This window comes from Niallia circulans NBRC 13626 (assembly GCF_001591585.1).
GTDB classification, from domain to species: Bacteria; Bacillota; Bacilli; order Bacillales; family Cytobacillaceae; genus Niallia; species Niallia circulans.
The window spans coordinates 1-57671 of the sequence record NZ_BCVE01000015.1; the positions used below are offsets into that span (position 1 = coordinate 1).

A 57671-nucleotide genomic window follows, 5' to 3' on the forward strand; every position below is an offset into this window, starting at 1 on the left:
GGATGGGTGGTTAATTCTTTATAAGTATTCGCAATAGCAGGAATCGATAGCTTTAACATGACATTTTCATTTTCGTTTAGGTCATCAAGATGCTTTAACAATTCTTCTTTCAAAATAGCCTCAGACTGTTCTCTATCCTGGCTATAAATATCTACTTCCGGTTCGATAATTGGTACTAAGCCTGCTGCTATTATTTGTTTTCCTATTTCAAACTGTTGTTCCACAACTTCTTTAATTCCATCTCGATTAGCTTCCTTAATAACAGAACGCATTTTTGTGCCAAAAATATTACGTTCATTGGCACGTCGCAAAATTTCATCCAAGTCTGGGATTGGCTTCATTAGCTGAACTCCATTTGCTTGATCTGCTAATCCTTTATCAATTTTTAAAAAGGGAAGGATGTCTTTTTTCTGTGCTAAATAATCCGCCGTATACATACCTTCAATCTTGCTATCCATCGTTTGTTCAAATAAGATTGCTCCAAGGATATATTCAGAATTAAATGCTGGGGAAGTAATAATCCTTGTCCGCATTTTGTGTACTAGATTGAACATTTCCTCATCATTCGTATAAGCACTTTCTGGCACTCCGTAATGAAGCAGCGCTTTTGGCGTACTGCCACCACTTTGGTCTAATGCAGCAATGAACCCTTTTTTCGTTTTCATTCTCTCTAATTGGCTGTTCATATTTTTATCCTCCTTTTCATTTGCACGTTCTACTTAAATTATTCACATTCGCAAGGGAGTTAAAACATTTCATTAGAAAAGAAAACGGAAACACACCTCTTTTATTATGACTTTTTTTGTTTATATTTTTCATAAAAGCGTTCCACTCTACCACTACGATCGGAGAATTTTTGACGTCCAGTATAAAAGGGATGTGTATCAGAACTGATTTCTACTTTTAGAAGCGGGTAGGTTTTTCCATCTTTCCAAACAATTTCTTCTTTTGATTGTTTAGTGGATCCAGATAAAAATTGGAATCCGCTATTAACATCCATAAAAACAACTTCTTGATAATTTGGATGTATTCCTTTTTTCATACTAATCATTCCTCCAATTTTTCTTATTACCAGCTAGATTTTTTCACACCAGGTATTTGTCCTTTATGCGCATACTCTCTAAATGCAATCCTAGACATTTTGAATTTTCTTAAATAACCTCTCGGCCTTCCTGTAGCTTCACATCTATTTTTTAACCTAGTAGGTGAGGAATCTCTCGGCAGTTTTCTTAATGCTTCATAATCGCCCCTCTCCTTCAACTCTCTGCGAATTTCAGCGTATTTCTCCACTATTTCTCTTCTTTTTCTTTCTTTTACTACCTTTGATTTTTTTGCCAAGCTTTTTTTTCTCCTTTTCTACAAATCGTTATCATTACGATTTACCCAATCAAAAATTATTTACTTTATACTCTTCTTATATATTAAAACGAAATGATTACGATTTGCAAGTTTTCTGCTTCTGCGAAATCATCTTGCTTATAGCTGCCAATAAAATGGATCTCTCAACTGCTGCCACTCTCCAAGAAACTCTTCTTCTGTTAATAAACATTCATCCAGTTCCTTTTTTATAAGCTCTACATTTAAATCCATTCCGATTAATACAAGTTTTGTATGTCTCCAAATTGAGGGTCCCAATTTCCGCGCAAACTAGGATTGACCTGCAAAATTTCCTCTTGCCTAACTTCTGGAAGTGCTGCAACCCAGTAAGAAATTGGCTCAATACTTACGGAAGGACCTGCCTGCGATAATAATAATGCTAAGTTATTCCTCGTCGCACACCATGCTATCCCTTTCGCTCGCACAATAGAGATTGGCATTGAATTGCACCAATCATTAAAACGTTCTGAATGAAATGGCTTTTTGCTAGAATAAACAAACGAGCTAATTCCATATTCCTCTGTTTCTGGAGTATGCATGCTCGGACCCAAATTTAACTCTCTGAGCCAGCCTGCCGATTCACTAGCCCTGTCAAAGTCAAATAGATTCGTATCTAGGATTTCGTGCGGATCTATCTCGCTGTTCACTGTGCGAATAATTCTAGCAACTGGCTGCAACGTTCTAATTACCTTCTCTAATTTGTCCAAATCCTCCGCTTTTACTAAATCACATTTATTCAAGATGAGAACATCGCAAAATTCAATTTGGTCGATTAATAAATCAGCGACATTTCTGTCATCCTCTTCTCCCACTGCCTCTTTTCGATCAAGCAGTGAGTCTCCTGACTCATAATCATGCCAAAAGCGATTTGCATCTACGACCGTTACCATTGTATCCAGCTTGCAAAACTTTGTTAGGTCAATCCCCATCTCTTCGTCAATATAAGAAAAAGTCTGGGCAACCGGGATAGGCTCACTAATACCCGAGGATTCAATTAAAATATAATCAATATCCCCTTCTATCGCCAGCCTTTCCACTTCAACAAGCAAATCTTCACGCAATGTACAGCAAATGCAGCCATTAGACATTTCTACAAGCTTCTCCTCTGTTCGGGAAAATCCACCTACTGTTTGCACTAATTCACTATCAATATTCACTTCACTCATGTCATTTACAATTACTGCAACCTTCAACCCATCTCGATTATGTAAAATATGATTCAGCAAAGTCGTCTTCCCTGCCCCTAAATAACCACTTAGCACCGTAACTGGTATTTTTTTCATTTTACCACTCCTCCATTTTATATAAATCGTAATAATTACGATTTATATAATAAACTCATTAATAAAAAAAAGCAAGGGTATCAAGGAAACGTTCTTCTGAGTCCCTTGCATTAAAAAAGCCCTCATTAGAATCGTCTCCTCTGATTCTCTTATTTTATCGCTAATCGAGTGACTGGTTCAAAGCCTTTAGTCTTTTTGAAATTCATTTTGTGTTCGAAAGTTTCTAAAGCGTCGGAGCAGTCGATATTAGCAAAATTTAATCTATTTAGTTTGCCTCTTTCTAATTTGACAGATAGAATGGTGATTTTCTCTATATATCCGGTTGCGGTATTTAAACGATTATCGACTGCATGGATATAGACTGTATGTAAGGGTAATAAAGCAAACATATCACGGGCAATTCGGATTACACAGCTGCATACGTAATCTTGTTGAATATCAAAGTATCTTCCCTTCGGCATTTGTTTTTTAGAAAGTTTCCCTGTTTTCGTTAAAGATAATTGTTCTTTCGGAACAACATCCTCTGTATTTACTTCAAATTCAATTTCCATTACTTTCGGGTCCTCGCAGCCAAATTCAAACCCGCTTCCAAATTCCGTTAAGTCGTCTAATGGAGCAAATTCTTCGATAACTTGAAAATATGTATCTATATCCCCTTCTAACACCTTTGTAGCAACCTGTACGTCTCGCTCCCAGGCAAGATATTCTTGTTTATCCTGTTCGCTTGCTGCTATCACTTCTTCTCGCAGCTTCTGTTCCGCAGCTTCTCGATTGAAAAGTTTAGAAAAAAGACTTGGTTTATAATTTTGCAGCTTCTGTAATGCCGCTTTTTCCTTTTCCCCCATTTCTCCACTGGGAAGTTGATAAGGTGCTTCTGAACCTCTTACTTTAATCCAATTAACAGGATCATCTGCTTCTATATGAATGCTATGGATACGCTCGATCGTATTTTCATATGCCTCCACCGCAAGCCTTGCCTGCTCTAATTCATTTAGCTTTGCTATCTCTCGTTGTCTTCTATTTATATCAGTTTGTCTTTGATAGGCAGGCGATTTTCTACTTCTGCTTCCCGATCCTGACGTACTATAAGATAATCCTGTTCCTGGAATACTTGCTGTCACTCTACTGCCTGTCCGTGAGTTCACACTGTATCTTAACCCTTTTACACCAGCGCTTATGCCCACACTTTTTTTGCCCACATTTACACGAACACCAGGAGCTATTTTAAAACTCTTGCGAAAACCGTATCCCATACTTAGCGCCCCCTCTTTTTCCATATTATAACATAATCGCATGTAAACTTCGATTATAACTGATTAGACAATGTTAATGATTTATGCTTCCAATAGAATGAATCCTCCTCACGCCTGAATGGGGGATTCTTCCTATCTAACTTCTAGTTATGTATAAAGATAGATAACTATCAACTAATTAAAATTCCTTTGATGATAAAGGTAAAAACAGTTTAACACCGCGCTTATTAACTGGCAGTATTTTTAAATCAGCTAGTAGATGACTTATGTATCCGCCTATACAAGTGTAAAACAATCCATTAATATCGAGTGATGTCTCTAAATCAGCTGCAATAATTCCAAAAAAGATCACCCCTAAGATGGAGTGTGTATAACTTCGGTGGGAAGTAAAAGATGCAATCATGATATAAATTCCCAGCAGAATAATCCAGCGCTCTTCTAGAGATATTCCTCCCATCAGAACAGCGATACCAGTGATAGTAAGCATATGTTTTTGTTTAATCAAAGATGCAATAAATAAAATCAGTATACCGATTCCGACACCCATCCACCTCTCTAAAGCCGTTCTATCAAAGAAGCTATATAGAATCATCATTATTCCGATGACTTGGGCAGATAGTTGAATCATTTGATGGGGCAAAGTAATTTTCCCTCTAAGTTTCCCATCAATATCAAGATCGGGAATTAATCCAGACACTGCTCCTAAAGAAACAAACAAGAGTGTCTCTGATGGTGTGGATTGCACCGTATTAGCAACAATAAATCCAGTCGCTGATCCAATTACAGCATGTGATGTTCCATTCAAGTTGATTACCCCTCTAACATTTAATAGTTTTGCAATATTACTATTCTACACCAAAACATTTGTTCTGTTTAGTATTAATTTCATTTACAGAAAATAGATAATGTCTATTAAACTAAAAACTAGTTAATGGTAAAATAATGGTAACGCAGAAAATTAAAGTAGGTGTATGAGAATAATGTTTTTCAGAAAAATGTCTAACAGTGAAGCGGCTAATTGGCGAAAAGGAGCAATAGCCGGGTTCTACATCTATTTATTATTGTTATTTATCAACTGTACCAGCTCCCTGTTTTTCAAGAAGGAGCCTTTTAGCACAACCGTCATTTTTTGGTCAGGATTGCTAGTTGCTTTCGGTTTAGATTTCATCTTAAATTTACTGACTAAGAAAAACAAATAGTGCATAAGTCAGCATTAATAGATTCTTTCATTCACTTATGTTACACTCACTTCAAAAGGTGGTTTTGTGCATATGCAGCAATTACAATTTGAAGCTTCCTGGGATAAACAATTAGCACCTCAGGATCGAATAAATATAGAAAAAATCTTCCGAGAAACTAAGGATTTAACAAGTTTAAACATCCTTTTCTCCCCTATCCGAGAAGCATTTAATCACAAAGAAGCATTGCTTGTTTCTGTATTGGTTCATAATTTCGCAGATAGTCCACTGGTATTCCATGATACTAAATTGGCTTATTCTATTAACCGAGATATCATTGCTGAAAGGACTTTCACCCTTCCAAATTTTGTTATTCCAGCCCATACAAGTATGCCTTGGACGTTTATTTTCCCCAAAGGTTCTTATCAAATGAGCTCTTCCTTTAAGAATGGAACAATAAAGTTCAGCTAGGTGCTAAACTATAATCATTCATACGAAATGGAGGTTAACACTAAATCGTTAGCCTCCATTTTTGCTACTTTATCCCCTATAAGCAGATTAATCGTTTCAATGCTTTAAAGACGCTAATCCCAATCTATGTCATAGTGCGCTGTAATTCCATCTATCTTGTTGCGATACTTTAAAGTGGCTAGGCAAGTATCAGTCTGCCAGCCTCGAAACATGGGCAAACGATTGTCTGTGATTAAACTAACAGCACTTTTTCTAATGAAAAATAGCCAAAAGCTTCTATTCCAGCTTTTTTTGGCTACTTAAAATTATTTAGACTTTTTTCGTTTACCCATGGTTACTTGTTTCAGCATTGATCGCAATCGGTATAACTGCTGTCGACTGATCAACGAAAATAAACCCATCATAACGTTCAGAAACATTCGTCGGGACATAATTTCCATACTGTTCATATGCTGCATCATAAATAACTCCGATTGCGCGATGACCGATTATTTGGTTAAAAAAACGGCGGTTATCTTCCGTAAAGATGAATGTTTGATTAAAAGCGCCAACCCGATGAAGCTGCTCTTCCCAGCTGTTCTTTTGGGCTTCGGGTATATTCATTATTTTATAAGGATCTCCCCATTTCTCCGCTGCAATGACAGTCCCTTTATATGTACCAAAACCAATAGCATATACATTTTGCGACCCAAACTTTTCCCTTGTTATTTGTCCAACATTTACTATGCCTTCTTGCTCCATACTAGTTGCTCTCGCATCACCAATATGCGTATTATGTTCCCAAACAATTCCCTTCGCTTCCTCCCCATAAAAATGACGGATGATTTCTAAAGCTTCCACCATATGATGATCGCGAATATTCCAAGATTCTGTATCATCTGTAAGCATTGTTTTATAATAGGATTCTGCATTTTTCGATACGAGTCCGTTCATTTGCAAATTAAGGTAGTTTTCCCTATTCTCCTCCAAATACTGCTTTCTTTTTGACATAATGGAATGTAAAAGCTCTAGTACTTCCTCCCGACAGCTTTCTCCTAAAAATGCTGCAGACATGCCATATTGCTCTGGCCGCTTATTATATGGTTGAAAACAAGTAATGGCCTGCATTGCCTTTTCAAGATCTGGAGAATTTATTTTTTGCAAATAGGCAATAATCGCTTCCATCGATTCCCATAAGCTATAAACATCAATCCCATAAAAACCAACCTTTTCTTCTTCTTGCTTCGATTGGTTATGTTCTTTCAGCCACTCAATAAGCGGAATAATTTCTTCATTTGCCCACATCCACGTCGGCCATCGCTGGAATTGTGAGAGCACCTCCCTGGCATCGGTATAATTAGATCTTCCCTTGATGTATCGGTTCACCTCATAGCAGGAAGGCCAATCTCCTTCCACAGCAATAAAGGAAAAACCATACTCACTAATCAACTTCTTGCTTATCTCTGCTCGAATCGTATAAAATTCTGCCGTACCATGGGTGGCTTCTCCTAATAATGCATATTTTGCCTTACTTGCTTTTTTGATTAAGTGCCGCAAATCTTCTATATTCTTAAATGGTTGACTATATTGTTGAATAGGCTGAAGTATTTCATTTATTTTTGTAACCACTTTTTTGCACATCCTTTAAAATACGATTTTCCCACCTTTTATTTTGTTCCGAAAATAATACGTTATACGCTTTTAAACTTATGCCGAAAAAATATAAATAAGCTATCTCTTTTTTCAAACGAGATAGCTTTTTGTGATGTAATTCACATAAATAAATAAATTTAAGCCTCTTTTTTAAAAGATTTAACCACTGCTTTTGTCTTCTCTGATATATGATACCAATAAGCAGCTCCTACAAAAACAGCTCCACCGATAATATTCCCAATTGTAACTGGCAGTAAATTAGCAATTAGTCCGCCGATCGATACGGTTTCAGGATGAGGAATGATGAGTGCAATAGACAACAAGGTCATATTGGCGACACTATGTTCAAAGCCTGATGTAATAAAGGCAAACAGACACCAAAAGATCATAATTAATTTCGCTGTTTCATCCTTTAATTTTACGGAACACCAAACTGCTAAACAAACGAGAATATTACAGAGAATCCCTCGAATCAATAATTCCATAAAAGGAGCATTCATTTTTGCTGCCGCTCCGTTTGTTATAAATTCTGCTACCCCTCCAATTGCCAAACCAGAATAACTAAATAATAATGCAACGATAATAGAGCCGATAAAGTTGCCGATATAGCTGTATCCCCACACTTTTCCGGTATCCTTCCATGTGACTTTATTCTCCAGCATGCCTATTGTCATTACCATATTATTACCGGTAAATAAGTCAGCCCCTGCCATAATAACTAAACTCAATGCAATCCCAAAGGAGACTCCCATGACAATTTTGGTACCTGCAAATCCGGTCGCACCAAGTAAGCCGCCAATTGTAAAAATAAGAATAATTCCTAATCCAACAAAAAAACCAGCAAGCATTGAACCAACTAAATACTTCTTTTTACTTGTATTTAAAGCATTGCTTTTCATTAATGCCGTATTACTAAATGCAGTAATAACCTCTTTCATAACGACACTCCTCTACCTTTTTGTTTTATATTGTAAGGCTCATGAATTGCTCTTCCATTCTTTCCAGCAAAACTTCCTTCATCAAATGGTCGTATTTTAAAGGCTGACAAACAATCACTTCTTTGTCGCTGTTTTCTATCTTGCTTTCGATTCTTTTTAATAACCTTCCTGTAAAAAGTAAATAAGGGACAATATAAATCTTGTTATATGCTAATTGAAGCATTTGTAGTTCCTCATCAAAGTCTGGCTTTCCTGCTGTTAAAAATGCAGGATATACAGAGCAAGCTAATTGTTTTTGTATATGCTCACTTATTCTCTTCAGCTTCCCAATTGGTTCGGGATCACTGCTGCCCCTCCCGACTAAAAGAATTACTCCATCATGATCCCATCCTTTTTCATAGATTCTTTTCCTAACTAAGTTCATCATTTTGGGATGGACATCAAATGGTTTAGAAACAGAAAAGCGTACTTCTGGAAACCTTTCTTTCACTGCCAGTAATTCTCCTGGTATATCTCTTTTAAAATGAGCTGCTGAAAATAATAGAACAGGTACGACGAGAATATCCCTTGCTCCAGCCCGGATCACTTTTTCCATCGTTTCATCAATAGATGGTGACGCTAATTCTAAGAAAGCAATTTCTTGAACAGGAATATTTATTTCTTTTTTTGCTTCTTCGATAAATGCGATGAATTGTTTATTACCTTCAATTATACGGCTGCCATGGCCAATATACACAACTGCATCCATCAGCTTCCACACTTCCATTTCTGATTATCTAATACTTGCTGTACCTGTTCATCTATATGATTAAATCCCTGCTTAACAGCATACTCCTGCACCGATTGGCCGATTGCCGCGAATGACAATTCCATCGGATTCTGCGTGCTAAATTTACGCCATTCTTGTAAAAATAAATCAATAGACCGTTTATTTGGAAAAATAACCGTTTCCCATTGGTTTTCTGTCAACAAGCGTTCATTTACTTCTTGAAAACGTTCATCTATTTCAATAGTATGGCTAGGTAGTGCTAGTAAATTATCGGAGAAGGCTTGTTTCTCGATTGCTTGTTCATTTCCTATTAAAATAGCACTTCTTTTGTCATACGATGCCTTTAGACTGTGTATGCCTCTTTTTTCTAATTCCTTGCGTGTTTTATCAGACAGATGTTCTATTTGTCGAGGAAGATCCCTCACATCATAATTTGCTTTAAACAGCTGGGTAAACACAAGTTCTACTCCTTCTACGGAAGCAAAAATCAGTCTTTCCGCATTTACTATCAATTGCAGCTCCTCCGCTGTATAGGAATGAGGGTTAGATTTTATGGTAGGGAAGGCATAAGCTTCTGCACCATTTTTAGAAAAATATCTTTCTAGCACACTTTCTTCTGATGAGCTTTTTGCAATCAATAGCTTCTTTTGATAAAAGGATTTTTTCTCGAACCATGCAATAGACGATCTTAACTGGACAACATCACCAATTATTGTTAATGCTGGGTTTCCAAGCTTTGCTTCCTTTACCTTTTCTACTATTGTTTCTAAGGTTCCTTCGACTATTCGTTGTTTTCCCAGAGTGGCCCACTCAATAACAGCTGCTTTTGTGTCACTAGCCTTGCCTTGAGCTATTAAGCTTTCACAAATTCCCGGTAAGCCTTTCACCCCCATATAATAAGCAAGTGTATCTCCTATCGCTTCTTGCTTAGGATTATGATGAATGGCAGCTTCATTTTTCTTACAAGCATGGCCTGTTCGTATCGTAAAGCTAGTACTATAATCTCGGTGTGTTACCGGAATACCGGCATAAGCACTTGCTGCAATGCTTGACGTCACACCAGGTACTATGTCAAAAGGAATATCATATGCTGCTATTGCTTCTGCTTCTTCCCCGACTCTTCCAAAAACAGAAGGATCTCCTCCTTTTAACCGCACAACATACTTTCCTTTTAAAGCTTCTGCTACTAATGTTTCGTTAATCTTTTCTTGTCTCATAATGTGATTATTTGGCAATTTTCCACAATAGATAAACACACAATCTTTGCTTGTAAAACGTAATAAGCGTGGATTGGCAAGTCGATCATACAAGACAATATCTGCTTTTTTTAAACATTCTATCCCCTTAGTTGTAATTAAACCAATATCCCCAGGCCCTGCTCCAACAAATGCTACATACCCCTTGTTCGTATTCATCTCTTACACCATTATATAAATATAATTATCTTTTATTTGTGTTTCATAAACCTCTACACAGCCATCATCTGGTTTTTGAACTTCTCCTGTGACTAAAGAAATTTTCCAATCATGCAATGGACAGAAAACAAATTCACCTGATACAATTCCTTCTGCCAATGGACCATTTTGATGGGGACAGTTATTCGCAATAGCTCTAACCTCTCCATTAGATAGATGAAATAAAGCAATTGATTTTCCTTTTAAATGAACCTCTTTACCAATTTGTTTAGGTAAATCAGCAAGTTTCATAATCTTATTCCATTCTAAAGTTGCCGTCATCTTGTATTCCCTCCATTTTTGTTCTATAGCTATTAGCCTTTTATCACTTCATACATTTCTCTCTTTGTTTGGTCGTTTAAGACAGAAGACCAAGCTTCTTCGTATGTTGATTTTGCACGATCAAATCTGCTTACAAACTGTTTCATATTTCTAGGATTTAATAGTGTTTCTTTCACTGTTTTAATCCCCATACGTTCCACCCATGGAGCCGTTCTTTCTCCATAATTCGCATTTTCACGATAATATTGAACAAATGCCTTGGCCATTGTAATTACTTCTTCTTCTGTTTGAACTGTTGTTAAGCTATCGCATTCACGTACTTCTGTTCCGCCATTTCCGCCAATATATAATTGATAGCCATTTTCTACACAAATAACACCAAAGTCTTTTGTCAATACTTCTGCACAGTTTCTTGGACAGCCTGTTACTCCCATTTTCATTTTATGCGGAGTGTCGACCATTTCTAGTTCTTGTTCTAACTTAATGCCAAGTCCCAATGAATCTTGGGTGCCGAAGCGGCAAAATCTTGACCCAACACATGATTTTACGTTACGAAGCGATTTAGAATAAGCATAACCAGAACGCATTCCTAGCTCTTCCCAAACATGTGGGACATCTTCTTTCTTCACGCCATATAATCCAATCCGGCTTGCCCCGGTAATTTTCACTAATGGCACATTGTATTTTTTCGCTACCTCTCCGATTTTCACTAAATCCTCTGCAGTAGTTGTTCCGCCATACATACGAGGAATAATCGAGAAAGTACCATCTTTTTGAATATTCCCTTCCATTTTCTCATTAACAAATCTTGATGCCTTATCGTCCTCATACTCTTCTGGGAACAGCATACGCATATAATAGTTTAACGCTGGGCGGCATTTTGAACAGCCTTCTTCACTTGCAAAACCAAGCACCATTCTAACTTCTTTTGGAGATTTAAGCTGCATTTCTTTTATTTGTGCTACTACTTCATCACGAGTAAGTGTTGTACAGCCGCACATCCCTGTTTTTTGAATGGATGCATCAAAATTGTCACCAAGTGTATGCGCTAAAATCCCTTCAACTAGTGGTTTACATTTACCACAAGATGCTCCTGCCTTTGTACATCCTTTCACTTCTTCAAAAGTAGTTAATCCTTGCTCTAGGATAGAATGAACGATAGTACCTTTTGTTACCCCATTACAGCCGCATACAGTGTCATCTGCACTCATGCTTGCTGCTAAATCTTCTTCTGCGTCCTCCCCGCTCTTGCTCAATACTGAGGAACTTGTATACTCACTAATATCTGCTTGTTTCTTCAACATATTAAATAGCCGAGTTCCATCGGAAGCATCTCCGTATAAGACAATTCCAACAATTTTGTTATCTGTTACTAAAATCTTTTTGTAGACTTTTGCAAATTGGTCATGAACAATAATCGCTTCCGTATTTTCATCCTCATGGATTTTCCCTCCTGAGAATAAATCACATCCTGCTACTTTCAATTGAGTAGAAAGAATTGATCCTTGATATCCTTTTCCTTCTTTGCCTGTTATATAATCGGCAAGAGCCATTCCTTGTTCATATAGAGGAGCAACTAATCCATAGGCAATTCCATTATGCTCTGCACATTCCCCTACTGCAAAGACAGATGGGTCAGATGTAACCATATGATCATTAACAATGATCGCGCGATTCACTTCTAACCCTGCCTCACGGGCAATTGCTACATTTGGTCTAATACCAACAGCCATTACGACAAGATCACAATCAACTGTTGTTCCATCTGTAAATTTCAATCCTTGAACTCGTTTATCTCCATATATCTCTGCCGTCTGTTTTTCCATTAAGAATTTCATACCTTGTGCTTCTAAATCTTTTCTAAGAAGATTTGCTGCCGCTGCATCTAACTGCTGCTCCATTAAAGTTGGTAATAAGTGAACAACATGAACTTCCATTCCACGATCTATTAATCCTCTTGCGGCTTCTAATCCTAGTAATCCTCCGCCGATAACAACCGCTTTTTTATAAGTCTTTGCAGTTTCCATCATTTTTTCTGTATCGTCAATGGTTCTGAATCCAATTACACCTTCTAAATCACTTCCAGGGATCGGTAAAATAAAGGCACTAGATCCTGTTGCAAGGATAAGTTCATCATATTCTATCGTTTTTCCTTTATCCGTAAGAACCGCTTTATGTTCGCGAACAATCTTTATTGCTTTTTCGCCTGTTAAAAGATGAATATGATTCTCTTGATACCACTTCCAGTCATTAATATGAATATCATTTACAGTCGTTTTCCCTTGCAAAACATTTGAAAGCATAATCCGATTATAGTTTGGATAAGGCTCATCTCCAATAATCGTTATGTCAAAAAGGTCAGCATTTCTCTTCAATATTTCTTCAATCGTCCGAACTCCTGCCATTCCATTTCCAATCATCACTAATCTCTTTTTCATTTTCGTCCCTCCAAGACTTATCTAGTAAGGTAATTATTTTGTGAAATAAATCACATGGAAATCCATAATAAACAATCCGTTCATAAATTTCATAAGTCCTCTTATCACTATGCTAATGAGAATAGTCATATCCCCAAATTATCCTTCTTGACGATACACTCTATTGGAGTAAGGATTTTTTCATCATAGTGTTCAAAAGAAATAATTGAAATACATCTTTTGCAGTTTCATTATATATTCTTTTTAAGGTAAAAATGGAGTGGATTTTTGACGATTCCATGAACATCTTTTGTCATTTTTATGTCTAGCAGAAAATATAAAAAGATAATTAGACTAAAAGAAAAGCAGGCTGTTTTCGCATAGATTATTCTCACATGAAAATATGGAGATATGTATATAAAGATTTCAGTGTATATATCCATATTTCTACTGTTTTCACTGGAAAATATTATGATAAAATTAATCTAAAAATATAAGAATGTATAAGTTTCCCTTGTCTTCTTCATATTTCATATATTAACTACTTTCGTATTTATAAACGTAAAGATTTTTTAATTTAACGAAGAGCTTTAAAACAGTCTATTTAGCTATAACAGAAATAAGCTAAGGTCGTCTTAGTTTTATAGAGAGAAGGTATAAAAGTGGAAAAAGTTATAGTTGTTGGAGCTGCTGGAGTATTAGGCAAATTAATCTGTACTGAATTACTGAGAATATTTAATAATTCAATAAAGTTAGTAGTGACAGATTATAAAATTAAAAGAGGGGAAAATTTAGCAAACTCGTTAAACAGTGGAGCAGAATTCCAATATTTAGATGTTGATAATGAAGAAAATATAAAAAAAGTAATTCGTAATGTGGATATTGTAATTGTTGGATTAAAACAGAAAACACCATCTATTCAAAAAACTTGTATAGAAAATAAAATATTGTGTATTGATGTCACCCCATTTTATGACTTTGTAGAGACAGTGCAGGAACTAAATCAACGTGCTGAAAAGAATAATACAGCTTCTGTTGTCATGTCCGGTTTTTTCCCTGGTTTATCTGGCTTGATCACACAAAAAGCTATTGCAGAGTTTCAGGAAATAACAGAAATAAATGTAGCATTATTACAAAATGCCAATGCCCAAGCAGGAGTTACTGGAATTTTTGATATGTTAAGTATTATTGCACAGCCAGTTAAATTTCAAAATAATGTCCTTTCGGGATTTACCAAAAAAAGAAAGATGCATTTTCAAAATCATGCAAAAGAAAAGGTGGTAAGACTTATAGAACATTCAGAGAAAAAGATTATAAAAGAGAAATTGACAGTTGCACCAATATATTATTGGACTTCTTGGAATGTCATTCCTTTTAATAAATTAGTCTCTTTACTTAGAAAGATTGGTCTTTTAAATATACTTCAAAATCTTAATAAGAAATTGGTTTCTAAAGTAGTAAAACACAAACCTAATAAGAATGAAAATGCTTTTCTTACCGTTGAAGTAAAAGGGAATATCGATAATAAAAAAATGATAAGAACAATTTCCTTATCTACTTTTTCAGATTATCATACAACAGCAATAGTTACAGCTTCATTGGCCAAGATCGCTCTAAAAACAGATATAAAAGGTGTGGTTTATCCTTTTGAAATTACAAATTTGGATGAACTATTATCTATGGCCAATTGCTCTAGTATTATAGTAGAAGATGTCAAAAAACAACAATGATATTAAATTTACGTTATCATCCTCAGAAACGTTGTTATTTGATCTCTTTTACTATCTCAAACCTAGGAAAATGAAAGTAGACAACCTAATATTTTTTTAAACGCTTCCGAACAGCAGCAATCTATACGAAAAGAAAAGAAGGGCAAACCTGCAAATATATGCAGGTCTGCACCTTCCTAGCGATTCTCACCATTTGATTCAATTACTTCTTTATACCAATAAAAGCTCTTCTTCTTGATTCGACGAAGATCATGTGTTCCCTCTTCATGCTGATTGATATAGACAAAACCATATCGTTTTTGGAAGCCATTCAGCCAGCTTAACAGATCTGTAAAAGACCACACACAATATCCTAGCAGATCTACACCATCCGTAATAGCTTCTTGCATCGCATTTATATGTGCTCGAATAAAATCAATACGGTAATCATCATTGATGATATCGCCTTCTTCTAGTTTATCAAAAGCACCTAAGCCATTTTCACTAATAAGAATAGGAAGCTGATATCTATTTGTAATCCTGCGAAGAGCGATCCGCAATCCTTGTGGATCAATATTCCAATCCCAATCCGTTCTTTCCAAGTTTGGATTTTCGACTGTTTTAAACACTCCAGGAATTCCTGAATCCTGCGAAGTTCCCTTTTTACCAGTAGTGTTCATTTCAGCACTGCCTACTCCGCCTTCTAAAGGATTTTTCTCAAAGGTCGTTGTTTGATAATAGTTAAGTCCCATGAAATCTGGAGTGCCTTCTCGTAATAATTCAAAATCTCCCTCTTCAACCTCTGGAGCCAATCCATTTGCTTCTAAATAATTCCATGCAGCTTCTGGATATCTGCCCCAAGCATACATATCCATCCACCAATGACTATTTAATTCTTCTGCATTTTCTGCTGCAATAATATCTTCTGGCTTTGAAGTTAAAGCATATGCAGGAGAATAAGCAAAGCTAGGTCCAATTTTCCCACTTGGGACATATTGGCGGAAAGCCTTGATAACACTAGCGTTCGCTAAATTCGCATGATGGTTCACTTGATAGAATCGTTTTTCATCTGTTACTCCAGGTGGATGCACAGCCATTCGATAGCCTAAACCAGTGAAAATATTTTGTTCATTTAAACTTACCCAATATTTCACTCGATCTCCAAATTGCTTAAATAATTCAATACTATAATTCGTAAAATCCTCAATAATTTGACGCGATTCCCAACCACCATATTCATCTTGCAATGCTTGTGGAAGATCCCAATGATAAAGAGTTAGCACTGGCTCAATTTTGTATTTAATTAATTCATCAATTAAATCATTATAAAAGTCAATTCCCGCTTGATTTACCTCTCCTTTTCCATTCGGAAAAATCCGCGTCCAAGCAACAGAAAATCGATATGCCTTCATTCCCATTTCAGCCATTAACTGTACATCTTCTTTATAACGATGATAATGATCTACCGCTATATCTCCATTTGTACCTTTAAATGTTTTTCCTGGTATTCTAACAAACGTATCCCAAATGGATACTCCCTTGCCATCCTCATTCCATGCACCCTCTACTTGATAAGCTGCCGATGCAGCACCCCAAAGGAAGTTACTAGGGAACGCTTTCAAAGATTGGTGAATCATTTGGCTACACTCCTTATTCGATAGACTTAACATTAATTATTTAACTATACATATTCCACTATCAAAGGTATAGTTGATTATAAAATAAGTATATACATATAATCATATTTTGGCAACTTTTGTATATTAAATAATTATGACAGTTCATGGGTAATAGACTTTCAAATGAATGACAGCAAAAAGCCTTACTTGAAAATATATATTCTGAGATTTCTATTGAACTCAAATACCCCAAATAATTTCCCCTATAAAAATTTCTTTGTCCAAAAAAGAAATCTATGACATACTATAATAAATCTGACTATTAAGAAAATTAAGGAGGAGAAATAGATGATAGAAAGACTTTACTGGTTACCTACAGGAAAGCTAACGCTTGATCATTCGTCATTAAACCAAACATTAAAATCTGGGAAGCTTGTAACCTTACAAATATGGTCCTATCTACTAGAAACAAAGGATGGCCCAATTATTATTGACACAGGAATGCCAGAATCATTTATTGAAAATCCAAGTTATTTTGATGATACGCCTTATGAAGGTTTATTTTTACCAGATATGAGAAAGGAAGATCATATTCTTGCTGTTTTAGATAATATTGGTTATAAACCGAATGACATTCAAGCAATTATTTCTTCTCATCTACATATGGATCATGCAGGTGGAAATCCTCTGTTTCCTAAAACACCCATATTTGTTCAACAAGCAGAACTGGATGTTGCTATTGGAAACGAAAATTATGCTCCACCAGAGTGTACTCAAAATAACTTAAATTATAAGGCTATTCAAGGTGATTATGAACTCATGCCAGGTATTCAACTTCTCTTTACTCCTGGCCATACACCAGGACACCAATCAATTCTGGTTACAACGAAACAATCTGGCCCTATTTTATTAACGATTGATTTAGCGTATACGAGAGAAAACTACGAAGATCATATTCCATTTGCTACATTCGATCAACAACTAGCTAGTGAATCGATTAGAAAAATAAAAAGACTTATGTCTGAAGTACGCCCTACCCACATTTTTTATGGTCATGATTTGAGTCAAGCAACTACACAGAAGACTTACCCTGATTTTTCTTAAAGATAAACAAAGTTTTTTATCAAAAAAAATAAAAAGAAGGGATGCCGAGATCAAAATGGCATCCTTTCTTTTACCTCCAAAAAAATTTCTTCTCCTATCCTAAAAAAACGCAACAGTAAAACAGCAATTATCTATTTTATATAATAAATAATTAGTTTCGCAAATTTTTTCATCGATCCCTTCATTCTACCCCTTTTCATTTACTTTAATATTCCCACTATTCTCAAATTCAATGGATATATTGTTTATTAAACAACCCTATTTTTTCCAATTTATTAAAGTTTGCTAGACTAGGGTAGATTGGAATGAATGGTATAACTTTTTTCCATAAAAAAGAGCCAACTTCTAGCAGAAGTTCACTCTTAGTCATAAACTCTTGATTATTTATTTTCCTATGGCAGCTCCATCACTTCTTGGGTCGACACCACCATATAAAAATCCTTGTTCATCGATCAAAATAGCATTTGCATGCCCCATAATTCCGTCAAATGCTTCTACTCGGTTTACGGTATGACCAGCCTTTTGCAGCTTTTCCAAAACATTTGCCGAAATACGGTTTTCTATTTTTAGCTCTTCGTTTTTTTCTCCCCATGTACGCCCCCATACAAACCGTGGCTCACTTATTGCTCTTTGGGGATCAAGTCCATAGTCAAGCATTCTCGTAATCATCAAAGTTTGTGTCTGCGGCTGGCCTTCCCCGCCTTGTGTACCATACAACACATATGGTTTATTCTCTTTAAAAGCCATGGCAGGCATCAAAGTATGGAATGTCCGCTTATTTGGCTCCAATGTATTGACATGATCAGGATCAAGTGAGAAAAATGACCCTCTATTTTGCATAGTAATCCCCGTATCTCCTGCAACCACACCAGAACCAAATTCAAAATATAGACTTTGAATAAAAGAAACAGCATTCCCATCTTTATCCACAACAGCGGCATGGGCTGTATCGCTTCCAACAGGGCGCGAAGTATAATCTGCTGTATATTCTAATGAGATGGAATCCGCCATCTCCTTTGCATACTTTTTGCTTAATAGCTGCTCTAATGGAATGTCATGAAATGTCGGATCTGTCAGATGCTCATTCCGGTCTTGAAAGCTTCGTTTCACTGCTTCTATTATTAGCTGATAATATTCATAGGATTCATACGGAATGGATGAAAAATCGAAATTTTCTAATATATTTAAAATCATGAGTCCCACAAAGCCTTGTGAATTGGGAGGAGCCTGATACATAGTATAAGAGCGATAGGTACTAGCAAGCGGTTCACTCCATTCCCCTTTATGTGCGGCAAAATCTGCTATTGTTAAATAGCTGCCTTTTTTCTGCAAACCAGAAATAATTCTGTTGGCCAGTTCTCCTTTATAAAAATCATCTCTTCCATTCGCTCCTAATTGTTTTAACGTGTTCGCTAAATTCTTTTGCACAAACCGAGAAAATTTTTCTGGAACCTTTCCATCTGGCAGAAAAACAGCCGCAGTTTCTTCTATATTTCTTAAAAGTCCCTCATTTTTCACCGTATTTTCATATTGATCATTAGAAAGAGGAAATCCCTTTTCTGCATATGCAATAGCAGGCTGTAAGACTTCTGCAAGAGTCATGCTTCCATATTCTTTTAAGATAGCATCCCAGCTATCCACCATGCCAGGAACAGTTAGAACACTTTCTATTCCTCGAAAAGGAATGCTCTCTTTTCCCTTAAACATTTCTCTTGTAACAGCCGCTCCTGACTTCCCACTTCCATTATAAGTACGCACTTTCCCTGTCTTTTCCTTATAAGTCAGCCAAAAAGAATCGCCCCCAAGACCAGTCATATGCGGATATACTACAGCTAAGCAAGCACTCACAGCAACAGCAGCATCAAATGCATTGCCTCCCTTTTGGAGAATTTGTTCACCTGCTTGTGAAGCTAAATAATGTGGACTTACAATCATTGATTCTGTGCCTACTATTACTTTATTCAACTTACTATTTCCTCCTTAAGTCCAACATTAATCGCTGCTTTATTGTCTTCTTTCCCTTTATCGCTTGTAAATATAAACAATATGGCACCAATGATTAATAACCCGCCGGCTAGATAAAATCCGAATTCTAGACTGCCAGTTTTATCAGCGAAATACCCCGTAATATATGGCGCAAATATAGAAGAAAGCATCCCGCTAAAGTTAAAGAATCCATAAACTCTTGAATACATAGACTTTGGAGTAATATCTGCCATATATGAAATTAATACTGGATCCAGCGCTAATTTTCCAAGCAAACCATATAAACATAATCCGACAATCAGCAAGGAATAATTGTCTGTATAAGGAATTGCAAATTGACAAATTGCTCCAGCTAATGCCAGCGCGATAATGAGCGGCTTTTTACTTTTAATGCGATCAGACAAGAAGCCAAATAGAATGGCACCTGGAATGGAAGCCCAAGGCACTAAAGAAGAAATAATCCCAGTTTGGGAGGCCTCAATGTCTCTTGCTGTTTGTAAGTAATAAGGAAGCCATGTCAGCATACCGAAAAAACCATATAAGGAACAAAAGATTAAGATATATACAAAAATATGATTTTTAGTGAAAATTTTCTTCATCTCGACTTTTTCATATTCAGATTCTACTTTCTTCTCCTTATGTGAATTGTCACGAACAAATATGCCTATTAAAATAGCAACCAAAACGGTAGGAATTGCAAAAACATAAAACGGAAACTGCCAGCCTTTATTTAATGTGTAGGTAAAATAACTGGACGACATAAATCCTAACGAAATACCAAAAGCCATTCCACTGTTAATAATGGCTGATACTAAGCCGCGATATTTCTTTGGGGTTATCGTAGAAGAGATACCATACTGTGAACCATAATAAGTACCTTCTCCTAAACCAGTAATTGCTCTCATAATTAAAAACATCGCAAACGTCGTGGAAGCACCACTTAAATAGGTACCAACGCCAAAAACGATAAAGCCAATTACTAACACCTTTACTCGCCCAAATTTATCTGCCAAAAAGCCAGTAGGGATTTGCATAAAAGCATAGGCAGCAAAAAATACTGTAGCCATTAACCCTAGTTCGGTTTGGTTTAAGTTCCATTCTTCTCCAATGCTTCCCATGACTGGTGATAGAATATTACGATCTGCATACATAAATACCCAGCCTAAAAAGAATAAAAAGATAACAAGGATAGGATGTGATTTTTTCATATTGCAATCTCCTTTTCTGAATGTTGGGACAATTGTAACATGAGTAAAATAATAAAATCTGTTTCTTGTCAGAAAGTCTCACACGATTTTTTCAATAAGAAAAAATTTTCAATTAAAACCTTTCGTATTGTTGTAATAATAATAGCAATCAATTCCATAAAGTTCTCCATAGAGACTTATAGGTTTCCAAACGAAAATGAAAACAATAAGTTTATGTAGATTTTCCTCTCTCCTAAAGAACCAACATATAAATCCTTATCCAAGTAGGATTTTTCAATAAAAAAAGAGAAGCAGCAACATACTGATTCTCTCCTCTAAACTCTATAAAATAACATTCTATGTGAAATTTCTTATATAATCCCTTGTTCTATCATAGCATCCGCTACTTTAATGAAACCTGCTATATTAGCACCTGCAACTAGGTTTCCTTTCGCTGCATACTCCTCAGATGCTTGGATACTTTTACTATAAATATTTTTCATAATTGCTTGTAACTTCTTGTCTACCTCTTCTTGCGTCCAAGCTATTCGTGCACTATTTTGGGCCATTTCTAAAGCGGAGACTGCCACCCCGCCTGCATTTGCTGCTTTGGCAGGTGCAAATAATACTTTATGCTCGATAAAGGTATCGACTGCTTCAAGAGTAGAAGGCATATTTGCCCCCTCGCCTATTGCTTTTACTCCATTGGCAATTAATTTTTCAGCTGATTCTTTATTCAGTTCATTTTGTGTTGCACATGGCAGGGCAATATCACATGGAATCGTCCAAATACCTGTGTATCCTTCTTCGTAGATAGCATCAGGATGTCTATTCACATATTCATAGATTCTTTTGTTTTCCACTTCTTTTAATTGTTTCACTGTATCAAGGTTTATTCCATTTGGATCATACACATAACCGCCGGAATCGCTGCAAGCAATCACTTTAGCCCCTAACTGTATCGCTTTCTCCATCGCATAAATCGATACATTTCCCGAACCAGAAACTACTACCGTATTGTCTTCAAAACCTAGTCCCTGACTTTTCAGCATTTCTTCCACAAAGTACACTAAGCCATATCCAGTTGCTTCTTTTCTCCCTAAGCTTCCACCATATCCGATTCCTTTTCCAGTTAAGACACCTGCTTCATAAGCACCTTTTAATCGTTTATATTGTCCAAACATATAGCCAATTTCTCTTGCTCCTACTCCGATATCTCCAGCAGGCACATCGATATCCGGACCGATATGCTTACTAAGTTCAGTCATAAAGCTTTGACAAAAACGCATTATTTCGAAATCGGATTTCCCCTTCGGATCAAAGTCAGAACCGCCCTTTCCGCCGCCTATGGGCTGACCGGTTAATGAGTTTTTAAAGATTTGCTCAAATCCAAGAAATTTAATAATACTGGCATTAACAGAAGAATGAAATCTTAGTCCTCCTTTATATGGTCCAATTGCATTATTAAATTGGACACGATAGCCGCGGTTTACTTTTATATTTCCATTATCGTCTACCCAAGGGACTTTAAAGCTAATTAGTCGATCTGGCTCAAGCATTCTTTCTAATACAGCATGTTTAATATATGTTGGATTTTTTTCAAGTACAGGAACTAAAGAATCGAGGACTTCTTTAACTGCCTGCTGGAACTCCTTTTCGTGAGGATTACGTTCTTTCACTTGATTTATTAATTGATTAATGTAATCTTTCACCGTTTGTGTTTGAAATTCTTCTTTTTTATCCAGCACTTTCATCCTTTTTCAGCCCCTATAATAAATTAATGTTAGAATATTCTCTTTTCTAAAAGTTGTTTTTATTTTATAATTTTATAATTAATAGGTACAATACTAATTTCGGATTGAATTCATGCGTTAAACGCATGAATGGAAAAGAGTGCAGACATGGAAATAAGACAAATACAGTATTTTTTGGAAGCTGCCAAAAGGGAACATATTACAGAAGCTGCCGATGCTTTGCATGTGGCCCAATCCTCTGTAAGTCGACAAATTTTCAATTTAGAAGCAGAATTAGGGGTCGAGCTTTTTATCCGTGAAGGAAGAAGCGTGAAGTTAACACCCCTTGGAAGAGTTTTTTTTGAGCGAATGAAACAAATATGGAGTATGATGGAAGACGCCAAAAGAGAAGTGGAGGAATCCCTTGATCCGGAAAAAGGGACAGTTAGAATTGCCTTTCCTATCAGTATGGCTGCTCATACGCTTCCCTCTATCATCTATTCTTTTCGTACCCGATATCCAGAAGCAAAATTCCATATGAGCAACGCCCTGTATTATGACCTTATCGATGGAGTTATTAATGGAGAATTTAATTTGGCAATGATTGCGCCAATGCCAAACCGAGAAAAGGAGGATAAAATTAACGGTGCTACATTATTTACAGAAAATATTGTTGCCCTACTTCCTCTTCATCATCCATTGAGCAATCAAAAAGAGTTACAGCTAAAAGATTTAAAGAATGATCCCTTCTGTGTCTTACCAGAAGGATTCGTATTCAGGGACCAAGTGGTTAAAGCATGTCATGATGCAGGATTTTCTCCACAGATTGCATTTGAAGGAAAAGACATAGATGCACTGAAAGGATTAGTATCTGCCGGGTTAGGAGTAGCCTTGATGCCAGAAATGACATTGGTGGATAACACACCACGTTCTACTTGCGTCATTCCCCTTTCAGATGTTAATCTGACGAGAACCGTTGGGGTTATTTATCCAAGTCATCGCAAACTACTTCCAACAGAATCACTATTTTACCAATTTCTCTTAGAGACATACGAAAGATTGAATGAGTTTAAAAAGTAAACAGCCAAAAAGGGTGTCAAAGCATATCAGCTGTGACACTCTTTTTACATTAAATCAGCAATTAACATCCCAAAATGCAAACGGAAGATGCTCCTTAGTTATCCAATCTCATAAATGAACATTTAATTTTCCTTATTTTGACTTGAATGTAACGAAATAATAGATAGTATGACAATATTTAATGATAATTACCTAAATTTCGTAATGAAGATATAGTCCCTAGTGCCATCGATTCAATTTTGTTCTTTTTGTTATCGTTTCCACTATCATTAGTAAGCGATGCCATTCAGCGGTTTAATGGATAAAACGCCAAAAATATCTCCTAGCTTTCTTTCCATCTATGTATATTGACTTATTTGTAAAAAAAGATTTAGATTTAAAGAAATGGTTTATTGAGTACTACTAAATTTTTTTAAGGCTAGATAATGATATTAATGGAAAGAAAGGAACTTCTTAATATGAAAAGCATTCAAAGCCGTTTATTTTTTATGCTTCTTGCTTTCATTATCCTGCCCTATTTTTTAACGGTTTTAATTATTTATGGATATACAAAGGATAGTGTCGAACAGCATGAACTGCAAAACAGCAAAGAACAATTAGATAAATTATCCAAAGAACTAGAACAATATTTTAACGATATGATTAACCTTCCCTATATTTTATATAGAAATCCAGACTTTTTTCGGATTTTCACTAATGGCTATGAAGATTCCATTTATTTTAATCCAATTGCTATGGAAGAAAATATTGAAACTTTTTTCCTGATGCGTTCCGAAATCCGCCAAATTCGTTTTTATTTGGATAAGAATAAAGAATCATTCACTATTTATAATGGGATGATCAGCGCAAGAAAACCGCAAAATGATTTTATGAAGCTAGACTCCATGCAAGAGCTGATTCATTCAAATTCACGTTTTTTAATAGAGCCTCCCCATACGATTGGAAACTATAATAATGCCGCGATTATACCTGAATCAGACAAAACAGAGGTTATGACTATCCATCATAAAATATTGGATCCTCTATCCAAAGAATTTCTTGGGGTTATTACAATTGATATGGATCTAGACAAGTATGCACAGATTTGCAGGAATCTATTACAGGAGAAAGGTGATTCCATTTATCTTCTTAATGAACATGATATTGTAATGTATACAAATGTTCATTCCCTAATAGGAAAAACAGCAGATGAGAAATTCCTTCATGCCAGCCAGGATAAAAGCAATGATATTATCTTATCTAAAACATTATCAAAACCACTTCATCAGTGGAAAATCGTAAAGGTGACACCTAGTGATAGATTATTTTATGATGCTAGACAAACCGCTTACACCAACATACTGGTTGGGATAGGGGTGGGGGTACTAGGACTATTAATGATCAGCATCCTTGCCTATTATATATCACGTCCTATTAAAGTGCTCAGCCAAAAGGTGCTTTCTATTAAAGGAGGAAATTTAAATATTCCTTTTACCGACAACCGCGAAGACGAAATTGGTCATCTAGAAAAGCATATGAAAGAAATGTTGGAGCGTATAAATCTCCATATTGATCGGGAATACAAATTGGAGATTGAGAATAGAAAAAATCAATTACGAGCACTTAAATCTCAAGTGAATCCTCACTTTCTATTTAATGCTCTTCAATCCATTGGAGCAGTTGCGCTGCAAAATAACTCTCCTAAAATCTATCAGCTTGTAACATCCTTATCAAAAATGATGAGATACTCTATCCGAGCAGATCAGTGGGTTCTAATTCGTGAAGAACTGGATTATATAAAAGCATACTTAACACTGCAACGGGAACGTTTTGGCAGTAAGCTAAACTACTCTATTCAGATAAGTGAAGCAATCCAAGGGATAAAAATCCCTAGTATGATACTCCAACCACTAGTAGAGAACTATTTTAAACATTGCTATGAACAAGGCTATTTTGATTCTTCTTTAAACATAACAGGCGAAATTAAAGAGGATTTTTTATATCTAATTGTTGAAAATGACTACTCAAGTTTATCAGCAGAAGAGCTGGAGACTATAAGGAGTAATATCTATCGTGCTCCTTATGCTGGCGAATTTTCTCACGAGCATATTGGTTTAAAAAATATACATGACCGTCTTCTTCTAAACTACGAATCAAAAGCAGGTTTAGAGATAGCTACAAACGAGAGACAAGGATTTATCGTAAAGCTATATATCCCGATGCAAAATTAAATAGATGGTTCATCATTGCGAACCATTCTTTTCGAGGAGGCTCATTCAATTTGAAAGTTCTTATTATAGACGACGAAATTAATGTACGATATGTTATTCGCTATATTGGTGAATGGAAAAAACACGGAATTACGACCATCTTAGAAGCTAGCAATGGAGAAGAAGCAATAAAAATCATCAAAAAACAAAAACCAGAAATTATCTTTACAGATGTGAAGATGCCGAAAATGGATGGAATAGAAATAATTGAGTGGCTAGATTCCATTTCCTATCCTGGTAAGGTTATTCTGATTACAGGATTTGACGATTATACCTATATGCGAAAAGCAATCCAGTGCAGCAGCTTTGATTATTTATTAAAACCGATTGAAGCTGAATCTTTAAACAATACTCTATCAAAAGCAGTACAATCATGGATAACCGAGAATAAAGATGCAGGTGTTTTAGAAGACGCCAAAAGACTGCGCTTGAATCAATTGGCTACACAAGCCTGTATGGGAGAAGAATTTGACTTAATAGAGCTTGCTTCTAGTCTTCCCGATACAGTTGAGTATGAACTAACGCTTATTTCTTTTTATCAGATGCACCATTCTGAGCCATATATCCAATTACTTGCCGATCAACTTATCGAAAAAGGAATAGGAAATGCTTTTACCCTTCAACATGATCATAGCCTTTGCTTAGTAATTACCACTAGCCAACAATGGCTGTCTGTTGAAGAATGGATTATTCAGCAATTCGATATCCCTATCCGAATCGTAAATGGAATGTCCCTTCTATCGTTAGGAAAAATCCATGAGTCTTATCAATCGATGCAAAAGGCAGTGGAAGAACAAAATTACCGGACGATTCACCGTTTAAATGATATAGACGATGCCAAGCGAATGCAGGATATTGTTTCATATGTGGATACTTATTATATGGAAGAATTAAGTTTAGAAAAACTTTCTAATCGATTTTTCTTAAGTCGCGAGCATATCTCTAGAAAATTCAAACAGCAAACAGGCATGCCTTTATCCAAATATATTATGAAACTGAGAATCGAGAGAGCTAAATACTTGCTTCGGGAAAAAGATGAAAACATTTATGCAATTGCTTTATTACTCGGTTATCAAGATGAAAAGTACTTTTCAAAATTATTTAAAAAAATGGTTGGCTTAACGCCATTTGAGTACAGAAACTGTCAAAAAACGTTGGACGCAAAGTAGATACCACCATCAATAATAAATGAGAGTGAAATAGCAGGAGTGAAATTATGACAAAGTGGACATTCACATGGCTTATTGCAGGATTGTTGATTGTTGCACTTTCAGCTTGTCAGCCAAAATCAGAAGAAGACTCAAGCGAAAGAAAAACAGCCGATGAACGCATCACACTAACTATCCGAAATCCAAAAGTAGAAATTTCTACCCAATTTGAAGAAATGGTGATGGCATATGAACGCGAACATCCAAATATAGATATTCAGGTTCACACTGTAGGTGGTGCTGCTGATGATCTTGCTGATTTGAAAGCCCAAATTGCAGCGGATAATGGTCCTGATATTTTTACAAATACTGGGTATGACAATGTGAAAATATGGAGTGACTATTTAGAAGATCTTTCCGATCAACCATGGATTCCTCATGCGTACAAAGACACCTTGAAACCAGTAACAATGGATGGCAAAGTGTATGGAATGCCCCTTAATATCGAAGGATATGGATTCATATATAACAAAGATTTATTTCATAAGGCAGGAATTCATACGCTTCCTAGAACATTATCTGAGTTACAGGCTACAGCACAAACATTAGAAGAATCCGGTATTACGCCCTTTGCAACTGGATATTATGAAGAATGGAAGCTTGGCGATCATCTCTTAAATATTGCATTTGCACAACAAGATGATCCTGAAGCATTTATTGACCAACTAAACAAAGGAACCACAAAAATTACGAACAATCAAAAATTCTTAGATATTATTTCTTTACTTGATACTACCATCAAATATGGAAACCACAATCCCCTAACAACAGACTATAATACAGAAGTTGATCTCTTCGCTTCGGGAAAAGCTGCGATGATTCAACAAGGCAATTGGATTCAGCCAATGATTGATCAGCAATCTCCGAACATGAACATTGGATTTCTGCCGATTCCTATTAACGAGGAACCAGCTGATGCAATCGCTGTTAACGTTTCTAATTATTGGGTAGTAAACAAGCAATCATCTGCTGAAAAGAAGAAAGCAGCCAAAAATTTTCTAAACTGGATGGTATTTTCAGAGCAAGGAAAGTCCTTTATGACGGAACAATTTAAATTCATTCCAGCTTTTGACCATATAGAGGCACACCATCTAGGACCGCTTGCAAAGGAAATTATGAACTACTATCAGACAGGAAAAACCCTTAGAGCCAACTGGTTTGCCTTTCCTAATAGTGCACGAGAAGAATTTGGATTAGCTATGCAATTATACGTGGGCAAACAGCTAAATCGAGATCAATTGCTGCAGGAATTTCAAAAATCTTGGGAAAAGGCTGCCGCTTCATCTTCCCACTAATTCCCGCCTTCTAATCGCTCCCTTTTGCAGGGAGCGATTTTTTGGTTTTACAAGAAATCATTCTCTCTATTTGAAATAAGGAAGAAGGTCCCGTTCTTCTATTATATCCTCTAGTATATTCGATTTATCTTATATCAATATAAGACTAGATTTCTATCAATCTATGCCATATGCGCAGAAACCAGATTAACCTATAATTTTATTAGAAACACGGTGTATTTGCTGCTTTGTTTTTATAAATCAGCAGTTCTACCCTGTCCTTATCTTTTGTTTCATCTAACACATTCTAGGAGGTAAACCATGAAATTGAACAAGCTTGCTAAACAAGCAACAGTCGTATCATTGGGTGCAGCTATTTTATTTGGAGGTAGTGGGTCTCTAGCTTTTGCAAAGCAAAAAGAAAAGTTAGACCACAAAGAATCTTATGATATTTCACATATCACTCGATTCGATATGGAAAAAATGACGGAACAACAAAACGATTCTAAATTTAAAGTGCCAGCTTTTGATGAATCAACGATTAAAAACATCCCTTCAGCAAAGGGCTATGATGAAAAAGGTAATTTAATTGATTTAGATGTCTGGGATACATGGCCGTTACAAAATGCAGATGGAACAGTTGCAGAATATAATGGCTATCAAATTGTATTTGGATTAGCTGGAGATCCTGATAGAGGATGGGATACATTTATTTACATGTTCTATAAAAAAATTGGTGATAATTCCATTGATGCATGGAAAAATGCAGGAAGAGTATTTAAAGACAGCGATAAATATGCTACCAATGATATTATTTTAAACAATCAAGCAGAAGAATGGTCTGGTTCAGCAACTTTCACTTCTGATGGCAAAATCCGCTTATTCTATACGAATCGTCAAGGCTGGGATCCTGATCATGGATTTTTTGGAAAACAAACATTAACTACTGCCCAAGTTAATGTATCTAAACTAGATGCAAATACATTAAAAATTGATGGTGTGGAAGATCATAAATCCATCTATGATGGTGGAGATGGATCTGTATATCAAACAGTTGATCAAGCTTTTTCAGGTGGAAATTATGCAGATAACCATACATTAAGAGATCCTCACTACGTTGAAGACAATGGACATAAATATCTTGTATTTGAAGCTAATACAGGAACAGATTATGGCTATCAAGGAGAAGAATCATTATTTAATAAAATCTATTATGGGGGCAGCACTAAATTTTTCAGAAAAGAAAAAGAGCAGTTATTACAAAGCCCGAAAAAGAATTTAGCAACACTAGCAAATGGTGCATTAGGAATCATTGAGATTAATGATGATTACACACTAAAAAAAGAAATGAAGCCGTTAATTGCTTCCAACACTGTTACAGATGAAATTGAACGTGCGAATATTTTTGAAAAAGACGGTAAGTGGTATCTATTTACAAGTTCCAGAGGTTCAAAAATGACTATTGATGGCATTAACGACAAAGATATTTACCTATTAGGATATGTAGCTAATTCTATTACTGGACCATATAAACCTTTAAACAAAACAGGTATTGTCTTACATCAAAATCTAGATCCAAATGATATTACATGGAACTACGCTCATTTTGCGATTCCACAAAAGAACAGTGACAATGTAGTTGTCACAAGCTATATGACAAACAGAGGATTATTTGAAGATCATCAATCCACTTTTGCTCCAAGCTTTTTATTAAATATTAAAGGCAATAAAACTTCTGTAGTAAAAAATAGCATTTTAGAACAAGGTCAAATCACTATAAATAAATAAAAAAACGAGGTTGGGATAAAAGTATTTCAATTTAATATAACCCGAACAATTATACATTCATACTAAAAAGGATTCGTATAATTGTTTGGGATTTTTATTTATTGAAGAAAAAAGGTATGTGGTAATCACCCGCAGACTGAATACACTTCGCTTTCCATGGGGCGCGCGCCAAGCCTCCTCGTTCCTGCGGGGTCTTGGACTTTCTCGCAGCTCCCATAGGAGTCTCCGTGTATTCAGTCTGCTCCATTTAGTTCTTTTGAAAAAAAAGTTGGAACGAAATACTCTTTAAACACGGAGTGAAATGGAGTGGAAGACACTCAACTCCTGCGGGAAATAGAGCAAAGCCTAAGACCCCACAGGCTTGCCGAGGAGGCTTAGATTGCTCCCCGCGGAAAGGGAGTGTCTGTAACGCAATGGAACGAATTGGATTCACCACTAAATTAGAGATTGTTCGTCTTTATCCATTATTTATTTTGCTTTGTCCCACCCTCTTTTACCAATAGCAAGAAATACAGGATAAGCGCGGTGATATTACTTGAAGAAACCAGCAAAGAACACACAGAAAGTCCTATTACTCTCATGCCTTATTATACTTGTCGGCATCCTCTTATTTTGGCATCAAATCACTAAGGTTTTTACTAAAACAGTAGACCTGCAAGAACAAAACGTTGTTTCTGATGGTCAATCCTATCGTGCCAAATACCATTTCACTACTCCTGACAAGTGGAAAAATGATCCGCAAAAACCAATCTATTTAGATGGCTTCTATCATTACTATTATCTTTACAATGGTGATTATCCTGACGGTAATGGCACAGAATGGAGACATGCTGTTTCAAAAGATTTAGTGCACTGGAAGGATAAAGGAATTGCCATTCCAAAATACACAAATCAAAATGGAGATCCTTGGTCAGGTTCTGTCGTTGTTGATAAAGAGAATACAGCTGGATTTGGATATGGCGCACTTATCGCAATCGTCACTCAGCCGTCAGCCAATCAGCAAAAACAAGAACAGTTCTTGTGGTACAGCCTCGATAATGGCAGTACATTCACTTCATACAGTGATACGCCTGTTATGACAAATCCTGGAACCAATGATTTTCGTGATCCCAAAATCATTTGGTCAAAAGAGTATCATAAATGGATAATGCTAATGGCAGAAGGAACAAAGATTGGTTTTTATGAATCCTCTAATCTGAAAGATTGGACATACCTCAGTGATTTCTTCACAAATGATATAGGAATTGTGGAATGTCCGGACCTTTACTATATGCAGACAAATGATGGGAGCTTCAAATGGGTGCTTGGTGCGAGTGCAAATGGAAAAACAAAGAATCAGCCCACTACTTATGCTTATTGGATTGGTCATTTTGATGGAAACCATTTTACAGCTGATCATCCAGAACCCCAATGGCTTGATTATGGTTTGGATTGGTATGCTGGGGTAACATTTGAGGATGGAAGCAATAGTGATGATTACAAGAAAAGATATGCTTTTGCTTGGATGAATAATTGGAATTATGCCGACAATACCCCAACATTACAAGAAGGCTTTAACGGAATGGATTCTGTTGTTCGACAAATTCAATTAAAAAATAATGGGGAAAATTCCTATTATTTAGCTTCCCAACCAATCGAAGCATACAACAAGCTGGCCAAGACAAAAGATCATCTAAAGGAAATAGAAGTAAACGGCCAAAAGCAACTAGAGATGACAGGAGAAATTTATCAGCTAGAGACGGACATCTCATGGACAGAGTTAGATAATGTCGGTTTAAGACTTAGAGAATCTTCTGATCAAAAGCGATATGTGAATGTAGGAATCTTTATAAAAGAAAAATACTCATATGTAAATCGTTCTTTGACCAAACATCCAGATCAGCAGAATACACATTCAGAAAGTACAGCACCCTTTCCCGCTGAACAAACACAAGTACATTTAAAGATCCTTGTTGATAAAAGTAGTATCGAGGTTTTTGTAGATGATGGGAAGGTTGTGCAATCGAATTTAATATTCCCTCATGCAGATGATCAAGCCATCACATTGTATTCAGATGGCGGGACAGCAATCTTTAAGAATATGACGATTACACACTTTGATTAATGGATTTGGGCATTCTTTCTTCAGACAGAGAACCGAACATCCTTTTTCACTAATCGCCAGCTTTCTTTTTCCATATCTACTGTATGGTCTCCCCCAGGAGTGATGACATTTTTTCTTGCGTGTAAGAATCTTATTTGTAAACAAAATGCTCCATACACTCTATTTAGAATCCATATAAAAGCACTTTTCCTTTTTTGCGAAAAGTGCTCTTACATACTTTATAATACTTTCATTCCCTTTTATTTTACTACCCTTATTCTAATTTCCTTTGCAATTTTCGTTTCTGGATGCTTAACCTGTATGCTTGTTACTCCTGGCTTTAATGCTTTAATGGAAATACCCTTCTCCTCGTCATCAGACTTCGTGATTTCGATTATGTCTTGTTCAGCGCTGTCCCAACTAAAAGGAGAACTGCTCTTAATCCAATCTGGCTTTAAAATCGCTTTAATAGTTTTGATTTCCCCTTCTTTAAGAGTTAAATATTCCGAACTTACTACTATACGTTCGACTTCATTTTCCTTTGGGCGTTCTCTCCAGGTTGAATATAAAGGATAAAAGTCTAGTGAAACAACCTTCATACTACCACCTTTTGTATATAACTCTATTCCGTTGCTCGTAGGCTGGGAATAGATTAATTTCGTAAAGACATATTCCCCGTCGTTTATAAACACCTCAACAGATGATTCATCAACAAATCCTCTTATCTTTATTCGTTTCTCCTCAACAGGGTAAGTAGTTGTATGGTTATTGCCAAATTGAAATGGATTCCCATTTCGATCCAATAACGTTTCTAATCCAGCACGAGATCTATCTAAGAATAGTTTTTTACCTAACGTATTTACACCTATAACCGTATTTTCGTCCTCTGATTGTCGAACGCGAATACCGAATTCCTCTACGTTTTCCCATTCCAGCACAGCTTCAAATTCATAAGTGGTACCAGAAAAATCAGCAATTGACTGCTCCCCATTGACCTCCATAGGATCAATAGCAATATGATTAACACGTAAACTTTCTAACTCCCTAACCGGTTCTTGAAATAACTTAATACTTCCATCCTTAACTGTTTTCAAATGCAGTTCACGTGGAATTGACATAGATCCCTTCCATGCTTCCGTCGGCGATTGATAAGGATATCTCCAATTCGCCATCCAGCCTAACCATATTCGGCGGCCATCTTTTTCCGGGATATCAGAAAAGGACTGAGCTGCATAAAAGTCTTGCCCAAAATCTGTTGTCAAAATAGTTTCTGGCGCATTATCATTAATAAATTGTGTTCCGTCAAACTCTCCAATAAAATATTGAGCAGTTGATCCATTTGTTTCTTCATTATCTCCAACACTAACTTGCAATACCCATTTCTTATTATTCTCATCACCATCTACAGGCAATTCGAATAAATCAGGACATTCCCATACAGCTGCATGAGATCCCTCCTTATCCCCAAATTGACTCTGAAACTCCCAGTCAATCAAATTATCAGAACGATAAAACGTTACACTTTGATTTGTCGAAACAACCATTATCCATTTTTTAGTACTCTCATGCCAAAATACTTTTGGATCGCGAAAATCCTTTATTCCTGGGTTGGGGATAACCGGGTTTCCTTTATATCTTTCCCATGTTCTCCCATTATCTTTACTATAAGCAATACTTTGGGATTCTCCTCCCTCTGTATTTGTATAGATGGCAACTAATCCGGCTTTCCCATCAAAAAATCCTGTGGAATCATTCCAATCCACCACAGTGCTTCCAGATAATGCTTGCCCTAGGTTATCATGTTCTAACGCAATCGGCAAATGCTCCCAATGTAATAAATCCCTGCTCACTGCGTGTGCCCAATTACCATTTTTTTGATGAAACAGATGATACTCTCCCTCAAAATAGATGAGTCCATTAGGGTCAGCTAAATTTCCTGAAGGGGTTGAAAAGTGATATTGAGGTCGATACAATTCTGTATAATAATCAGAAGTGGCAGCTTCCATATTATCCGGTCTCAAGGCATCCAAATTTTTCTCTTCCTTTCCCATTTGATGGATACTACAGCCAGTTAATAACCATGCAACAGACAAAACAGCTGTCAAGATTCTTTGTCTCAATTTGCTTCTCCTCCTCTCCTCCTTTTTAGCACCATTTATCCTCCCTTTTTATTGACTACTATAAAGTCTTCAATTTGGTGAAGAGTAGGCATGGCTGGAATTCCACCTTTATTTGTTGCCACATATGCTCCCATCGCATTTCCGAAATTCAATATTTGCTTTAATATATCTTCGCGTATTTTAAAATTCAATAAATCCCTCTTTAATAATTCATATAGCACGCCAGCAAGAAATGCATCTCCGCATCCAGTTGTATCAATAGCTTTTACAGCTGCTCCTGGGACAAATACTAAGCCATCCTCTCCATATGCATAGCTTCCCTTATCTCCCACTGTTACAAAAAGCAGCCGTAAATCAAACTCTTTAAATAACTGCTTTGCTCCTGAAAAAATATCTGTTGTATTCGTTAAAAATGCTAATTCTTCTTCCGAAACTTTGACTATATCCGCAAAATGCAAGACTGCTTCGATTTGCTCTTTTGCCTCCTCTAAGCTTTGCCATAGTAAGGGACGAAGATTTGGATCAAATGAAATAATCTTATGCTGTTCTTTCGCATAATTTAATGCTACTAAAGTTGCTTCTCTTGCTGGCTCATTTGTCATGGATATTGATCCTACATGGAATATTTTAGCATCTGCTATTAATGAAAAGTCCACATCGTCCTTAGATAACATCATGTCCGCACCAGGCTGTCTATAAAAATCAAATGAACGATCCCCCTGATGATCAATATGCACAAATGCTAGTGTCGTTTTTATTGGGGAATAAACAATTCCATTTGTTTGCACCCCTTTATTCTGTAAGGTAGCAACGAGTAATTCCCCAAAATAATCATTTCCTACGCTCCCCATAAATTCTGTTCTCAGCCCTAAACAGGATAAAGCCACTAGAACATTTCCCGGGGCTCCACCTGGATTAGCAACAAGAATCGGAAACCCCTGCTCAGTTTCTCCTTGGGGAGTAAAATCAATTAAAATTTCACCTAATGCTGCTACATCGATCATATCTCTACACCACTTTTCTAACTTTTTTCCATTGAGTTTCGTATAAAATAGCCAGAGGATAGATTTATCCAATCCTCTGGCTTTCCGTTATATATCAACTTTTGGAAGGAACAGATACCTTTCCATATACTAGATTTACTTTCCCTTCTTCTGCAAACAAACATATTCGTTTGCTTACTTTATCAGGGAAAATTAAACTTGTTAATGCTTGCTCTCCGCCATTGATAAATAATTCTAAGGAGGCAGAATCTACAATTATTCGTAAATCAAGTGAAGAAGAATCCTCAAGACCAACTCGCTGCAGTTTAGGAAAAATATCGGAAAAATCAACCACCCCAGATTTTTCACGAGACAGACTCAGTACATTTTCTTTCGCATCAATAGTAATAGTTGTATGCTGTGAATCTGTATGTTCAATCCTTAATCCATACTTATTTGCATTTATATTCTTGAAGGATAGGATTATCTCTGTGTATTCATGATCTACTTCAAAAACAATGCTTTCTTTGGCTGTAATGATTGTGTCTGTTCTTTCTTCTTTTCTATCAAAATAGGTTTCTAATTCTCTTACTAAATGTTGGACGAGATAATACTCTCCCTTCTTCTCACGCAGTTCCAGCTCTCTAGGAAGAGTCATCTGACTTCTCCATCCTTCTGTCGGAACTTGATTAGCATAACGCCAATTACTCATCCAGCCTAAATAAATTCGTCTTCCATCTGCTTCAGGAATATCAGAAAAGCTTACCCCAGCATAGTTGTCCTTCCCATAGTCCAGCCATTTTATATTTTCATGTTCTGGCGTAAATTCCTTTCCATCAAATGAGCCAACAAAATATTGCGTGCGAGATCCTTCATCATATTGAGGATTATCGCCAATACTGACAATAAGCACCCATTTTTTATCATTTGTATTGTCTATTGGTAACTCAAATAAGTCTGGACATTCCCATACCCCTTTGTGACAGCCGCAATTCTCTCCAAATTCACTTTCAAACTGCCAATCCTTCAAATTTGGAGAGGAATAGAAAGAGATTGTTTGTCCTGTAGCTAAAGCCATCATCCACTTTTGGGTATCTTTGTGCCAAAAAACTTTAGGGTCTCTAAAATCAGGATTGGTAGGGTGAGCAAGTACGGGATTACCGTCATATTTAATCCATGATCTTCCCTTATCTATGCTATATGCCAAACTCTGTGTCTGAACAGCCTCCTTGCCGTGATCTGGCTCCGAGTGATGGGTAAAAATAGCCACCAACCCGGGTTCTTCGTTAAAAAAGCCTGTTGTATTATTCCAATCCACAACTATGCTGCCTGAAAAAATGGTTCCATTCTCATCAGGATGTAAAGCTATCTCTAATTCATCCCATACAATTAAATCTTTGCTGACTGCATGCCCCCAATGCATGGGCCCCCATGTGCTGCCATGCGGATTATGCTGATAAAATAAATGATATTCTCCTTTGAAAAACACTAACCCATTCGGATCATTCATCCAATTTTTTTGGGGAGAAAAATGCAAGGCTGGTCTGTATTTTTCGAGTTTAGTAATCTTCAATGTCATGCCTCCAATTAATTTACTGTTTTACTGTTCTGTCATAGCCATCTTGCTTAATTTGCAACCAAGTGCTTAGACCGAGTCTCTCTAATTCTTTCAAATAATCTTCCCATTCTTCCTCAATTTTTCCATTACTCATCCATTCGGCTCTTTTTCTATTTACATAAGCAAATAAATCTGTTTCAATTTTTGCCTTTTCATCTGCTTCCTCTAGTGAGAAAAATACAGGTGGATAAAAGTTCTCAGCTTTAATATGAGGAACCATATTTTTTTCTAAAATATCTAATCTCCAAGCAGCATCTTCTGGTTTTGTCGTATATACGCCGTAATACTCATCTAATATCGCCAGCGGTCCTGCGATATTTGTTTTTTCTCTTATTTCGACTGGTGCCGCGCCTTCTAAAGGAAGATGCTTTAACATACCAGCTTTCTCATCAAATTCAAAAATATTTTGCTGTTTCGTATCCCCATATGTTCCCCAGTTATCTTGAACAGATTGCAGTGGTTCATACAGTTGATCAATCCATTTAGCTGTTAACTCTAAATTCTTATTCGCACTTGTGATAACCATTCTTCCTCTATCAAGACCAAAGCCATTAGTTTGCGCCACATTTTTTTCACCATTTGGTCCTTCTAATGGTGGCATTACATCATAAGTATCGTTCATGCCACTAATATTTCCTTTATCCCATGTAAAGTAAAGACCGTATTTTGAATCTTTTCCTTTCGCTACATATTTATTCCAATCTTGTTCATATGCTTCTACATCAATTAAACCTAAATCATTTAGTTCATTAAAGAATTTTAACGCTTCTTTATATCCTTCTTCTGCTGCAGTAAAAATAACTTTCCCTTCATTGGAAACAACCGTGTGATCCCAGTTATCTCCTAGACCAAAGGAAGCAAATAAGAAGGCTGGGTCCTCTCCCCCTTGATTTACAATAAAAGATAATGGTATTTCATCTGCTTCGCCATTACCATTTGGATCTTGTGTTTTAAAAGCAAGAAGTACCTCTTTTAGTTCTTCTGTTGTTGTTGGCATTTCCAGCCCTAAATTATTGAGCCATTCTACATTTATCCAAGGAAGGCAGTCAACTACTTGAATGCGGCTCTTTCCACTGCCAAGCTCTTCAATCCAAGGAAAACTGTATATATGTCCATCTGGAGCTGTAATCATCGATTTATATTCTGGAGCTTCTTCCAGCACCTTTTTAAAATTGGGCATATACTGATCAATTAAATCTTCAACTGGTATGATGGTTCCATCCTTCGCATATTTCAGTAAATCATAATCACTGAAAGCAGCATCTAAAATGGCATCTGGCAGCTCCCCACTTGCCAACGCTAAATTCCGCTTCTCCACAAATTGGTCTTTCGTATAGTTTTTCCAATCTATATGGACACCTGTCTGTTCCTCTAATCTTTGATAAATTAGCTTTTCATTCGGGTCGGTTGGTGCCAAAGCTGAGCTTTGTGTCATAAAACGAAGTGTAGCTTTCTCTTTCAAAGGAAATGTAACATCAGTTAGTTTTAAATCTTCTGTTGAAGCACTTTTACTTGTCTTATCGCCACTGCAGCCTGTTAGAACAAGACCGGCAACAATAAAAGTGGAAAAAAGCTTATTGATTTTCCCCATAAATGAACCCTCCATATGCTTTTATTTAAATTATTTTAAAGATCCTACCATAACACCTTTTTCAAAGTATTTTTGGAAGAATGGATACATGATTAGAAGTGGTAGACTTGAAATGACAATAGATGCATATTTTATTTTTTCCGCTAATTTACTTAACTCAGCCATTGCTAATTGATCATTAATCATTCCAGGCTGAACTTGGTTTTGAATCAGAATGGAACGTAAAACTAGCTGCAATGGATGTAATTCTTGGTCCTCTAAATAAATCATTGCATCAAAGTAGGAATTCCATTGTCCAACAAAGGCATATAAAGCGATTACAAAAATAATAGGTTTAGACAAAGGCAAAACTATTTTCAGAAATATTTTCAATTCAGAAGCACCATCAATTTTTGCTGCCTCAAACAGCTCTTTTGGAAGCCCTTTAAAAAAGGTTCGTGCTAAGATAATATTCCAGACACTAATTGCTCCTGGCAGAATAATCGACCAAACGGTATTTAGCATTCCTAAATCCTTTACTATTAAATAGGTAGGAATCAACCCGCCATTAAAGAACATCGTAATGAGAAAGAAAACCATAATTATATTCTTCCCTTTAAATCCATCAAGAGAAAGTGGATATGCAGCAAAGATCGTAATAACAATAGTGACAATTGTAAAGCCTAATGAATAAATGACTGAATTGATAAATCCTTTTATCATTAATTCATCTTGTAAAATCCGTTTATAGCCTTCCAGACTCCAATCAGAAGGATTTAAGGAAAAACCTTTACTAAGCAGCACATTGGGGTCTAAAAAGGAAGCCAATAAAATATAAAGTAACGGTAATAACACGATTAAAACGAGTAATATTAAAATTATTTTGTTACTAAAAAGAAGCATTTTATCTGTTTTGGAATGATTTTTCAATGGGTATCCCCCCTTTATTAATATAACCCTTCACCTTCATTTAACTTCTTCACTACAAAATTCACAAATACCAATAAAACGACGTTAATAACAGAATTAAACAAACCTACCGCTGTTGAATAGGCATAATCCCCGGCCTGCAGCCCTACTTTATACACATAAGTCGGCAGAATCTCTGAAGTTGGCAGATTCATAGAGGTTTGCATTAAGTAAGCCTTTTCAAATCCAATCGCCATAATTCCACCTGCTCCTAGAATAAACAACACTGCCATGATTGGTTTTAGAGTAGGAAGATCAATATGCCTTATCCTCTGTAATAGTGTTGCTCCATCGATTGTCGCCGCATCATGTAATTGAGGATCCACATTTGCAAGTGCTGCTACATAAATAATCGATGACCAACCTGCCGCTTGCCATATTCCTGATAAAATATAAATGGATCTAAAATATTCAGGATCTGTCATAAAGGAAACTGGTTTATCGTTAAATACCGATAATAGTGAATTTATTGGACCTGTAGGTGACATAAAGATAAATAACATTCCTGTAATGACAACAACAGATATAAAATTCGGTGCATACAATATTAATTGGATATTCTTTTTGATAGCAGCTCGCCGTACTTGATTAAGGCTAAGTGCTAAAATAATGGGTACTGGAAAGCCCAGTATTAAACCATAGAAACTTAATTTAAGCGTATTCATAAAAATCTCTTTGAAATTGGGAGAAGTTAAAAAATCTTTAAAGTGTGTTAAGCCTACCCAATCGCTGCCGATAATTCCCTTCATTGGGCTAAAATCCTTAAAAGCGATGATTGCTCCATACATTGGGATATATTTAAATACAATTGTTAAAATAATGGCAGGTACTAAAAATAAATACAACGCATAATTTTTTTTGAAATATTGAATAAAATTTTCTTTTTTTTGTTCAGGAAAAAATTCACCTTCTACTTTATGGGAAGTTTTCTTATTCGTTTTTTTCGTTTCAGGTACTGAAACTGACATTTTATTTCGCCCCCTTCTTGAAAAAAATATTGAATGATTAAAATGTCAACCGCTTGACATATTTCTAAATCTCCCTTCTCAGATTATGTATATCAACCGCTTTCAAACTTTTTTCTGTCAACCGCTTGATATATTTGATTTTAAACGCTTTCAATCGATGTGTCAACCGCTTGACTTACTTATTTTTAAAAAAATACAATCTAATTTTTTAGATTATATTTTATCAAAGGAAACTATTAGATTAGGCCGTCTCACTCTTTAGCAATTGAACAGGTAAAATAACTTCCATTCTTTCATCCTTATTTACTTCATTAATAATGTCCATTAATCTTAATACAGCTGATTGCGCAATTTCCTCAATTGGTTGTTTAATTGTTGTTAATTGAGGTAACAACCTCCTTACACTTTGCGTGCCATCATATCCTATAACTTTTAATTGATTAGGAATCTGAATTCCTAGTTCACTCGCTACTTTCAAACAAGTAGATGCTATTAAATCATCACTAGCAAAAATCCCATCCGTTTCAGGGTGTTCTTTGAAAATCTTTTTAATTGTTTCTGCAGTCGCTTCCTCATCGAAAACGCTATTTAGTTCATAGGTTATGGGGTGAGCTACTTGGTCTTCATAGGCTTTTCTTCTATTTTGGGTTGGTGTTTCTAAATCGCTTGGTCCATTTATATGAACAATTGCTTTACAACCTTGGTTAAGTAAATGTTGAACAGCCAATTTTCCTCCCTCATAGTTATCAGAACCTATTACAGGAATTGTCGGTGATAAGTAATGGTCAATTGCGACAATAGGAAGCTTAGAGTTCTTATATATTTCAATTCCACGATTATAGGAACAAACAATGATACCATCAACTTGGTGCCTGATAAGCATTTCTGCATATGAAGTTTCTTTTGCCACTTGCCCTAAACTATTACAGAGAATAACTTTAAAATCATGATTGGAGCATATATTCTCTATATATAAAGCTAATTCACTAAAAAAGGGATTATTAATGGTCGGCAAAATAAGGCCAATAAAATTTGTCCGTTTTTTAAAAAGAGAGCGTGCTATATCATTAGGATAATAATTTAAATCTTTAATGGCTTGTTCCACTTTTTCTCTCGTTTTTTCACTTATATATCCCCGATTATTCAAAACACGGGAAACCGTTGTTGGAGATACACCTGCCAACTCTGCTACATCTTCTAATTTTACTTTCATGCTAACCACCCGAAAAAACATAGATTATTTTCATCTTAAACTTTATATGTTAACCGTTTTCATACATATTATCATAAACTTGCTCTTTTTGCATCCTCCATCTATCCAATATATTCCTTCTGTATATATAATCTAGATTCTAACAAGCACATTTTTAGTCTTATAAACTCAAAGAAATATTTTTCAAACGCTCCTTACTTTCAATTACAAAGGCATTCCTTTTCATTTTGGCTCTTAATTATGAAAATTCACCTTTTACTTCGCGGGTATTTTTTTCCTTCTCTATGTCTATTATGAAATATAGTACATAAAAAAGAAAAATCATTCCACAACTGTTTTTAGTATGAGGTGAGATATGGAAAACATAAGTAAGAAGAAAGTATCCAGTCATTTGGATCAGAATGTTGGATACCTTAAGGAAGAATTGGGTGTAGGACAAAACTTTGACATAATCCATTTAGATGTGGAATATGCTGGCATTCGAATGGCTATGTTTCTTGTAGATGGATTAGTAAAAGATGATATATTACATTTGCTCATGAAGTTCCTTGCAAAAGTAAAAAAAGAGGAATTAAGAAAAGATGTTTTAAAGAAATTATTGAGTACCTATATACCTTATATAGAAATCAGCACTGTTGATGATCTAAATAAGGTTGTCGATAATGTGCTCTCAGGTCCAACAGCACTCCTTATCGAAGGTATTGACGAAGTCCTGCTGATTGATGCGAGAACCTATCCTGTCAGAGGACCACAAGAGCCTGATACAGAGAGGGTCGTCCGTGGTTCCCGGGATGGCTTTGTAGAAACAATTGTGTTTAATACAGCGCTGACAAGAAGAAGAATCAGAGATCGGACGCTGCGAATGGAATTTATGCAAGTAGGGCGTCGTTCCAAAACGGATATCGTTATTTGTTATATTGGTGATATTGCAGATCCAGATATGGTCGAACAATTAAAGAAAGCGATGTCCCATATTGATACCGATGGATTACCGATGGCAGAAAAAACAATTGAGGAATTTATTTCAGGAAACAACTGGAATCCTTTCCCAAAAGTACGTTATACAGAACGACCTGATACAACGGCCATCCATCTTTTTGAAGGGCATATATGTATTTTTGTAGATGGCTCGCCGTCTGCCATGATCACCCCCGTCACTTTCTGGCATCATTTACAGCATGCTGAAGAATATCGAAACAATCCGCTTGTAGGTGCCTATTTACGCTTTGTTCGCTACCTAGGTGTGTTTGCTTCCCTTTTCTTATTACCTTTGTGGTATTTAGTGAGTATAGAACCAAGCCTATTGCCTGGATCTTTATCCTTTTTGGGACCGAACGAATTAGGGCAGGTTCCCTTAATTATTCAGTTTCTTTTAATAGAAGTTGGACTGGATATGCTTCGTATGGCCGCCATTCATACACCTACATCGCTTGCAACCGCATTAGGACTTGTGGCTGCCTTAATGATTGGACAAGTCGCAGTAGAGGTTGGGCTGTTTTCAAACGAAGTCATTTTGTATTTCTCCATTGCTGCCATCGGAACTTTTGCAACACCTAGTTATGAGCTTGGTTTAGCAAACAGACTTGTCCGGATTGTGCTGTTAATTTCTACCGCTATCTTTAAAGTTCCAGGATATATCGTTGGGGTAGCTCTGTTTATTATCTTCCTTGCAAAAACGAAATCATTTGGAGTTCCCTATCTATGGCCTTTCATTCCATTCAATTACCGTGCAATGAGAGATATTCTTGTCAGAACACCAATTCCTTTAAAGAATCGCCGTCCCCGTATTTTAAATCCAAATGATCCTGATCGATAATTGTCATCCCAGCAATTTCTGCATTTTTATGGTCTTTTTGCCTTAGGTAATCTAAGGCTGTTTTTTTATGTGCTGTAAAGTTCTTTGTCCGAGGATCCTTCCTAAATGGTTAACTACTCCCTCCCCTTCATTCTAAATTCCCTATTTGATAAAACAAAAAAGAAATTATATCTAAAAAAACTAAACAGGTACCTAATAGTATTCTTTGCATAGTTTATAAAGAACTAAAGTCCAGACAGAATATGTGGATATGCTATGTTAAAAAAATGGTTGGTTTGAATGATGAAACAGTCAACTTTTCAGAAAGAAAAATATATGTACGTTAATGCCTAACTAGTGATTGATGGCAGAGAATATCATCTTCTACAAGCTTCCTTAACATAGCTGACAAATAAAATAAGAGTATGAGGAGATGATGCTTCTATATGAAAAAAAGAAAGAAAACAGTCGCTTTAATCTTAGGATGTATGCTGCTTTTATCTACCATTTTTCTTTCTGCTTGTTCATTACCAAAACCACCAGGTGAGAATAGTAGCTATGATAAGGTATTCCGTATTGGTTATCAAAAAAATGGACCACTCCTTATTTTGAAGGAGCTAGGTACCTTAGAAGAACGTTTAAAGCCACTTGGATATAAAGTAGAATGGTATGAATTTCAAGCAGGCCCAGCTTTACTTGAAGCATTAAATGCCGGAAGTATAGATTTTGGTCGGTCAGGTGATTCTCCTCCAATCTTTGCTCAAGCTTCTGATTCTACCTTACAGTATGTTGCTGCAGGAAAATCAAAGTTTGAAGGTTCTGGCATTTTAGTGAAGAATGATTCTTCCATCAAGACATTAGCAGACCTGAAAGGAAAAAAAATCGGTTTTGCCAAAGGAAGTAGTTCCCATTATTTATTAGTAAAAGCATTAAAAAAAGCTGGTTTAAACTATAGTGACATAGAACCTGCTTACTTATCGCCTGGAGACGCAAGAATTGCTTTTGAAAAAAAGGAAATTGACGCTTGGGTTATATGGGATCCTTTTACCGCAGATACACAGTTACAAGCTGATGCAACACTATTAGTAAATGGAAAAGGTCTAACTAGTGACCGCGATTTCTTTCTAGCTTCCTCTGACTTTCTTCAGGAAAACAAAGAGATTATTAAAGTAGTGATGAAAGAAATACAAAAATCATGTCAGTGGGCAAATGAGCATCCGGAAGATTTAACAAAAATGCTTTCCTCTATTTTGGGTATTGATGAAGCCTCTATGAACATGGCTGTGGAAAGAAGAGTGTATGGAGTAGAAGAAATAAGTGCATCGATTATAAAAGAACAGCAAGAAATTGCAGATACCTTTTATAACCTCCAACTTATCCCGAAGAAAATAAAGGTGAATGAAAACGTCTATACAATTGATTTAAAGGATGAGGAACAGTGAAGAAAACATCTCTCTACTTCATAAAAAAAATATTGCCGTGGGGTATTCCTATTTTATTGCTAATTAGCTGGCAATGGATTATTAAAGCAGGGATTATTTCCTCGCGAATACTTCCCGCTCCATCGGATGTCTATGTGGCTGCCATCAATCTCTTTCAAACGGGAGAATTAACCCATCATGTATGGATTAGTTTATGGAGAGCGTCTATTGGATTTCTGATCGGTGGTACGATTGGATTTGTATTAGGTTTATTAAACGGCTTATTCCGATTTACAGAGCTATTACTTGACACCTCTATTCAAATGTTACGAAATATTCCCCATTTAGCTCTAATACCATTAGTCATTCTTTGGTTTGGGATTGGAGAAGAAGCCAAAGTATTTCTTGTAGCTTTAGGGGTTTTATTCCCCATCTATCTTAATACTTATCATGGTATTAAATCTGTTGATAAAGGATTAATCGAAATGGGAAAAATGTATGGGCTAAATGGCTTTTCTCTTTTCCTAAATGTTATATTTCCAGGCGCTCTTTCTTCCATTCTTGTAGGTTTACGATTTTCATTAGGAATCATGTGGATTACTTTAATTGTTGCGGAAACAATATCCTCTACTTCTGGGATTGGTTATATGGCAATGAATGCAAGAGAATTTATGAGGATGGATGTAATTGTATTAAGTATTCTCCTGTATGCATTACTTGGAAAACTTTCCGATGTAATCGCTCGTTTTATGGAAACACGATGGCTTAAATGGCATCCTAGCTACCACAAACATTCCTAAAGTAAAGGAGGATTGGAAGATGAGGAAAGAAAAAATATATCTAGAAATAAAAAATCTCGAAAAAAGCTATAATGATACCAAAGTCTTAAAATCTCTAAATCTTAAAATAAATCTAGGCGAGTTCCTTGCAATTGTCGGAAAGAGCGGCTGTGGAAAAAGCACGTTACTTCGCTTACTGTCAGGGTTAGAAAAACCAACTAAAGGCGAAATACTCATCGACGGAAAACCTTTAAATAGTTTAAACAGGGAAGCATGCATGATGTTCCAGGATGGGCGCTTACTTCCATGGAAACGCGTATTAGATAATGTAAAATTAGGACTAAAAGGGAATCGCCGGGAGGAAGCCATTCAGGTTTTGCGTGATGTTGGATTAGAAGACAAGAAAGATGAATGGCCAGCAAATCTTTCTGGCGGACAGAAGCAGCGTGTAGCATTAGCTCGGTCGCTTATGCATAAACCAAGACTGCTGTTACTCGATGAACCCCTTGGAGCATTAGATGCTCTTACCCGTCTAGAAATGCAATCTATGATTGAAAATATTCAAATGACCCACGGATTCACCTCCTTATTAGTAACGCATGATGTCGAAGAGGCTGTAGCGCTTGCTGATCGAGTCATTGTTCTTCAGGATGGCGTCATTGCTCAAGATATACCAATTACTCTAGAAAGGTCACGCCAGCGAAATCATGCTGCTTTTGCCTCTTTAGTTAACGATATATTGAAAAAAATCCTCCATCCAACCGACGAAAAGTCTCATCGAATGATTGAGGAGGAACGAAACCTAGCATTAAAAACGATCCCAAAGCTAAATTAATGAGGATTAGTGGAGGAGGCTGACTTTTTTTGTCTGGTCTTCTTCTTTTCTTATTTAGCGTGGTAACAAAACAAACCTAATACCCCCATCACTGAGGATGTGTTAAGCGAACAGTCCCTTGAAAGAAAGACTCCCAATTCCTATAATAAAGGTCATTCCTTTTCATGTTTCTGCATACACTTGTTATTATAGTGGACATGCATATTAAATGAGGGATGATTTTTTTGAGAAAAAAAAAGCCGGTAGCTTATTCACCTTATCGATTTAGAAGAATATGTAGACAATACTCCTTCATTTTGCTTGGTGCAATTATTCAAGGATGTGCAATGGGTATATTCCTTTTTCCAAATTCTATCCCTTCTGGGGGAGCTGGCGGTTTAACTGTTCTCTTCCATTATTTTTTCAACATCCCCCTAAGTATTATTCTTTGGATGATCAATTCTTCTATGCTCCTTTTTGCCATCCATTTCTTAGGCGGCAGCAGTGCAGTTGGAACATTATTTGGAATTACGATCACTTCTATAGCCGTTAATCTTTCCCAAACCTATTTCAGTACACCCTTTTCCAATGTCTGGATAGATATGCTTATTGGATCCTTAGTACTAGGTACAGGAATTGGCATTCTCTTAAGGCAAGGTGTTTCGAATGGTGGAATCGGAGTTATTGCCTTAATCATCTCCAAATATAGAAATATTAATCCTGGTAAACCATTATTTTGGATAAATGGGGTAATATTTGTCATCACTGCTTATATTATCGATTGGCAAATTGTGATACAAGCCCTCATCTGTCAATGGTTCTCTACAAAAATTGTTGCCTATCTCTATAATTTAAGAATTCGTCTACCCATCTCTGGTCCTGCGTTTGCCTGGCGGAAAAAATAAGGATGTTCGGGATAATCCCAAACATCCTTATCATCTTCCATCAATAGGCTCTAAAAAAGGAATGACTTCTTTCGTATCCTCTTCTTTTTTGTCTTTCTTCCCTTTTTCTCCCTGCTGCTGTTTGTTATCCTCTCCTTTGATTAATAACAGGGCAAGAAGACCAACTAGACAAGTAAATCCAGCTATTGATAAAAACATACCTAAACGGGACCAATCCATCAGCCTTCCGAAAATTGGCGGTCCGATTGCAACTCCCAGGAACCGCACAGAACCATATAAAGAAGTAACGAACCCCCTTCTTTCTTGGCCAACAGCACCTGTAATAAAACTATTAATACACGGCAAAATCAAACCAGTTCCAACACTGCTGACTGCAAGGACTGCTATAAAAGGAACAAGGCCCTTAAATAAACTTAAGCTTGCATAAGATGCAGTGACAAAAATAAAACCAAGGACGATTAACTTTTTCATTAATTTTTGATTTTTTCCTATTTTACTTCCTGTAATATAGGATGTTGTACACATTATTAATAAGGGAATTGCTAGTATTAACCCCTTGATAATTCCATCAATTTTATGCGTTTTCTCTAATGTATCTGATAAATAGAAAAGAATACCGAAGAGCGTAAATAAACAGGTTGCCCCTGCTAAGTATGCCGTAAATAACCATTTTCCTTCATGTTTAAAAACACTTACTAACCCTTTTATATATTTGCTTGGAGATGGAGGCTTTTTACTATGTTCTTTCTCTCTAATGAATATCCATGACAAGATAATAGAAATTAATACAACCATTGGAAAAGCAAAAAATACGCCATACCAAACAATTAAGGCAATGGCAGAACCTAGTATAGGAGAAAGCACTTTCCCAAATCCATTGGATGCTTCCACAAGTCCCAATATCCTACTTTCTTTCGCTCCTTTATATAAATCGGCCGTTAATGCCATTGCTATCGGTGCGGTTCCAGCAGCACCTATCCCTTGTAAAGACCGTCCTACTAAGATCCATGTATAAGCATGGGAAAATTTCGCCGCAGCAAATCCAGCTAATATACCTCCAACGCCATATAAAAACAAAGCAGGAAGAATAACGGATTTTCGTGTAAAACGATCCGATAAATAGCCTAAAATAGGAATAAAGAAAGCGGCAACTACAGAAAAAACCGTTATCGTCATACTAGCTTGAAAAGCAGAAAGATTAATTTCCGATTGCATTTTTGGCAGTATTGGTATTAACATGGAATTTCCTAGTGTCATGATAAGCGGGATAGAACCAATCGCTACTGCAGTCATTTTTGTATTTTTTTTCTTTTCCACAAATACTACCTCCGTTACTGTACAGCATAATCCATTACTTTTATGATTGAGGGATCTTTAGTTAGATTATCCGTACATGGAAAAGTTATTCTGTCTTACAAAATATGTTTAATTCCAGAATACTAACACTTAGCAAGAGGAAAAATACATTAGGTGAGTGTTATAAAACTTGGACAACGGAGGAAAAAAATTGAAGTTATTTATCGAGTATATCCTGGATGAAATAGAACAAATTGGATTAAAAAAAGGATTTCGCACCTCCCTTTCCTCTAGTAAGAATGAGGAGAATTACCTTAGAGGCACATTACAGTATTTTGATAAAGACTTTTTTATTCACTTTGTCCTATTCTTCAGTTATCCAGAAAAAAACCCAAATTTAACTTATACCTTTTGGATATTAAATCATCATGGCAATGAACAGCTGCTAAAAAACGCTAATGACAAAGAAAGCGAAGAGGCTGAGAACAAAAAGAAAAAGATAGATTTAATTAAAGAACATTGTCTGAGTGAAATAAATGTCAATATTTCTAAAGGCGAGGAAATACAAAAATTATTTAAGAAAATCGAAACTGTTCTCTCAAAGGAAGTCATTATGTCCTAATGCTTTTTGCGATATTAACCAAAAGCTAAAATAAATTGCCTTTTGACCACCTGAACAGGAGAAAAAGGCAATTTTTATTGATTATTCGCTTTTCACCCCATATATAATCAGCCCAATCCCCAATAATATCCATATCATTTTAGCAAAGGATATTTTATCTGTTAAACCCCATAAGCCAACAAAGGTAGTTGCTATAAGTACAAGAGGACCAATAATTGCTAAGGAGCTATTGATTATAAGCGCCTTTTCTATTTCATTTGTCTTCAGCATCAAAAGCGCTGCAGTAATTTCTATGCTTCCAGATAATAATCTTAGGATAACCATTCCGAGAACTGCTTTTTCAATGAACGATAACATATACTCCTCCCACCAATAGCAAAATTTACTACCATTATATGCAGAGGGATGTTTAATAGGACATGTTTTTGAAGCTCGAAAGAGAAATCCTGATGACGAACGGAATGATAAAACCAAATCTATTGTTGAAAAGAACACTGTCTTTTTTTATCCAACTCCCTTATACATGAATTACAATAACCTAATTCCCCATCAAATTTATACCACTGTTTACACTTCAGGCACTTCTTATGTAAAATTTCATTAATCATCAAATCATATCCGTAATATGTCATGACTTTTTCAATTTTCATTCCATCTCTTCCTTTCTCCTCTTTCTCCTTTGTTAAAGTATGCAGATTGCTATCAAGACGTGATAGCAATAAGGATTTTTTTGAAAAAGAAAGAGAATAGTAACCTAAAAAAACTGCACCCTAAATAAAGGTGCAGTTCTTTAGCATGTATTTTTAGTGCTGCTTATTTGGTAATTTGGCCTCTGGATGTCCTTTACCATGCTTTTTATTTTTTTCTTGCTTCTTTTGATCATCCTTTAGTTTTTCCACGAATTTACCTGTGTCTTCCATTTTTAATCCTCCTCAAAGTTGTTCTTGTTATTTTAACCGATTAGCGGATTTACATTCTTGAAAACAAATTAATTCTTATTTAAGGATGATATATTTTATCGTGGCCATCGTTCTTCTCTTAAAGGGAAAACAGGAAATGGCTCATGAGGCAATGTCTGATACCAATAAGCAACAGTAGAAACATCATCCTGTCTCTCAAACAAACCACGATGGCTGACACCAATTTGTTGTACGGTTATCTTGAGATCCTCTTCAAAGCGAATAGGATCCATAATATGCCAGCGATAAAATCCACGCATTGGCGGTACATCATCATTATGGTAAGGATTAACAACTGTATTATCCTGTTTAGCATAAAACGGATAACCTAAAAAAGGTGTAGAATAAGTTGTTTCGTCCATTTTGCCATGCTCATTATATGTTGCAAAACTCCAAGCACCACCAAAATAATCCTCTGTTCCAGTTCCGCAAATTGTCGGATATTCTTTATCTCCATCTAGAAAAACCTTTACCTCCCCTTCTCCCCACCAATATCTTTCTAATGTAGATAATGCCATATACGTACCAACATACTGCCCTTTTCCTTTCACACCATCTAAAATAATATAATCCTGCCCTTTTTCAGTAATACTCTGTCTTCTCCATTGGGCATGAAAATAAGCAATTTCTTTTGGCAAAGAATCATATAAGCAATAGTCTACTTGATAAAAAAAGGCAGGAATTGCATCCTCACATTGATTTTCGATCGTAATGCGTGCTTTTTTATGAAAAGGCATAGAAAAATAACTATTCATTCCTCTATTCGGATTAACGGCTATAGGCATGGAATTCACTAAACAGCCTTGCCCAAATCCACAGCAAAAGAAATCTCCCAAAGGGCTTTCAACTGATGGATTCTCTTCATCATCCCAATACATTCTGAGAATAATATCTCTCAATACAAACGGATTTTTATCATTTATTTTCGCAGGAACCGTTATCCAAATATGTTCAATAACACCTGGTCCATCAATTTCAGCTAAAACTTTTATTTCGCCTGATTTAATATCTCTTAAACACGGAGCCCCTTTTCTCGAAGGTCCAAGATTACTAGCTGCCTTCCCGCCACCTCCTTTTTCACCAGTAGGATTTTCCGCATTAATCGCTCTTGTTCTTCCATTATTTAAAATAGGTAAAGTAGATAATCCATTAAACATCGTATCACTCCAATTTTTTTATTGTTTAACTCCTCCAGCGATAATTCCTTCCATAATGTTCTTTTCAAATATCATCACAAATAAAATAATAGGTAAAGTAATGAACCAACCCATGGAACTTATTAAATCCCAAGGCACTTCAAAGTTACTTGTTCTTGGAATCGTTGTAATCCCCACACTTAATACTTTAATTTTGTAAGAAAAAAATAAAGGTGTAAAAAACTCATTTAAACATTGGATAAAGTTAATAATACTAACAGTAGCTATAGCTGGCTTCATCAGCGGAAAATACACTTTGAATAATACTTGTAAAAAATTCGCTCCATCTACTTGAGCAGCTTCTTCCAAAGATGGAGGAATTTGTTTAACGAAATTATAGAGAATTAGTACAGAGAAAGGGAGCAAGGAACTTGTATATAAAATGGTTAACCCCAAATAGGTATCAACCAATTGTACAGACTTCATAAAATCGTATAGAGGTCGCGCAGTTATAACAGGTGGGATTAGTGCTGAAAACAACAGCAATTTATATCCCCAGCTAACTCCTCTCGAATAGTCATATTTGGCAAACCCATATGCTGCTGCCGTACCAAATATAATAGAAGCAACTAGAGATAAACCAGTAATCAGCAATGTATTAATCGCCATTTCCCCAATTCCCAATTGAATAAATAAATCTTTATAGTTTTGAAAAGTAATGATCTTAGGAAAGTAATCAATAGGAGTTTGGAATAGAGAACCCTTTGGTGTTATAGATGAAATAAAAATCCAGTAAAGAGGTAGCAAGATAATAATTGCTACAACAAAGGTCAATCCCCATCTAAGAAAAAAATAAAAACTTTTCATCGACCTTATATTCATTCTTTACATACCTCCTAATAGTCATTTTTCTTGATCCCTAATAAACTTATACTGCTGATAATAATCATCATCAAAAATAAAAGTACTGCTATAGCAGAGGCATAGCCAATATTTAAGTTCGTGAAAGCTTCTACTGCAATTCTATATGCTAGTAAGCTTGTCGAATCACCAGGTCCTCCAGTAGTCATGGCATAGACAATATCATAGCTTACAATTCGCCACATGGTGAAAAAGATACATAGTGTCAACAAATTCTTCATTATTAGTGGAATTGTAATAGAGAAAAATGTTCTAACCATATTTGAACCATCCATTTTAGCAGATTCATAAATCTCTTCTGGGATAAACTGAAGTCCTGCTAAAACGAGAATCGCAAAGAAAGGAACATCTTTCCATAAGTCCACCAAAATCACCGCAATTCTTGTAGATTCTGGGTGAATCAGCCAATCGAAGTGAAATGTAGTAAAGATTCTTCGTATTAAATCATTCACCAAACCATAGCTATCATTAAATGCCCATCTTGCTGCTAACCCTGTTACAACCATAGGCATTGCCCATGGTATTAAAACAATTGTTCGTAAAAACTTCTTTCCTTTAAACTTCTGATTTAATAAAACAGCTAAGAATATACCGAAGATCACATGAAAGATCATGGATATGATGGTAAAAATCAATGTAAATTCCAAAGAGGTGATAATCTTATCATCTTTAAAAATAGCAAAAAAGTTTTGAAAACCAATAAATGTTGCAACCCCGCCTTTAAACATATTAATTTCAAACATACTATTAATAAAAGTAACTATGATTGGATAAATAATCGTAAATCCTCTAATAATTAATACCGGTAGTATCAAAATCCAAGCAATAACTAACCTGTTTTGAAAGGATTTATTTAGAAAAGTCTTCATTTGATAGCTCCTTTCCATAAAGAGGATCAAAATTATCTATAAATTTAATCCTCTTTATTTATTTCAAGATTGTACTTACTTGGCCAAACGAGCGATTTCCTTTTGAGCCTGCTCTACCGCTTCATCTAAACTTATTTCATCAGAAATATACTTTTGGAATATCGCTCCAATTCCATTAACAAACTCCATAGCCTGTGGAACTAAAGGTCTACCTCTTAACGTACTATTGCTGATATATTCTTTGACACTCTCTAATCCTTTTGCAGTAAATTTAGGATTATTAATTACATCCAGACGGGCAGGAAGTCTCCCAGACATTTCGCTATATGCTAATTGTCCATCTGGGCTAGCAATATATTGCAGCACTTTTTTTGATGCAGCTTTCTTCTCAGAAGATTTATTTAATACATAATGCCAGGAAGCAATAAAGGCATCGTTTGTCTCAAAAGTTGGCATCGGCTCTATATTCAATTGTTCAGGACTAAATTTCCCAGCTTCTTCAAATGTAGGAATTGCACCTGTATACATAAATAACATTCCATATTTCCCATCAATAAATTTTTGATTCATAGGGTCATAGATATCAGCAAGCTGGGATATCGGGGTCACTTTTTCTTTGTGTGCTAAATCATACATAAACTGCAATGCTTCTTTTGTTTTGGGATTGGTCCAATCAAAATAATCGCCGCCAAAGAGATTAACAAAAGTACCAATTTCATTAAAAACATAACTTTTTTCCCATGAGCCTCCATAACCATATACGCCGTCTTTTGTTACCGCTTTAGCGTATTCAAGAAATTCTTCTTTTGACTTTGGAGCCTCCATACCTGTTTTTTTCAATAATTCATTATTCACCCAAAATGCTAAGATTTCTAAGTAGCTAGGCACGGAAAAGATGCTCCCATTATATGTTGGTATATCCTTTATATATTGCTCAGAAAAATTTTTCACGATTTCAGGAGTCATAACCTCTTTCTCTAAGGGCTCTAAATAGTCTGCTCTTGAAAAAGCTGTAATTAATTCATCATTAACATGCATTAAATCAATTGTATTATCACCTGAAGAAAGAATAGTCGTCATTTTAGCTACCATATCATCAGGGTTAGTAGGTGTAACAATAATATTTAACTTCACTCCAGTTGCCTCTTCTATTTTCTTCTGATAGGCAGACCATCCTGCCTTTGTTGAATCATTTGTCATTAAAGTAATGGTTTCTCCTTCAACCTTACCTTCGCCTCCGGAATCTTGATCAGCATTAGAACTTGTGTTATTTACTCCTACACAGCCAGTTAGGAAAATTGCTGTTACAATCATTATGCATAAAGCTATGCTGTGCCACTTTCTTGATTTTTGCATTCTCTTAACCTCCCTTTTTATAAAGCGCTTTCAAATATGCAAATTCATTATATAAAAGAAAAAAAAACACTTAAATATAAATTCTCACCTAAAAAATATAATATTTGTTGATTGATTATATTTTTTTAAATCTATTGCTTTAATAAACTTTTCTAGATAAACTTATGGATAAAAAGTAAGCGGTTTCTGAATGGAGGAGGAGAAATATTGTATGCGTCTATACTTCTATTTAAAGAAACTTTGTCAAAGATACTTTATTAGTTTTCAAAAGAAGCTTTTATGGAGTTTTCTTCTTACTTCCATTATTCCGTTAATCTCTTTAAGCGTTCTCTCTTATTTCCTGTCTTACAATATTGCAAAAAATAAAATATTTGATTCCATCTCTTATTCAAGTAATCAATTAAATGTAATTCTTTCTAATCGTTTTGAGCAGATGAAAAATGCATCCAGTTTAATTCAGAATTATTTATATCCTTTAGTAATTCAACCACCACAAAAGTTATCGGACCAATTAGAATCATATAGCTCTGTTAGGAATAATATTATTTACTTAAAAGAAGCTTACTTGTTGGATAATATCACCATTTATATAAAACCACAATTTCTTTTTAGTGATGAAGGAATTACCTTCTTTTCTACAAATGATTTATATAAACGTGGAATAATAAATGACCAGCAACTATCTATTAGTACGAACAAGCTAGAATGGATTCTATCTGAGAATATTAATGAGCCCTTTGTTGTCAATCAGTCTTATCAAAATAAAAGGTATTTAAGTTGTTTTATCACTTACCAAAAGAAGGACACGAAAACAATAGATTATGCCATTTTTCTTGATTTAGATGTAAAGGAAGTAAATCAATTACTTGATGAAAGTACTACTGACTCTTCTATTAATAGCTTTTTAATTGATCAAAACGGAATTATTTTAGCACATAATAATAGCAGGCTTATCGGCCAGCCAATTGAAAAAAAGATATTTAACAAAATAGCAACAATGAATGAACAGCCCTTTAAAATCAAGGATAACCAGTATGTTTTTAAACGTAACGAAATAACTGGCTGGTATATTGTTACGGAAGTTCCAACAAGCTATATTGTTAAAAATACTATAGTCCTTATAAGTATCTTAATTTCAGCGGTCATACTAGTTATTATCATTAGTATTGTCAGCAGTTTATTCATCTCCAAAGAATTAAGTAAAAAAATAAGAACAATAGCTAAAACGATTAAGTCAATCTCTTTAGATAATAATAATCTTATTTCTGTTAAGTTGCCTATAGATAAAAAAAAGGACTTTAAAGATGAATTTGATTCATTGGCAATAACATTTAATAATATGACAGAATCGATAAATACCAATTTTACTGCTATTTTAAATTTCAAAATACAGGAAGAAAAAATGAAATATCAGTTAGAACAATCTAAAATAAACCCTCACTTTCTATATAACATGCTTGATTCTATTAAAACTTGTCAAACCCTTGGTCGAATAGATGATGCAAATAAAATGATATCCCAATTGGCACAGTTCTACCGAATGATTTTAAAGAAAGGCGATGAACTTATCCTAATAAAGGATGAACTAGAAATTGCTCAAGTTTATCTCCAGTTAGAAAAATTAAACAAAAGTATGGAATTTCATTGGATGATAGAGAAAGAGGAAGGAATTGAAAATTTTCTTATTCCAAAATTTGTTCTGCAGCCTATTTTGGAAAATTGTATCCACCATGGTATTAAAAATGTTAACACACCATTATCCATTCAAATTTCTATTACCTATAAAAATGATGCTATTCAATTTACGATCCAAGATAATGGGCGAGGAATTACGGATGAAAAGATAGAAACAATAAATCAGGTTCTAAACAATACTGCATTACGTACAAATCATTTTGGTCTAAGCAACGTAAATTCTCGATTATCTTTATATTCATCCGAAAACCCGACAATACAAATAAGTAGATTACATCCACAGGGTACTCTAGTTTCCTTCACTATCCACCAAATGATATCGGAAGAATTATTTTTTGAAGAATTAGGAGGATAAAATGAAAAAAATTATAATGATTGACGACAACACCGTTTGTTTAGAAGGTATTTTCAAAAACATAAAGTGGGAAGAGATGGGAGCAACCGTTTGTGGGATATATGCTAGTGGGATAGAAGCACTAAAAGAAATAGAAAAAATCCAGCCAGATATAGTTATTTCCGATATTCAAATGCCAGAAATAACTGGAATCGATTTGGCTAAAACCTTATTAACAAAATTTCCTTTTATAAAAATTATATTTATCAGTTCATATGATGACTTTATTTATGCACAGGAAGCAATTAGACTTAATATTTGTGACTATGTCGAAAAGCCAATTGACTATGATTATCTCACTACTGTCATTCAAAAAGTACTCCGGAATATTCAACAAGAAAAAGAAACGATGGAACAGTTAAAACATAGTCAACCAATATTGAAAGAGAAATTCTTTTTAAACCTTATTAATGCTGGTCCAACTTATGCAGAATACATGCTTCAAAATCAAGCTAGTTATCTAAATTTGCAATTTACAAAGAAGCAATACATTTGTGTATATTTAGAGATAAGTAAACATATAGACTGCATGAACAGCCTCGGAGTAGAGCGATATCATCTCAATACTTTTCAACTAATTCATGCTGTAGAAGACTACTTCTCCTCTGAGGATGTCTATACTATAAATCAAGGTGGAAGAATAATTTTTATTGTTGGTCATAAACAATATCCCCATAAATTAAGTACTTTTGTTATGAAAGCTTTCGAGACGATAAAGAAACAGTTTGATTTTTTTACGATTACAATAGGAATTGGTCATGGCGTACAATCTATATGGGAAATTTCAAATTCTTATCGAAATGCAAAAAAAGCAACGGAATATAAATTTATTTTTGGAGACGATAATATATATTCAACAGAAGAAATACATCAAGCTGCTCCTACTCCTCTTTTTCTATCGAGACAAGATGAAGAATTGCTCATTAATTTAATCTCTAAAAAGGACAAACAGGGAATAAAAGAATTTCTAGCTTATATAGAAAAAAACTGGTCTAGTGTATATTATAATAAAAATGGCATTCTCTCATATATTTCATCCATTCTGTCAAAAATTTTGCGTTTTCTCTATGAAGTAGAAATTAAAGATACGGAAATTGTGGAGAAAATAACGCATACCTTTTCTATCTTGGATACATTTAACACGGTAGAAGAAGTTTGTGAAAATCTAGAAAAAATTTGTCTTCTTACTAGCGA

The 57671-nt window shown here is 35.6% G+C and carries 46 protein-coding genes and 1 pseudogene (1 of these 47 running past the window's edge); 17 read left to right on the plus strand and 30 right to left on the minus strand.

Annotated elements, in window-relative coordinates:
- The 6 genes and pseudogenes from BCI01S_RS16800 to BCI01S_RS16825 all read right to left on the minus strand — a co-directional run.
- On the minus strand, nucleotides 1-686 hold a 686-nt coding region (locus tag BCI01S_RS16800; protein WP_061800177.1), incomplete at its 3' end, for a class I fructose-bisphosphate aldolase.
- 104 nt (nucleotides 687-790) lie between these two features.
- Nucleotides 791-1042, minus strand: coding sequence for a type B 50S ribosomal protein L31 (locus tag BCI01S_RS16805; RefSeq protein ID WP_061800183.1), 252 nt, complete (start codon nucleotides 1040-1042; stop codon nucleotides 791-793).
- Between the two features lie 26 nt (nucleotides 1043-1068).
- Nucleotides 1069-1338, minus strand: a complete 270-nt coding sequence (gene rpsN / locus BCI01S_RS16810; RefSeq protein ID WP_047941459.1) for a 30S ribosomal protein S14 — start codon at nucleotides 1336-1338, stop codon at nucleotides 1069-1071.
- Nucleotides 1339-1476: 138 nt separating this feature from the next.
- A pseudogene (locus BCI01S_RS16815) lies at nucleotides 1477-2660 on the minus strand (GTP-binding protein).
- A 149-nt stretch (nucleotides 2661-2809) separates the two neighbouring features.
- On the minus strand, nucleotides 2810-3913 hold the full coding sequence (locus BCI01S_RS16820) for a DUF4236 domain-containing protein (protein ID WP_061800189.1): 1104 nt from the start codon (nucleotides 3911-3913) through the stop codon (nucleotides 2810-2812).
- 178 nt (nucleotides 3914-4091) lie between these two features.
- Entirely contained in the window at nucleotides 4092-4718 is a 627-nt protein-coding gene (locus BCI01S_RS16825; RefSeq protein WP_047941456.1) for a metal-dependent hydrolase, read from the minus strand.
- A 466-nt stretch (nucleotides 4719-5184) separates the two neighbouring features.
- Here BCI01S_RS16825 and BCI01S_RS16835 point away from each other — a divergent pair, with 466 nt between their 5' ends.
- A complete protein-coding gene (locus BCI01S_RS16835) occupies nucleotides 5185-5562 on the plus strand; it encodes an SLAP domain-containing protein (RefSeq protein ID WP_061800196.1) in 378 nt (125 codons plus the stop codon).
- Between the two features lie 324 nt (nucleotides 5563-5886).
- Here the strand turns inward: BCI01S_RS16835 and BCI01S_RS16840 are convergent, their stop codons facing one another.
- The 6 genes from BCI01S_RS16840 to nirB form a co-directional block, all read right to left on the minus strand.
- The gene (locus BCI01S_RS16840; protein ID WP_235844530.1) at nucleotides 5887-7170 is read right to left on the minus strand and encodes an erythromycin esterase family protein; all 1284 of its coding nucleotides are present in this window, start codon (nucleotides 7168-7170) and stop codon (nucleotides 5887-5889) included.
- A gap of 161 nt (nucleotides 7171-7331) precedes the next feature.
- On the minus strand, nucleotides 7332-8132 hold the full coding sequence (locus tag BCI01S_RS16845; RefSeq protein ID WP_061800207.1) for a formate/nitrite transporter family protein: 801 nt from the start codon (nucleotides 8130-8132) through the stop codon (nucleotides 7332-7334).
- A gap of 25 nt (nucleotides 8133-8157) precedes the next feature.
- On the minus strand, nucleotides 8158-8898 hold the full coding sequence (locus tag BCI01S_RS16850; protein ID WP_235844531.1) for a sirohydrochlorin chelatase: 741 nt from the start codon (nucleotides 8896-8898) through the stop codon (nucleotides 8158-8160).
- Complete coding sequence (gene cobA, locus BCI01S_RS16855) at nucleotides 8880-10316, minus strand: uroporphyrinogen-III C-methyltransferase (protein WP_061800219.1); 1437 nt, start codon at nucleotides 10314-10316, stop codon at nucleotides 8880-8882. Before cobA ends, BCI01S_RS16850 begins: the two co-directional genes overlap by 19 nt.
- Before the next feature lie 3 nt (nucleotides 10317-10319).
- Complete coding sequence (nirD, locus tag BCI01S_RS16860) at nucleotides 10320-10637, minus strand: nitrite reductase small subunit NirD (RefSeq protein WP_061800223.1); 318 nt, start codon at nucleotides 10635-10637, stop codon at nucleotides 10320-10322.
- A gap of 32 nt (nucleotides 10638-10669) precedes the next feature.
- Nucleotides 10670-13075 carry a nitrite reductase large subunit NirB gene (gene nirB, locus BCI01S_RS16865; RefSeq protein WP_061800225.1) on the minus strand — a complete coding sequence of 802 codons (2406 nt, stop codon included), beginning with the start codon at nucleotides 13073-13075 and terminating at the stop codon, nucleotides 10670-10672.
- A gap of 641 nt (nucleotides 13076-13716) precedes the next feature.
- On the opposite strand from nirB, the gene BCI01S_RS16870 reads away from it, so the two are divergent.
- On the plus strand, nucleotides 13717-14784 hold the full coding sequence (locus BCI01S_RS16870; RefSeq protein ID WP_061800226.1) for a saccharopine dehydrogenase NADP-binding domain-containing protein: 1068 nt from the start codon (nucleotides 13717-13719) through the stop codon (nucleotides 14782-14784).
- Nucleotides 14785-14960: 176 nt separating this feature from the next.
- On the opposite strand, the gene BCI01S_RS16875 is transcribed toward BCI01S_RS16870, so the two are convergent.
- Nucleotides 14961-16400, minus strand: coding sequence for a glycoside hydrolase family 1 protein (locus BCI01S_RS16875; RefSeq protein WP_047941447.1), 1440 nt, complete (start codon nucleotides 16398-16400; stop codon nucleotides 14961-14963).
- A 330-nt stretch (nucleotides 16401-16730) separates the two neighbouring features.
- Between BCI01S_RS16875 and aiiA the strand changes: the two genes are divergently transcribed.
- A complete protein-coding gene (gene aiiA, locus BCI01S_RS16880) occupies nucleotides 16731-17486 on the plus strand; it encodes a quorum-quenching N-acyl homoserine lactonase AiiA (protein WP_061800228.1) in 756 nt (251 codons plus the stop codon).
- 384 nt (nucleotides 17487-17870) lie between these two features.
- On the opposite strand, the gene ggt is transcribed toward aiiA, so the two are convergent.
- The 3 genes from ggt to gdhA form a co-directional block, all read right to left on the minus strand.
- A complete protein-coding gene (gene ggt / locus BCI01S_RS16885) occupies nucleotides 17871-19451 on the minus strand; it encodes a gamma-glutamyltransferase (RefSeq protein ID WP_061800230.1) in 1581 nt (526 codons plus the stop codon).
- A complete protein-coding gene (locus BCI01S_RS16890) occupies nucleotides 19448-20680 on the minus strand; it encodes an MFS transporter (protein WP_061800232.1) in 1233 nt (410 codons plus the stop codon). Before BCI01S_RS16890 ends, ggt begins: the two co-directional genes overlap by 4 nt.
- A 350-nt stretch (nucleotides 20681-21030) precedes the next feature.
- Nucleotides 21031-22413: an NADP-specific glutamate dehydrogenase gene (gene gdhA, locus BCI01S_RS16895; protein ID WP_061800233.1), complete on the minus strand. Its 1383-nt coding sequence runs from the start codon at nucleotides 22411-22413 to the stop codon at nucleotides 21031-21033.
- 147 nt (nucleotides 22414-22560) lie between these two features.
- Between gdhA and gltC the strand changes: the two genes are divergently transcribed.
- The 6 genes from gltC (at nucleotide 22561) to levB (ending at nucleotide 32095) form a co-directional block, all read left to right on the plus strand.
- The gene (gene gltC, locus BCI01S_RS16900) at nucleotides 22561-23472 is read left to right on the plus strand and encodes a glutamate biosynthesis transcriptional regulator GltC (protein ID WP_016204111.1); all 912 of its coding nucleotides are present in this window, start codon (nucleotides 22561-22563) and stop codon (nucleotides 23470-23472) included.
- 458 nt (nucleotides 23473-23930) lie between these two features.
- Complete coding sequence (locus tag BCI01S_RS16905) at nucleotides 23931-25682, plus strand: cache domain-containing sensor histidine kinase (protein WP_061800235.1); 1752 nt, start codon at nucleotides 23931-23933, stop codon at nucleotides 25680-25682.
- Nucleotides 25683-25732: 50 nt separating this feature from the next.
- Nucleotides 25733-26890, plus strand: coding sequence for a response regulator transcription factor (locus tag BCI01S_RS16910; RefSeq protein WP_061800237.1), 1158 nt, complete (start codon nucleotides 25733-25735; stop codon nucleotides 26888-26890).
- 47 nt (nucleotides 26891-26937) lie between these two features.
- Nucleotides 26938-28224 (plus strand): ABC transporter substrate-binding protein, encoded by a 1287-nt coding sequence (locus BCI01S_RS16915; protein ID WP_047941438.1) that lies wholly within the window; start codon nucleotides 26938-26940, stop codon nucleotides 28222-28224.
- Nucleotides 28225-28524: 300 nt separating this feature from the next.
- Nucleotides 28525-29991 (plus strand): levansucrase, encoded by a 1467-nt coding sequence (gene sacB / locus BCI01S_RS16920; protein WP_061800239.1) that lies wholly within the window; start codon nucleotides 28525-28527, stop codon nucleotides 29989-29991.
- 535 nt (nucleotides 29992-30526) lie between these two features.
- Nucleotides 30527-32095: a glycoside hydrolase family 32 protein gene (gene levB / locus BCI01S_RS16925; RefSeq protein ID WP_061800243.1), complete on the plus strand. Its 1569-nt coding sequence runs from the start codon at nucleotides 30527-30529 to the stop codon at nucleotides 32093-32095.
- 239 nt (nucleotides 32096-32334) lie between these two features.
- Here the strand turns inward: levB and BCI01S_RS16930 are convergent, their stop codons facing one another.
- From BCI01S_RS16930 to BCI01S_RS16960, 7 genes are all read right to left on the minus strand, one after another.
- On the minus strand, nucleotides 32335-34194 hold the full coding sequence (locus tag BCI01S_RS16930) for a glycoside hydrolase family 32 protein (protein WP_082810083.1): 1860 nt from the start codon (nucleotides 34192-34194) through the stop codon (nucleotides 32335-32337).
- A 35-nt stretch (nucleotides 34195-34229) separates the two neighbouring features.
- On the minus strand, nucleotides 34230-35198 hold the full coding sequence (locus tag BCI01S_RS16935; RefSeq protein ID WP_061800248.1) for a carbohydrate kinase family protein: 969 nt from the start codon (nucleotides 35196-35198) through the stop codon (nucleotides 34230-34232).
- 94 nt (nucleotides 35199-35292) lie between these two features.
- Nucleotides 35293-36750 carry a glycoside hydrolase family 32 protein gene (locus tag BCI01S_RS16940; RefSeq protein ID WP_156485451.1) on the minus strand — a complete coding sequence of 486 codons (1458 nt, stop codon included), beginning with the start codon at nucleotides 36748-36750 and terminating at the stop codon, nucleotides 35293-35295.
- Between the two features lie 19 nt (nucleotides 36751-36769).
- Nucleotides 36770-38386 (minus strand): ABC transporter substrate-binding protein, encoded by a 1617-nt coding sequence (locus tag BCI01S_RS16945; RefSeq protein WP_061800252.1) that lies wholly within the window; start codon nucleotides 38384-38386, stop codon nucleotides 36770-36772.
- Between the two features lie 30 nt (nucleotides 38387-38416).
- Complete coding sequence (locus tag BCI01S_RS16950; RefSeq protein ID WP_047941616.1) at nucleotides 38417-39268, minus strand: carbohydrate ABC transporter permease; 852 nt, start codon at nucleotides 39266-39268, stop codon at nucleotides 38417-38419.
- A 44-nt stretch (nucleotides 39269-39312) separates the two neighbouring features.
- Nucleotides 39313-40302, minus strand: coding sequence for an ABC transporter permease (locus BCI01S_RS16955; RefSeq protein ID WP_047941431.1), 990 nt, complete (start codon nucleotides 40300-40302; stop codon nucleotides 39313-39315).
- A gap of 241 nt (nucleotides 40303-40543) precedes the next feature.
- Complete coding sequence (locus BCI01S_RS16960) at nucleotides 40544-41515, minus strand: LacI family DNA-binding transcriptional regulator (protein ID WP_047941430.1); 972 nt, start codon at nucleotides 41513-41515, stop codon at nucleotides 40544-40546.
- Nucleotides 41516-41870: 355 nt separating this feature from the next.
- On the opposite strand from BCI01S_RS16960, the gene BCI01S_RS16965 reads away from it, so the two are divergent.
- The 5 genes from BCI01S_RS16965 (at nucleotide 41871) to BCI01S_RS16985 (ending at nucleotide 47229) form a co-directional block, all read left to right on the plus strand.
- Nucleotides 41871-43331, plus strand: coding sequence for a spore germination protein (locus BCI01S_RS16965; RefSeq protein WP_047941429.1), 1461 nt, complete (start codon nucleotides 41871-41873; stop codon nucleotides 43329-43331).
- A gap of 425 nt (nucleotides 43332-43756) precedes the next feature.
- Nucleotides 43757-44752: a sulfonate ABC transporter substrate-binding protein gene (locus BCI01S_RS16970; protein WP_061800254.1), complete on the plus strand. Its 996-nt coding sequence runs from the start codon at nucleotides 43757-43759 to the stop codon at nucleotides 44750-44752.
- Nucleotides 44749-45531, plus strand: a complete 783-nt coding sequence (ssuC, locus tag BCI01S_RS16975) for an aliphatic sulfonate ABC transporter permease SsuC (RefSeq protein ID WP_061800256.1) — start codon at nucleotides 44749-44751, stop codon at nucleotides 45529-45531. The genes BCI01S_RS16970 and ssuC overlap by 4 nt, the downstream gene beginning before the upstream one ends.
- 19 nt (nucleotides 45532-45550) lie before the next feature.
- Nucleotides 45551-46345, plus strand: coding sequence for an ATP-binding cassette domain-containing protein (locus BCI01S_RS16980; protein ID WP_061800257.1), 795 nt, complete (start codon nucleotides 45551-45553; stop codon nucleotides 46343-46345).
- 224 nt (nucleotides 46346-46569) lie between these two features.
- Entirely contained in the window at nucleotides 46570-47229 is a 660-nt protein-coding gene (locus BCI01S_RS16985; RefSeq protein WP_235844532.1) for a YitT family protein, read from the plus strand.
- A 30-nt stretch (nucleotides 47230-47259) separates the two neighbouring features.
- Here the strand turns inward: BCI01S_RS16985 and BCI01S_RS16990 are convergent, their stop codons facing one another.
- Nucleotides 47260-48522: an MFS transporter gene (locus tag BCI01S_RS16990; protein WP_061800326.1), complete on the minus strand. Its 1263-nt coding sequence runs from the start codon at nucleotides 48520-48522 to the stop codon at nucleotides 47260-47262.
- Between the two features lie 214 nt (nucleotides 48523-48736).
- Between BCI01S_RS16990 and BCI01S_RS16995 the strand changes: the two genes are divergently transcribed.
- Entirely contained in the window at nucleotides 48737-49147 is a 411-nt protein-coding gene (locus tag BCI01S_RS16995) for a hypothetical protein (protein WP_047941424.1), read from the plus strand.
- A gap of 81 nt (nucleotides 49148-49228) precedes the next feature.
- On the opposite strand, the gene BCI01S_RS17000 is transcribed toward BCI01S_RS16995, so the two are convergent.
- From BCI01S_RS17000 to BCI01S_RS17020, 6 genes are all read right to left on the minus strand, one after another.
- On the minus strand, nucleotides 49229-49504 hold the full coding sequence (locus tag BCI01S_RS17000) for a YqhV family protein (RefSeq protein ID WP_047941423.1): 276 nt from the start codon (nucleotides 49502-49504) through the stop codon (nucleotides 49229-49231).
- A 446-nt stretch (nucleotides 49505-49950) separates the two neighbouring features.
- The gene (locus BCI01S_RS24855; RefSeq protein ID WP_082138277.1) at nucleotides 49951-50067 is read right to left on the minus strand and encodes a DUF4023 family protein; all 117 of its coding nucleotides are present in this window, start codon (nucleotides 50065-50067) and stop codon (nucleotides 49951-49953) included.
- Between the two features lie 95 nt (nucleotides 50068-50162).
- Nucleotides 50163-51263 (minus strand): glycoside hydrolase family 172 protein, encoded by a 1101-nt coding sequence (locus BCI01S_RS17005; RefSeq protein WP_047941422.1) that lies wholly within the window; start codon nucleotides 51261-51263, stop codon nucleotides 50163-50165.
- Nucleotides 51264-51281: 18 nt separating this feature from the next.
- A complete protein-coding gene (locus tag BCI01S_RS17010) occupies nucleotides 51282-52124 on the minus strand; it encodes a carbohydrate ABC transporter permease (RefSeq protein ID WP_061800263.1) in 843 nt (280 codons plus the stop codon).
- 14 nt (nucleotides 52125-52138) lie between these two features.
- Nucleotides 52139-53032 carry a carbohydrate ABC transporter permease gene (locus tag BCI01S_RS17015; protein ID WP_047941420.1) on the minus strand — a complete coding sequence of 298 codons (894 nt, stop codon included), beginning with the start codon at nucleotides 53030-53032 and terminating at the stop codon, nucleotides 52139-52141.
- Nucleotides 53033-53107: 75 nt separating this feature from the next.
- Nucleotides 53108-54388, minus strand: coding sequence for a sugar ABC transporter substrate-binding protein (locus tag BCI01S_RS17020; RefSeq protein ID WP_047941419.1), 1281 nt, complete (start codon nucleotides 54386-54388; stop codon nucleotides 53108-53110).
- 211 nt (nucleotides 54389-54599) lie between these two features.
- Between BCI01S_RS17020 and BCI01S_RS17025 the strand changes: the two genes are divergently transcribed.
- Both BCI01S_RS17025 and BCI01S_RS17030 read left to right on the plus strand, forming a co-directional pair.
- Nucleotides 54600-56438 carry a sensor histidine kinase gene (locus BCI01S_RS17025; RefSeq protein WP_061800265.1) on the plus strand — a complete coding sequence of 613 codons (1839 nt, stop codon included), beginning with the start codon at nucleotides 54600-54602 and terminating at the stop codon, nucleotides 56436-56438.
- 1 nt (nucleotide 56439) lies between these two features.
- Nucleotides 56440-57671, plus strand: the 5' portion of a protein-coding gene (locus BCI01S_RS17030) for a response regulator (RefSeq protein WP_061800267.1). It continues 358 nt past the right edge of the window; only the first 1232 of its 1590 coding nucleotides appear in the window; its start codon is at nucleotides 56440-56442; its stop codon lies beyond the right edge, outside the window.

Bases quoted from the DNA above. Each gene is read 5' to 3' on its own strand.
- gltC (WP_016204111.1), top strand. From the start codon at position 22,561: ATGGAAATAAGACAAATACAGTATTTTTTGGAAGCTGCCAAAAGGGAA.
- cobA (WP_061800219.1), bottom strand. From the start codon at position 10,316: ATGAATACGAACAAGGGGTATGTAGCATTTGTTGGAGCAGGGCCTGGG.
- aiiA (WP_061800228.1), top strand. From the start codon at position 16,731: ATGATAGAAAGACTTTACTGGTTACCTACAGGAAAGCTAACGCTTGAT.
- BCI01S_RS17025 (WP_061800265.1), top strand. From the start codon at position 54,600: ATGCGTCTATACTTCTATTTAAAGAAACTTTGTCAAAGATACTTTATT.
- gdhA (WP_061800233.1), bottom strand. From the start codon at position 22,413: ATGAAAGTGCTGGATAAAAAAGAAGAATTTCAAACACAAACGGTGAAA.
- BCI01S_RS16875 (WP_047941447.1), bottom strand. From the start codon at position 16,400: ATGATTCACCAATCTTTGAAAGCGTTCCCTAGTAACTTCCTTTGGGGT.
- BCI01S_RS16820 (WP_061800189.1), bottom strand. From the start codon at position 3,913: ATGGGATACGGTTTTCGCAAGAGTTTTAAAATAGCTCCTGGTGTTCGT.
- BCI01S_RS17005 (WP_047941422.1), bottom strand. From the start codon at position 51,263: ATGTTTAATGGATTATCTACTTTACCTATTTTAAATAATGGAAGAACA.
- BCI01S_RS17010 (WP_061800263.1), bottom strand. From the start codon at position 52,124: ATGAATATAAGGTCGATGAAAAGTTTTTATTTTTTTCTTAGATGGGGA.
- BCI01S_RS17020 (WP_047941419.1), bottom strand. From the start codon at position 54,388: ATGCAAAAATCAAGAAAGTGGCACAGCATAGCTTTATGCATAATGATT.
- BCI01S_RS16835 (WP_061800196.1), top strand. From the start codon at position 5,185: ATGCAGCAATTACAATTTGAAGCTTCCTGGGATAAACAATTAGCACCT.
- BCI01S_RS16915 (WP_047941438.1), top strand. From the start codon at position 26,938: ATGACAAAGTGGACATTCACATGGCTTATTGCAGGATTGTTGATTGTT.
- BCI01S_RS17015 (WP_047941420.1), bottom strand. From the start codon at position 53,032: ATGAAGACTTTTCTAAATAAATCCTTTCAAAACAGGTTAGTTATTGCT.
- BCI01S_RS24855 (WP_082138277.1), bottom strand. From the start codon at position 50,067: ATGGAAGACACAGGTAAATTCGTGGAAAAACTAAAGGATGATCAAAAG.
- nirB (WP_061800225.1), bottom strand. From the start codon at position 13,075: ATGAAAAAGAGATTAGTGATGATTGGAAATGGAATGGCAGGAGTTCGG.
- BCI01S_RS16945 (WP_061800252.1), bottom strand. From the start codon at position 38,386: ATGGGGAAAATCAATAAGCTTTTTTCCACTTTTATTGTTGCCGGTCTT.
- sacB (WP_061800239.1), top strand. From the start codon at position 28,525: ATGAAATTGAACAAGCTTGCTAAACAAGCAACAGTCGTATCATTGGGT.
- BCI01S_RS16960 (WP_047941430.1), bottom strand. From the start codon at position 41,515: ATGAAAGTAAAATTAGAAGATGTAGCAGAGTTGGCAGGTGTATCTCCA.
- BCI01S_RS16935 (WP_061800248.1), bottom strand. From the start codon at position 35,198: ATGATCGATGTAGCAGCATTAGGTGAAATTTTAATTGATTTTACTCCC.
- BCI01S_RS16965 (WP_047941429.1), top strand. From the start codon at position 41,871: ATGGAAAACATAAGTAAGAAGAAAGTATCCAGTCATTTGGATCAGAAT.
- BCI01S_RS16970 (WP_061800254.1), top strand. From the start codon at position 43,757: ATGAAAAAAAGAAAGAAAACAGTCGCTTTAATCTTAGGATGTATGCTG.
- nirD (WP_061800223.1), bottom strand. From the start codon at position 10,637: ATGACGGCAACTTTAGAATGGAATAAGATTATGAAACTTGCTGATTTA.
- BCI01S_RS16980 (WP_061800257.1), top strand. From the start codon at position 45,551: ATGAGGAAAGAAAAAATATATCTAGAAATAAAAAATCTCGAAAAAAGC.
- BCI01S_RS16990 (WP_061800326.1), bottom strand. From the start codon at position 48,522: ATGACTGCAGTAGCGATTGGTTCTATCCCGCTTATCATGACACTAGGA.
- BCI01S_RS16845 (WP_061800207.1), bottom strand. From the start codon at position 8,132: ATGAAAGAGGTTATTACTGCATTTAGTAATACGGCATTAATGAAAAGC.
- BCI01S_RS16850 (WP_235844531.1), bottom strand. From the start codon at position 8,898: ATGGAAGTGTGGAAGCTGATGGATGCAGTTGTGTATATTGGCCATGGC.
- BCI01S_RS16905 (WP_061800235.1), top strand. From the start codon at position 23,931: ATGAAAAGCATTCAAAGCCGTTTATTTTTTATGCTTCTTGCTTTCATT.
- BCI01S_RS16955 (WP_047941431.1), bottom strand. From the start codon at position 40,302: ATGTCAGTTTCAGTACCTGAAACGAAAAAAACGAATAAGAAAACTTCC.
- BCI01S_RS16890 (WP_061800232.1), bottom strand. From the start codon at position 20,680: ATGAAAAAATCACATCCTATCCTTGTTATCTTTTTATTCTTTTTAGGC.
- BCI01S_RS16950 (WP_047941616.1), bottom strand. From the start codon at position 39,268: ATGCTTCTTTTTAGTAACAAAATAATTTTAATATTACTCGTTTTAATC.
- BCI01S_RS16805 (WP_061800183.1), bottom strand. From the start codon at position 1,042: ATGAAAAAAGGAATACATCCAAATTATCAAGAAGTTGTTTTTATGGAT.
- BCI01S_RS17000 (WP_047941423.1), bottom strand. From the start codon at position 49,504: ATGTTATCGTTCATTGAAAAAGCAGTTCTCGGAATGGTTATCCTAAGA.